This window comes from Streptomyces sp. NPDC037083 (assembly GCF_055606485.1).
Map to the genome: position 1 here is coordinate 115344 of NZ_JBVJSQ010000015.1, position 55691 is coordinate 171034.

A 55691-nucleotide genomic window follows, 5' to 3' on the forward strand; every position below is an offset into this window, starting at 1 on the left:
GTGGCAGTGGGTGGCGACGCGGACGCCGTCGGGGAGCCAGGAGCGGAACTCGGTGATCAGCGCCGCGTACTCCTGGGGGAGGTGGCACCCGGAGGTGTCGGCGACGGCGAAGCACACGGCCCCCGCCTCGACGGCGCCCAGCGCGATGGCGCGCAGCAGGTCCAGTTCGCCCCGGCTGGCGTCCTCGATGCCGACGGACACCTCCTCGACACCGAGGGCGTAGGCGTGGGCGACGGTGTCGGCGACCTCGTGGACGGCCTGGTCACGGCTGATGCCCCGTTTGTGGGCGAGGTGCAGGTCGCTGCCCGTGGCCATGACCTGCACCTGGTGGCGCTCGGTGCCGCCCGCCTCGACGGCCGTGTCCACGTCGGACCGTACCGCCCGGCAGAACGTCGTGAAACGCGCGGAGGTCAGGTTCCGGGAAATGAGCCGGGTGGCCTGGAACTCGCTGGGCGAGGAGGCGGGGAACCCGGATTCTATGTAATCGACTCCCAGTGCTTCTGTGCGCAGTGCTATGTCGAGTTTCTGACGTGGCGTCATCGCGTTTCCGGGTGCTTGCTCACCGTCGCGGAGGGTGGTGTCGAAAATCGACACCCGGCGTGATTCCTTTTTCTCCGACATCGTGTCCTCTTTCTGGCCCGATGCTGCTCGCGCAGCGCAACACCGGTGAGGCTAGGCGGAGTCGGTGCCGTTGAGGGACGGTTGCGCTGGCCTCTGGGGGCCATGGCCCGTATGAGTCGCGCGGGCCACCGGGAATCACCGAAACGGTGACCCGTGGCCGGTTCTGGCCACGTCACTTCTGGGTCATCTCCACCGCTTGCCGGGGGGTGGAGGTGGAATGCGAAAGTTTTGTCGAAGGCGCCGCGACGCGCCCGGACTTCTCGAACGAAGGGTCAACCCTGATGCGTCATTTCATGGCCGAACCGACTGCCTTTTCCATCCGCTGCCTCAGCGACGACGATCTGATCTGGGGTTGAGGAGCGGCCCGCGGAAGAGGGCCTATCCCCACAGCGCAGGGGAGGGCGGGACCAGCGTCCCGCCCTCCCCTTGCAGTGTCGGCGCACCGGCTCCGGCGGCGTCCAGCCACCGCGGCAGGGTGACGTGGTCGGCGCCCGGCGCCGCGTGCAGCGCGGGCGCGCAGGACAGGGCGGTCGCCGGGGGCGAGTCGAGCAGCACGGCAAGGCCCCGCTGACCGGCCTGCTCCATGACGCCCAGGGCCGCCGTCAGGCCGCCCACGGCGTCGAGTGAGAGGTTGATGCCGTCGTAGCGGTCTCCGAGGCGTCCCAGGTCGGTGCTCTGCTCGTAGGTGAGGTCGGCGATGATCGGGAACGGGCGGGGCAGTGCGGCGAGAGCCGCGGACCGGGCCTGCGGCAGCGGCTGTTCGAGCATCCGTACGCCGTGGGCATGGAGGATCGGCAGCATCACGTGGAGCCGGTCGGCGTCCCATGCCCCGTCGGCGTCGACCATCAGCCAGGCGTCGGGCCGCAGCCGGCGGACGGCCGTCAGCCGGGCGAGGTCGTCGGCGAGGTCGCCCGCGCCGAGCGTGAGCTTGAGGGAGGCGAAGTCCTCACCGTCCTTCAGCTCCTGTTCCAGCAGCTCGGTCGCCACCGGGGAAACCGTGCGGACGGCGGGCACCGGCCGTGGCGGCGGCATGCCCAGCAGCTCCCACGCGCGCTGTCCGCTGCGCTTGGCGAGCAGGTCCCACAGGGCGGAGTCCAGGGCGCTGCGCAGGGGTCCCGGCAACAGCAGCCCGGACAGTTGGACGGGGCTGATCATCCGCTCCAGGCCGTCCCTGACGGAGGCGAACTGGTCGCGCAGGGCGTTTGGTCCGTGCGCGTCCAGCGAGGGCTGGAGGACTGCCTCGCCCTGTCCGGTGCTGCCCGCGTTGCGCACGGTCACCCGCAGTACGGCCCACCCGCCCGCGCCCGCTGCGGCGCCCGCGGGCGACAGCCTGGCGGGCAGTACGGCACACCGGACCTGCATCGGGGTGCCCGTGAGGGCTCGGAGGAGTGCGGGGTCGAACACGAGGGCTCCTGACTCGCGGACGTTCAGCCGGAACCCCATCGTGTGAGCAGCAGAGGTGGGCCGCCAGACAGCGGGCGCGGCAGCCTGCGGCGTGGCCGGTAGCGGACAGCGCGGTCGGGGCGGGGTGCGGAGCCGCGCGGCGGGGCGCGGTGCGGCACAGGATGCGGGGCGGGGAGCGGCACGGGGCCCGTGGCGGTCGACCCCGCCCGGCGTGGACGTGCTAGTCGAGAAGTCCCGTCCTCGCGGCCGTGACGCCTGCCTGGAAGCGGCTCTCCACGCCGAGCTGGGCCATCAGGTCGGCCATCACGCGACGCAACGTCCGTACGGAGACGCCGAGTTCACGGGCGATGGATTCGTCCTTGCGTCCGGTGGACATCAACCGCAGCACGCACAGCTGCTGGGAGGTGAGCCCCACTTCCTCGCCGGCGCCGGTGTCCTCCAGGGGCACCGAGGACGCCCAGCACATCTCGAAGACCTTGACCAGCAGGGCGGTGACCGCCTCGCCGCGCAGCACCATCATGGCGTTGCTCGTGTTGGTGTGGAGCGCGGGCACCAGAGCCTGCACCCGGTCGACCAGGATGAAGCGGAACGGCACGATGTTGGCGATCCGGACCTGGGCGCCCGCGGAGCGCAGTTGCTGCAGATGGGTCATCGAGTGGACGATGCGGGTCATCGGCCGCAGGTGGATGCTGCGCATGGTCACGCCGCGTTCCAGGACCTGCATGTCGCGCCGCAGCCCCTCGGCGAGCACCTCCGACGGCCGGACGGGACCGGGGTGCACGCTGAGGATCTCCGAGGTCGCGATGTCGGCGGTGTCGCCGAGCACGCGCGCGATCCGGTCGGCGCCGGTGATCACTTCGTCGCTGAGCGAGTTGCTGCGGGCGACGTGCAGCGGCAGGAACACGTCGCGCATCGCGTGGATCTGCTCGCGGGTGCGGCGGATCTGGTCGGTCAGCCGGGCGGTGGCCTCCTCCTCGGCCGTGAGCAGCCGCAGCAGCGCAGCCTCGGGGGCGGTGGCCTTGGCGGTCGGTTCGCCGTCGGACGATTCGACGAGCAGGCCCAGGCCGATCAGTTGGCGTCGGGCGTGCTCGATCTCGTCGGCGGTGGTGTCGAGTTGCTCACAGGCACTGCTGACGGTCCAGTCGCCGCGGGCCGAGGCGTAGTGGAAGAGTCTCAGGGCCTGCGGCCCGATGCTCGGTGCGCTCATGTCCGTCTGCTGCCTTCCTACAACGGTCGTACGGGGAGTGGGGATGCCGAGGGCGGGTCGTCGCCTCTGCAGTCGATCAACAAAAAACCCTCCCGAAGGTATGTTTTGCTCTCGTGGTCGACCCCGGCCGGCCCTCGGCCGACCGGGGAAGGAACGACTCAGCTCACTCGCAGCAAGGCACTGCGCTCGTAGCGCGGACCGGTTCGGGTGCCGAGGAAGTGCCAGCCCTGCGCCACGCCCCGGCCCGTGAGGACCGGGTCGTCGCCGACCACCACGGGGTGGCCCACCAGGGACAGCATCGGCAGATCGCTCTCATGGTCGCCGTAGGCCCAGCAGTCCTGCGCACGGACGCCGAGTCGGCGGATGAAGTCGGCAGCGGCGTCCTGCTTGGCCGCACCGATCATCGGTCTGCGGACCTCGCCGGTCAGCACCCCGGCGGCATCGGCGAGTTGCTCGGTGGCCACCACGTGGCGCACGCCGAGGTCCTCGGCGACCGGCCGGGCCAAAGCCGCCGCCGAGCCGGTCACGAGGACCACCTCGTCGCCCTCGCCCTGGTGGCGGCGCAGGGCCCGCAGGGTCTCGGTCACATAGGCGTGCGGGCCGCTCCCGAACTGCGCGTACCACTGGCGGGCCGCCTCCTCGAACGAGGAGCGGCGCACACCGGCGAAACGCGCGAACCAGGCGCGGTTCAAGGCCTCCCGGTCGGCACCGGCGGTGCGCAGGATGTCCGGCGCCCGGCCCTGGCCCTCCCCCACCAGCCGCGCGCCATGCGCGTGCCAGAAGCCGGACAGGCTCTTGCCCGCGAGCAGGGTCTCGTCCACGTCGAAGAAGGCGACGCGGCCGGTCATCGGATCTCCTCCCCGGCCCGCGCGGCCAGCAAGGCGTCGGCGTAACTCGCCGCCGCCGCGCTGAAACTGAGCGTGCCGTGGGTGCGTGCGGCGGTGATGTCGCGCCAGCGGCGCTGGAGTTCGTCGTCCTCGTCGAGCGCGCGCAGGCCCGCCGTACGGAAGAGCTCGTCGGCCGCCGCACCGCACAGCTCCACCGCCACGGTGACGTCCCGGTGGTTCTCGGCTACGAGCACCGGCGTCACGGGCGCGTGGTCGGCACGCTGCGCGGCCCGCTCGAGGAGCAGTCGCGCGGCCTGGATGTGCGCCGACGCCTTGGCCAGCACCAGCGGCTGGACGGCCGTGCCGCCGGGGCCGCCCGTGCCGTTGGTGCCGCCGGCGCCCTCGGGGCGTGCTCGCCGGGCCTGCGTCTGCCACCAGGTGCGCAGCGCTCCCTCGGCGGCCCCGAGCACCGGCGCCGCGAAGACGAGGGCGGCCACCAGGGCGAACGGCACGGTGTGGCAACGGGCGGCGTGCGGCTGGATGCGCCCGAGGTCGCGCAGCGTGAACGTGAGGTGGTCGGGGATCACGACGTCGCACTCCACGGTGTTGCTGCCGGTGCCGCGCAGCCCCACGGGCTGCCAGGTGTGCAGCACCTCCACGGCCTCGCGTCGCACGGCGAAGATCCGGTGTTCGCGCCCCTCGCCCGCCGAGCCGTCGTCCTGCGCCGCCCAGGAGGCGAGCAGTATCCACTCGGCCTGGTCGACACCGCTGGCCGCCGCCCACCTGCCCCGCAGCCGCCAGCCGCCGTCCACGCGCACCGCGCTGCCCTGCGGCGGCACGACGGACGCGGCCACGCGCACATCGGGACCCTCGCCCCAGATCTCCCGCTGCCCGGCCTCGGGCAGATAGCTCGCGAGCCTGCCGTGCGACGCGTACAGCGCGGCACACCAGGCGGTGGACGCGCAGGTCTCGGCCAGTTCGGAGACCGCGTCCAACAGCGCGGTGAAGGTGCCCGCGCCGCCGTTCCAGCGCTCGGGCACGAAATGCCGGGCGAATCCGCTCTCCGCCAGACAGTCGGCCAGCCGGCCGGTCAGCCGGCACGTCTCGTCCAGGACGACGCGGTCCTCACGGGCGATGTCCAGTGTCTTGCCCAGGTCACTCAGCACGCGACGGCACCGGCCCCGGCCAGGACGCCGCCGAGCGGGCCGGCGAGCACGGATCCGCCGCCCGCGGCGGCCTGCACGGTGGCCAGGGCGGTGGCCAGGGTGCGCGTGCCCTGACGGGCCGCGAGCAGGTAGGCGCCGGCGCCCTCGGGCTCCGCGGTGATGATGACGGGCTGCCCGAGTTCGCCGAACGCCAGGAACGACGTCTGCAGGGAGTCGACAGCCGGCGCGCCCTCGGCACCCGGCGAGCCCGGGGCGACCTGGGAACCGGAAGCATCCGGAGCGTCCCGGGCATCCTGGGCTGCGCGGACCAGGACGGCCTGCCGGAACCCCTCGACGATCACCATCCCCGGGATGTGGTCACTGCCGTGGTCGAAGAGAGCCGGATGCCCGGTGTCCGTCCTGAGCTGCCACCCGGCCGACGCCTCCCCCCGACCCGCCAGCAGCACCGCGTCGCCGCGATCGCGCCCGACGGCGGCCGGCGACAGCGCCCGCGCCTCCGCCGCGAGGTCATCGACGTCGAAGGGAGCCGCCGCCGCCGCGCTGCGGCTGCGCACCAGGGCGTACTGCCCGGGCGCAAGCACGTCCCAGCGCATGCTCGCACGGCCCACCAGACGGCCGCCGACGAAGAGCTCCGCCTCCGACGACAGACGCAGGCGGCGCGCACTGACGCTCACCTGTTGCACGGCGACGTCGAAGTAGACGTCGGCCCCCTCGCCGCTGTCGCACAGCGGCGCATCGAGGGTGAAGTCGAAGCCGTGCAGGACGAACGCGTGATCCGCCGGGACGCCGAAAAAACGGTGCGAAAGGCAGATCCCCGCCTGACGCATCGTCTCTGCGACGACCAGCGAGTCCCGGCTCCCGTCCGCGCCCCGGTGGTACAGAAGATGATCGTGCGGCCAGCGCGCCCACACCCCGAAGCGATCCCCGCCCAGCGTGCGAACGCCCGATAACAGGACTTCACGGTCCGCGCTCTTGTGCACCAGAGCACGCGGAACATGCGCATCGGCACAGTGCCTGGCGGTCGTGTCGCCCAGCGCCATGTCGGTGTCGTACATGATTCTCCCCCTCCGGAAGCGGCCATACCGCAAAAAGCAGTGACCATGCGTGGTGGTCGGTCACCGGCTGTTCCGGGTCGAAAATATACCTGCGGGAAGGTATATTGCAATGGGGGCAGCCGGGGGAACGACCGTGAGCGGAGACGACGTGGAACAGAACAAGCACCGGGCCACCTTCCCGGTACCCGAGCGCAGCGCCGGCAGCATCGCGCTGCACGACCGCAGCCCGCAGCTGCAACAGGAGCGCGCCGCACACACCCGGCTGCAGATCCTGCAGGCCGCCGCACAACTCTTCGACGAACGCGGATACGGCAAGACCTCCGTCAAGGACGTCGCCGACCACGTCGGCATGACCAAGGGCGCCGTCTACTTCCACTACCCCACCAAGGAAGCCCTCACGGTCGCCGTCGTCGAAGCCCACTACGACCGCTGGCCCGCGCTCCTGGAAGCCGTCCAGGCCAAGGGACTCGGCCCGCTCGACACGGTGAGGGAACTCCTCGACCAGACCGCACACGCCTTCCACGACGACGTCGTCGTCCAGGGCGGAGCACGCCTGCAGATGGAACAGCCCCTCCCCGAGGGGCTCCTCCCCCAGCCCTACACCGGCTGGATCTCCCTACTCGAAGAACTCCTCACCCAGGCGGCACAGGCCGGAGAACTCCGTCAGGGCGTCACCCCCAACGCTGCCGCCCAGACCCTCGTCTCCACCTTCTTCGGCACCCAGCACATCTCCGCCCGCCTCAACCGCCGCACCGACCTCGTCCAACGCTGGACCCAAGCCCGCGACCTCCTCTTCACCGCCCTGCGCCCCTGACTACCCCCGCCCGCCCCCTGTCTGACACACCGCCACACTGGCTTGGCGGCTCAGGACCGACCGACTCCCGGGCCCTGCCGGCACAAGGGCCGACCCGCGGCCCCGCCTGCACAGGGCCAACCGCCGCCCCCGCCGTCACAGGACCAACTCAAGGTCCTGTCGGCACAAGGACCCCGCGGGCCCTCTCCATCCCCCGGGGTGGAACAGCCCCGAACCGGCGAGTGAGGCGGGCCCGCAAGAGGCGCAGACCGGGAGGGGGCTCGGACGTCAGTGAGCGTGTGCCGCCGCCCGAAGCAGCGCCGGATCCTCGCGCGAACCGCGAGAACCCGGCCGCGCGGGCTGCACCAGCGGGACGTTCCCGAACTACCGGGGCAACCTGTGCCTGCGCCGCTTCACGGCCTGCGCGTCAACCGATGCGCGTTCCTGCGCCGCTGACGTGGACGCGCCGGTCGCCCGCACGCAGCGTCACCGTGAGCTCGCCGGGACGGCCCATGTCCTCGCCCTGGTGCAGGGTGAGGACGGCGCTCTCGGGAACCAGGCCGAGCTCACGGGCATACGCACCGAACGCGGCGGCCGCAGCACCGGTCGCCGGGTCCTCGACGACACCGCCCACGGGGAACGGATCACGGACATGGAAGACAGTGTCCGACTCCCGCCACACCAACTGGACCGTCGTCAGATCCAAACGGTGCATCAGGGCTTCGAGGCGTGCGAAGTCATACGCGAGATCCGCAAGGCGCGCACGCGTCCCCGCCGCGAGAACCAGATGCCGGGCGCCCGCGAACGCGATCCGGGGCGGAAAGGACGGGTCGAGATCGGCGGCCGGCCAACCGAGCGCGGCGAGCGCCTCCGCGAGATCGGCGTCGGCGATCTCCTCGACGTGCGGTTCGACACTGGTGAGCGTGGCCCTGACCGTCCCGTCCTCTACCCCCACCTCCACCGGCACAGCGCCGACGCGGGTCGCGAACACCAGCCCACCGGGACCGATCCGCTCGGCGAGCGCAACGGCGGTCGCGACGGTGGCGTGGCCGCAAAACGGCACCTCGGCCTTGGGACTGAAGTAACGGATGCTGAACGCCCGTCCCTCCAGACCGCCAAGGCCCTCCGGAGGCGCCGTCAAGAACGCCGTCTCCGAATATCCCAGGTCGGCGGCGATGGCCAGCATGTCGCCGTCGTTCAGGGCAGTGGCGTCCAGAACGACGCCGGCGGGGTTCCCGCCCTCGGGCACCCCGGAGAAAGCGGTGTATCGCAGTACCTCGGGCCCCGGCGCATTCGTCATCATGCCGGAGGCAACCAGCGTGAACGCACAACTATTCCTCGACCATTCCTCGACACGAACGGAGGCGAAACCAGGCGTCCGGGTACCCGGGTGGCGCCCACGACGAGCCCAGAACGACCACACCTCGACCCCCATATCAGTGCCCCCGTCACCCCGCAGAGAGGTCCTCCAGGACATCGGCAGCCAGCCGGTCCGCGTCGTCGACCGCGGTGGCGAGCTCGTCCGGGGTGGCGCCGAGTGCAGCGAACAGCGCATGGGCGCGTGCGGAGAAGGCGGCCGGAGCGCTCGGGAGCTGCCCCGCCGCCTGGACGGCTCCTTTCTCGTTGAGCACCCAGCACCCGGCCCGGGCGTGCAGGGCGTGCACGAGGAGTCCCACCACGCGCATCAGGCATCCGGCGACATGGAAGGCGTCGCCCCGAAGCACGCCCTTGCGGGCGACGGACAAAGTGAACGGCACCTCCCACCGCGCGTTGGCGACCAGCGAGTCACGAAGGGGCTGCGGGTATGAAGCCCTGATCTGCCCCTGCAAGGCGGCCAGTTCACCAGTGGGATCTGCCAGGACCCGCCCGAGGGCCACCTCACCGGCATAGGCGTGCGAGTAGACGCCGAGCGGGTGACCCGCCTGGGCGCCCACTTCGAAGTGCCCGGCCTGGCACTGCTGCCAGATCCGGTGCACGCGGTCCAGGTCGCGGTAGATCCAGTCGATCCGCGCCCCCTCGACGCTCAGCCATCCACCGCCGTCGACCCAGGGCCCCCACCCGCCCGGCTCGGTCACGTCGACCGCGTCGCCGGTCAGCTCAGCGGCGAGCAGGCGCAGAGCGGCGGTATCCAGCGGAGGCCGGTAGTAGAGGCCCAGATCGAAGTCGGAGTCGGGCCCGTGCGTGCCGCGCGCCCGGCTGCCGCCGAGACAGACAGCGGCCACCCCGCCCACGTCGACCAGCCTGTTCGCGATCTCCCTCAGTTGGTCCACCGGCCGCAGTCTGCCGAAGGCAACCGAACTCCCGCGACTGGATTACCGGTGACACGCGATCCAGCCAGTCCGCCGCCTGACCTCAGCTCTCTCACAACTACACTGCCCCACAGGTTTTCTGACGCCTCATCGGGTCACCCGCCGCTCACGGCCGGAACAGTTCCGACCGTGATGGGAGATTCGATCATGAACCGGACTCTGCGACGTTCAGCCGCGATCCTGACCAGCGCCACGGCGCTGGCGGTGCTGCCCACGGTGACCGCCGCGGCGGCCCCTGCCCAGGCCCAGCCCTGCGTGCAGAAGGTCGCCGTCGTCAACAACGCGGGTTTCGTCCTGTCCTGGGCCGCCTCGGCCCGCACCGGCGAACAGTCGGCTCCGACCGGCGACTACCCGATCAACCAGACCAGGATCATCGACCTGTCCACCACCGCCCTGCCCGAGGGAACCGACATCCGCCCGTACGTCGAGGCGGTCGGCGGGACCAACGAGTACGGCAGCTCCTACGTGTCCTACTGCGACAACGGCCAGACGGCCACCTACACCGTCACGGGGACCACCTTCGACTACTCGGTCACCCTGCTGACCTGAGAACCCGTACGCCCCCGACGACGCGGCAGACACCAAGGGCCGGCGAGCCCACCCCGGTCCCGGGACGAGGAAGGCTCCGCGGCCACCCGGACGGCGGCCGCGGAGCGTCGTCGCCCTCGACGCTTTCGGTCCATGACCGCGGGCGCCGTTCCCTCTTCGTGCACCGCGAAGACGGCGACCTCAAGACGGGCTCAGTCACCCGCGCGGATCACGGCTCAGCGATGGTGGCTGCCGCCGTGGTGGCGGTGGTGGCGGTGGCGCCCCCAGGAGGACTCGTCGACGAGGCGGCCTCGGTCGTCGCGCAGGACGGCGGTGTCGGCGTCGTTGTCCCACACGTAGTCGCGGCGGCCCTGGTAGAGGTCGCCGCGGGTGTCGCGGCCCTTGCCGGTGTGGATGCGGACCGTGGTGCGGGCGGCCAGACGGTAGTGGTGGAACGTGTAGGTCTGTCCGTCCTCGTTCGCGAGGGTCCAGCCGTCGAGATCGACCGCGTGCCGGCTGGGGTTGACGAGTTGCACCCGCTCTTTGTTCAGCGAGCGGTTGGAGCGGTCGTCACGTCCCGCAGAGTCGTACACGACGGCCGAGATCTCCACCTTCGGGTGGTGCGGGCGGGCATGACCGGCTGCGGACGCCGGCAGCGCCGCAGCCGAGACCAGGGCACCGGCCGCGAGCGTGACAGCGGCAAGACGGCGGGCGGTGGCGGAAGCGGAAGCGGACAAGAGGTCCCCTTGATGGTGCGGGCGCTTCCCGCAGCGGCCTTCGCGGCCGCTGCGGGGGGCGCGGTGTGCGGGTGACGGCCGAATCGGCCGCACACACTCTGTCGACCCACGCGAGGGGAAGGGGCCGGAACATGCACACCGTTACCCGATGTCCATATTTCCGTGTCTCCACCGCATCGCCCCAGTATGCCTTTCATACAGGAAGTTGACGTTAAATCAGGTGATCCGACCTCGCGGGGATTGACGATGGGCCTGCACGCGCCGCACCTCGCCTCACCCACGCCCGCGCTTCAGCCCGTCCGTAGGGCGTGGATCGCGGTGAAGGCCAGCAGGGGGTCGCGGTCCGCGGTGGATCCTCGAGCAGGGGAGAGTGCCCGAGACCGGGCAGCAACTCGACCTTCGCGCCCGGAACGATGCGGTAGTCGGAGGCGGACGAGGAACGCCATCTGCGGTCGTCCTCACCGAAGATCACCAGCAGCGGCTTGCCCAGGACCTTCAGCCGATCCGGCAGCGCCCGACCGGTGATCGCACGCGCGATCCTGCGCGCCCCCCGCCGACCTCGCCGGCGCCGTCGTGTCGCTGGGCGACCTGTGGGGCCGTGAGGCGTCACGGATCCGCGAACGACTCGGCGATGTCTCGTCGTGGCAGGACCGCTTCGCCTTGACGGACTCGCTGCTCGCCCGCCGGTATGAGGCGGGGCCGCCGGTGGACCCGGAGGTGGCCTGGACCTGGCACCGGATCGCCCTCAGCCGAGGCCTGCCCCGGGTCGACGGTCTCGCGGCCGAGGTCGGGTGGAGCCGTAAGCGGCTGTGGTCCCGGTTCCGGTCGCAGCTCGGCCTGCCGCCCAAGCGCGCCCTGAAGCTGGTCCGCTTCGACCATGCCGCCCACCGCCTGGTCGCGGGTGAAGGCGCGGCCCACGTCGCGGCCGACACCGGCTACGCCGACCAGTCCCACCTGCATCGAGACGTCATGGCGTTCACCGGGGCGACCCCTGCGACCGTGGCCGGCGAGCCGTTTCTCGCCGTCGACGACCTCGCCTGGCCCAGCCGCGGAACGACCGCCGCGCCTCAGGTCCCCGGGAGCCTGGGCTCGGTCGCCCGCCGGAGGCGAGACGGCCGTCGCGGTGAGCGCCGCCAGAGCTCCTACAGCCGTCGGCCTCGACCGGTGGCGGCCGAGCGCATCCGGCCATCGCCCTCGAGCGGAACCATCTGTGGCACTGCATCCCGATATGACGCCCTTCGCGTCAGTCCACGAGATGCAGTACTCCCATCCCGCCCGAGGAGCATTCATGATCGTCAAGACACTGCACGAGGCCGGCGTCAAGAGCGAGCACGCCTATGTGGCAGCCACGGCCTCGATCGGCCTGTCCCTTGCCTCATGGCTGACCTCCAGCCGCAACGAGAGCCTGGAGCGCGCCGACCGCTGGGGCATCTTCGTCGGCGAATGGGCCCCCACGTTCTTCGCTCTGGGGCTCGCCCTGGCGAACTACGAACAACAGGCGCCTGCGCTCGGTGACGACTCCCCCACTCCCCTCGTCCACGGGGTGTGACCATGAGCGAGCAACTGCCTCCACCCGGCGAGACTCCCGCCGCGGAAGGGTCGACGGCCGAAGCCCACCGGGAACGACCCGACGGCGGCATCTGGGAGCACCCGCGCATCTGGGTCGCCCTCATCGCGATCGGCTGCCTGCTCGTCGCCGCGTTCTTCCTGGTGCGGATGGTCACCTTGTGAAACGCCCGCGCGCCCCCGGCCCGCTCCGACCACTGCGGGCGGGCCGGTTCGTCGGGCGCTTTCGTCGGGCGCTTTCGTCGAGCGCTTTCGTCGAGCGCTTTCGTCGAGCGCTTTCGTCGAGCGTTCCCTGCGCGGTCACCAGCCGCGGGTGGCGGCGCCCCCCTTGAACGGTCCCCTCACCTCGGGGGTGATCCAGCCTCCGTAGAAGTCGCCTTCCTGTGGCAGCACCGTGTGGCCGTCGACGGCGCATCGGTCGACTCTGCCGGCGTAGAAGGCGAAGTGGTCGACGAGTTCCTCGTAAGGCGGCCGCGGATCCGAGTAGCTCCAGGCGGCCAGGGGGCGGACGTCGGATCCCACCACGACGTCCCAGAAGTCGGCGATGCCCTTCCATTCGCACCAGGTGTGACGTGCGGCAGGCCGCAGGAGGTCGGTACGGACATCGCCCGGGGGCACGTAGAACACCGGCGGATGGCTGGTCTCGAGGATCTTCAGGGCGTCGGTGGTGTCGGCGACGATCCCACCGCCGCACTCGACGACGATTCGCCGTGGGTCGCGACGCAGGGCGGGCGGACGCGGGTAGTCCCACACCGATTCCGCGGGGGTTGTCTCGTGTGACGGCATGGCGGTCTCCTCGAATCGGGACGATCGGTCACCATGCATTCCGCACCGACAGCAGCTGCGGATGAGGTCGCCGCCGACCTTTCGGGCCAAGGGCGCGCCACCCTTGCGAACACACGGTCGACCGTGGACTCCGAGAGCGATGACGGCGTCGTCCCGCCTCGTCTCGCACCGCGATCTGGCCATCGTCGTGGCCCTGGTCCTGGCGGCGACGCAAAGGCTTGACGATGCCAGGGGGCGCGCCTACGTTCCCCTACACCGCCAAAACGTTCGGCCCATCTCCCGAAACTTTCGATGGGGAGGAGCGGTGCCCCGTGCACCGCTCCGTGGGAATGCCCCTACGCCGACTTCCAGGCCGTCGATCCACGGAGGAACCCATGACGTTGCACCGCCGGGGGTCCAGCAAGACAGAGCCCGAGTTACCCAGTCGCCGCGCCGTTCTGGCGACGATGAGCGCCCTGCCCGTCCTCGCGGCCGCGTCACCGGCTGTGGGAGCGTCCCGAACGCCGTCCGCGGCGGCTGCAGTGATCGTCGACCCGTCGGCGACGCGGCAGACGATCCGAGGCTTCGGCGGCATGAACCACCCGCTCTGGATCGGCGACCTGACGTCTGCGCAGAGGGACACCGCCTTCGGCAACGGCGAGGGACAGCTGGGGTTCTCCATGCTGAGAATCCCCGTCTCCGAGGACCGGGCGAACTGGAGCCGCGAGGTCGCCACGGCGAAGCGTGCCATCGAGCTGGGGGCGACCGTCTTCGCGTCGCCCTGGAATCCCCCTGCCCAGATGGTCGAGACATTCGTCCACGGTCAACAGACCAACGCCAAGCGGCTCCGGTACGACATGTACGGCGCCTATGCGCGGCACCTGAACGACTTCGTCGGGTTCATGAGGACGAACGGAGTGAACCTGTATGCCGTCTCCGTGCAGAACGAGCCCGACTACGCTCATGACTGGACATGGTGGACTCCCGGTGAGATGACCAGGTTCCTGCGCGAGAACGCCGGCTCGATCAGCACCAAGGTCATCGCTCCGGAGTCCTTCCAGTACGTCAAGAGCTTCTCCGACCCGATCCTCAACGACGCCGCAGCACTCGCCAACCTGGACATTCTCGGGGCGCACCTCTACGGCACATCGTTCCAGAGCTTCCCCTACCCCCTCTTCAAGCAGAAAGGCGGGGGCAAGGAACTGTGGATGACCGAGGTCTATTACCCCAACAGCAGTGATTCGGCCGATCTGTGGCCCCAGGCCCTCGACGTGGGAGAACACATCCACCGCGCGATGGTGGACGCCGAGTTCCAGGCGTACGTGTGGTGGTACATCCGGCGCGGCTACGGCCCCATGCGGGAGGACGGCCGGATCAGCAAACGCGGCACCGCCATGGCGCACTTCTCGAAGTTCGTCCGCCCAGGGCATGTGCGGATCGCGGTGACCGCGAATCCACAGCCGAACCTCTACACCTCGGCGTACAAAGGCAGCGGATCGCGGGTCGTCATCGTCGCCGTCAACAAGGGCCCCTCGCCGGTGAGCCAGCAGTTCACCCTGCGCGACAACGTTTCGTCCGGCGTGGCGTCCTGGTTGACCGACGCAAGCCGGAACCTCGCCTCCCAGAGCAGGATCACCGTGTCGAACGGCACCTTCACCGGGCAGCTTCCCGCTCAGAGCGTGACGACCTTCGTGACCGGGTGATCCTCTCTCCTCCCGAGAGTGGTCAGGATTGGAGAAGCCACGGCCGGCCAGCAGCCCCTAGCGTGATGGCCATGGCAACCACCGCTGGCACCGCATCCCACACGTCCCTCGCATCCGTCATCCTCGAGGTCGCCGATCCCGAGGCCGCGCACCGCTTCTACACCGCCTTCGGAGTGGCCGAGCACCTGGTCCTGCGGGCGTCCGAGACGCCCTCGACCGGATTCCGCGGCTTCACCCTGGCGCTCACGGTGGCCCGGCCGGCCACGGTCGACGGCTTCATCACCGCGGCCGTGGACGCCGGCGCCACCGTGCTCAAGTCCGCCGCCAAGTCGCTGTGGGGCTACGGCGGCGTCGTCCAGGCCCCGGACGGAACGATCTGGAAGGTCGCGACCTCGGAGAAGAAGGACACCGGCCCGGCCACACGCGAGATCGACGAGATCGTCCTCCTGCTGGGCGTCGAGGACGTGAAGGCGAGCCGGCAGTTCTACGTCGGCCGGGGCCTGACGGTGGCGAAGAGCTTCGGCGGCAAGTACGCCGAGTTCGCCTCCGGTGAGTCCAGCCCCGTCAAGCTGGCGCTGTACAAGCGGCGCGGTCTGGCCAAGGACCTCGGCGTCCCGGCCGACGGCGCCGGCTCGCACCGCGTCGTCCTCGGCAGCACCGCCGGCCCCTTCACCGATCCGGACGGATTCGCCTGGGAGACCGCTGGGTCCCGCGCCCCTGAGCCGTCCACGGCGGCGGCACTGTCCTGACTCACCGACCCCGCACGCCCGTCCGACGCCTCTCATCTTGCCCCGCTCCCCCGCCGCGACGGCCTCTGGGCGGGCTCACGCCACCCGCCTCACGGCCTGGTGAGCAACTCCCCCTCGAATGACGGTGACGGCGTTGCCGTGGAGCAACGTGCGGTCGCCGCGCAGCTCGGTGCGTACCAGGCCACTGCGCGCGGACGCCTGGAGACCGGTGAGCGTGGCGCCGCCGAGCCGTGCGGCCCAGAAAGGCGCCAGCGCGGTGTGGGCGGCGCCGGTCACGGGATCCTCGTCGATGCCGATACCGGGAAAGAAGCAGCGGGAGACGAAGTCGTAGCCGGCCGCCGGATCGTCGGCGCGCGCGGTGACGATCGCCCCGCCCCGCCACGGCAACGCGGCCAGCGCGGCCAGGTCGGGGACCAGCCCGCGGACGGTCTTCTCGTCGGCCACCTCCACCAGGGGCTCACCGACGTCCGGGCCCGTCTCGTGGACGGACCTGACGTCGGCGCCGATGGCAGCGGCGATCTCGCCGGTCGGTGCGACGGCACGCAGCGGGGCGGTGGGGAAGTCCAAGGTGATGGCGCCGTCGTCGGCGCCGGCCGCGCACAGGACGCCACTGCGTGTGGCGAACCGTGTGGCGCCGTGGGCCACGCCCTTGGTGTGCAGCACATGTGCGGCGGCCAGGGTGGCATGGCCGCACATGTTCACCTCGGTGGTCGGGGAGAACCAGCGCAGCGCCCACTGGGCCTCGGCGTTTCCGGACAGAGGGTGCATGAACGCGGTCTCCGGAAGGCCGACTTCGGCGGCGACCTGCCGCAGCCACCCGTCCTCGGGAAAGGAGTCCGTCTCCAGCAGCAGGACGCCCGCGGGGTTGCCGGCAAAGGGACGGTCGGTGAAGGCGTCGACGATGGTGATCCGCATGGCGCGGACGCTAGAGGCCCTGAACAGCGGCCCAACAGTGCCAATTCTGACTACGCGGCCTGACCGCGGCGAAGCCCCCGCCCCACCCGTCCACCCGATCCGGGCCAGGGTGGGTTGCCCTCTTGCACGGTTCCTGCTGGTCGCGGCCTGTTTCCCGGCTCGGGGCCAGGGCGGGAAACAGGAAACCCGTCGAACTCCCCGGACCCGGCGGACAGTCTGATGTCGAAAGACCGAGCACGACCTGCGACCAGGCAGGACGAACGCAAGGGGGAAACATGCGCAAGGTCATGAAGGGCGTCGTCGCACTGGCCACCGCCGCCACGGCGATGGTGGCGCTGACCGGCACGGCCGAGGCCAAGCCGACCGCCGACTGGGCCGGGTGTCCGTCCGGCGCCGTCTGTATCTACCCGCAGAACCAGAACCCCGCCCAGAGCCCGAGCCACATCTTCTGGAGCTACGGCGCCCACAACCTGAGCAACCAGGTCGGCTGGCACTGGGTGCTCAACAACCAGACCGGTGGCGCCTCGGCGGAACTGTGCCTGAACTACGGCGGCACGAACTGCAACTACACCATCGCGAACCCCCCGAGGGGGGTGTGGGCCGACCTCACGCCCGTTAACTCGATCAAGCTGAACCGGCCGTAACTCCGCTGTCAGGGCCGCCCGTGGAAGCCCGTGTGGTTCCTACGGGCCGGCCCCGGTCCCAGTGCCGCCGGCCATGCCGCATGGTCAATCCGACTTCATGTCAGCGGTACTGAATTCACGCTTCTGGCTGAGCACGGAAAGCCGTCCCCGCGGCCTGCCCGCGACTCGGCTCGCACGTTTCTACGCCTCGAAGACAAGGGGAAACATGTTCGCGAATCGCATCAAGGCGGTCACGCTCTCCGCTGCGGTGATCACTGTGCTGACCGGCACTCTGGCCGCTCCCTCGGCGCAGGCGGCGCCGTCGTCGTCGGCGGCGGCGGCCGAGTGCGGCGTCCGGGCTCAGGACGGCCGGCTGTGGTGTGGAAACCGGGGGGACGCGCCGACGCGGCTCCAGCCGTTTCACGAGAGTCCCTTCAACGGGTTGCTGAAGTCGACGTTCAGCTACTTCACCTGCTGGAACACGGGCGGACTGCACGGGGGCGGGAACACGACCTGGTACCGCACGGTGCCCGACTGGGTCAGCGAGGGGTCGGAGGGCTATGTACCGGCCGACTGGGTCTTCACTCCCAGCTGGTTCGACGCGGACCCGAGCAGGTACGGGCTACGGCACTGCTGACGGCGGAACCGTCGAACCGGTCGCCTGTAAGGGACCGGATGCGCTGGAATCCCGTCTCACACGGGCGCCCGATCGGGTGATCGAGGCGTAGTTCAACACATCGCGGCAGGGCTTCCTGGCGGCTCGAGGTTGTCGAAAACCAATGAGCCGTCCAGAAGCCCTGTTCGCATTTTTTCGTAGCGACGACCGTGCCGGGGCCGGTGGGAGCTGCCCAGGGGCCTGCACTCCCACCGTCCTGTCCGGCGTCGCCCCTTTCAGGCATCCAGGGGACCCTCACGTCCAGGGGCGGGTCGAAGCCGGCGCGACAACCGTCGATGGCCTCCGGTCATCGTGCGACAGCGCCCTTCGGCGAAGTCGACCGGAAGCACTCAGGACTTGCTCTGCTATTACGTAATAGCGTAACTTCTGGCTCATGCCTGACGACCCCCTGCTGGAACGACTCACCGCGCTCGAAGAACGCGTGTCGCGGCTGGAGTTGAAGCCGACGGCTCCCCGGGACGACGTGTTCTGGGCGCTGGAGGGGCTGCGCCGGCGACTCACCGGCGACGGGCAGGTGCTGTTCACCGGCGCAGTGGACCTGCCCACGGGCGAACACTACGAATGGCAGCAGGGCGCGGCGGCGGAGGAACTGCTCGAGGCGAACTGGGCCGACCACGCCACGCCGTACGCCGCCCTGGGGCACCCGGTGCGGCTCACTCTGCTGCGCGCGGTCCTGCGGGGAACCCGGTCCGCGGCCGAGTTGCAGGAGACAGCCGGACTGAACACCACCGGGCAGCTCTACCACCACCTCAAACAGCTCACCGCCGCCGGCTGGCTGCAGGCCGAGGGGCGCGGGCACTACCAGGTGCCCGCGGGCAGGGTGATTCCGCTGCTCGTGCTGCTGTCCGCGGTGGTGCCGGCATCGAACTCGACGACAAGGAACGGTTCATGAACCGACGGACATTCATGGGCTCTCTGACCACTGGAGCTGTTGTGTCACTGTTACCCGCGAACGCCAGGGCGACCGAGAGCGACCTGGCCGCGCGCGTGCGGCGCTACCTCGACCGTGCACTGGCCGCCGGCAGCCCGAGCGTGGTGTGCGGAGTCGTCCGCGGCGCACAGCGACACACGGCGGGCGCGTCCCAGAGCGGACCCGCGCCGGACGGCAGGACGGTGTTCCAGCTCGGCTCCATAGGCAAAACCCTTACCGCCACCGCCCTGGCGCGCGCCGTGTGTTCAGGCAGGGTCCGTCTCGACGCGCCGCTCGTTCTGCCCCCTGCCTTCCGAATCCCGTCCAAGGGCCGGCGGATCACCCTGACCGACCTGGCGACGCACACCTCCGGTCTGCCCTCACTGCCGCCGAATCTCCTGGCGGAGGCGGATCCCTACGACCCGTACGCGCACTTCACACTGGACGACCTGGCCGTCGGTCTGGCCGAGACGACGCTGAGCGCCGAGCCGGGCAGCACCTACGAGTACTCGAACCTCGGCTTCGGACTGCTCGCACAGGCGCTGGCCTTCGACGACGTGGATGCGCTGCTGAAACGCGACGTGACGGCGCCGCTGCGCCTGCGCGACACAACGACGGCCCTGAGGCCGGACATGGCCGCCCGCAAGGCCGTCGGACACCTCGACGGGGAGCCCGTTCCCGACTGGCACGATCGGGTCCTCACCGGCGCGGGCACCTCCGTCTACAGCACCGTCGACGACATGATCCGCTATCTGGGCGCACAACTCCTCCCGGAGCGGTCCGCGTTGCGAGGCGCGATCGAGCTGACGCAGCGTCCTCACTTCACCGTCGACGAGAACCTGCGGCTCGGGCTCGGCTGGCACCTCAGCACGCTGCCCGGCGGCCGTACGATGACCTGGCACAACGGCGGCACCGGCGGATTCAGCACCTGCGCGGCGTTCAGCAGACAGGGCACGACGGCGGTGGTGATGATGGTGAACACCTTCAGCGAGGAGTCCGACGACGCCCCACGCCCGGTCGACGCGTTGACCTTCGCCCTGCTGTCGGAACTCGACGAGGCCTGAGCTTCTCCAACGGCGAGGAAAGGCATCGCGTGCACGCGTACGGGGGGGGCGAGGCGGCCGTTCGAGTGAACGGTCGGACCGGGCCCCGACGCCGCCGCGCGGGGCCCGGGAGCGCGCCGCCTCCCGTATCCCTTGTGCGGCGGGCGCTCGAACGGGATCTTCGTCCCGAACCCTCATAGGACATTCGCCGCCACGGGGGACGCCGGATGCACCCACGGGCGATGGGAGCCCGTCAGCCGTTCGTCCCGCCCCGGCTCGGCACCCGTTCGTCCCGCCCCGCCTCCCGTGGGCGCAGCGAAGGGCCGGCCCGGCGGGCGAACGGCTCACCGGCCGTTCGAGACGCGTCCAGGGACATCGCCCGAATGACGGCGGTGCGAGAAACGGTTCACGGGACACTCATCTCTGCATGAGCGATCACCACGACGGCCCCGACGCATCTCACCGCCGACCGGCCGGCGTTTCCGACACCACCGTCCAAGCCCTTGGCGCCCTGTCCAAAGCTCTGGAGACGACCGAACGCGCGCGCGGCCACCTGTACGCCTTCCATCAGCTGACGGGCGGCGCCGACTTCGAACTGGACCGCGCGGTCAAACTCCTGCGCGAGGCCGGCCACCCGGACTGGGCGGACCGCATCCAGCACGAGATCCTGGGCCGCAACGTCATCCCCGGGCGCTGGACCTTCCAGATCATCGAGTCCTACAACGACACCTACTACGACCCCTTCAAGGCCATCGAGAAGAAGGCCCGCCAAGAACTGGCCGACGGCAAGGACCACCTGTACGAGGCAGAGCTGAAGGAAGAACGCCGAACCAGCGGACACTCCCACCACACAGCCAGGCCCGACGCCCCCGACACGCCATAGCGCGCGCATCGGGGCCGCGCTCCACCTCGCGGCCCCCTGTGTGCGCAGCTGTGACCGGAATCGGCAAAACGACCTGGTTCGCGTGCGCGTCGCGCTAGGGTCCCGATCCTGATTCGTTGGGACTTGGGGGGATGGGCGATGCTCACCGAGGCGATGGCGGCAGCTGCTGCGGCAGGAGGCACAGCGGTGGTGGAGGCCGCCGGCTCGGATCTCTGGGCGTTCTTCCGGACGCGGTGCGCCCGGCTGCTCGGCCGGGGTGACCCGGGCCGCGAGGACGACGCGCTGGACCGGCTGGAGCGTACCGCCGCCGTCCTGGACGCCGCGGACGAGGACGAGCGGGAACGGGTGCGCGACAGGCACGCCCGATTGTGGCAGGGCGAGTTCTCGTCGCTGCTGGCGAGCTTGGAAGAAGAGGCCGACCGGGAGCGGTTCATGGCCGAACTGCGTTCCCTGCAGGAGCAGTTCGGCGACGACGCCGCCGGAGGAGCCGTGTCGGGCAACTCCTTCCACGGGCCGGTGGCCTTCCAGACCGGCAGCCACAGCCGTCAGGACATCCGTTTCGGGACGGCGGGGAGAACCGTCACGAACCCGGCGGGGTGAGCGGTCACGGACCCGGTGAGGTGACCCGCAACTCCTTCCACGGTCCCGTGGCCTTCCAGACCGGTGCGCACAGCACCCTGAACGTGAACCAGTGTGCCGCGCCACCCTCACCGCTCGACGCCTCGGCCGAAGAGCTGGCCAGGGTGGTGGGCACCGAGTGGCACGAGGAGGCCCAGTGGCGACGGCTGTTGGTGCCCGCCCCGCTGCCGGTGCGCTGGCGGGTGACCAACCGCAAGGTCACGGACCGGGTCGCCGGTGCCACCGCCGAAGGGAGAAGGGCCCGGTTCGCGCCCCTTCCGGGGCTGGCGGCGGTCACCCGCGAACAACTGCGCCGGGGCGGGGGCCTCGACGAGCTCCACGCGGTGTACGGCGGGCTGGCCTCGGGACGGATATTCCTCGTGGGGTCGCCCGCGGCGGGCAAGACGGCTGCCGCGGCGCTGTTGCTCCTCGACGCGCTGCGCCACCGGCAGGACTTCGACGCGCAGGACAGGGCGCGCATCCCGGTTCCGGTACTGCTGACCCTGGAGGGATGGGATCCGGCCCGGGAGAGCCCGACGGAGTGGGCGGCGGGCCGGCTCTCCCGCCAATACACCCTGTTCCAGGGGCGGGGCGGGCGCGAGCAGGCACGGCGGCTGCTCGAGTCGGGCCGGATCGCGCTGTTCCTGGACGGACTCGACGAGGTCGGCGGCAAGCTGCGCCATGCCGTGGTGAGCGCATTGGAGCAGGCGCCGTTCCGGCTGATCCTGATCTCCCGGGCCAAGGAGGCCGTGCTCACGGCGAAGTGGGCCGGTCTGGGCGGTGCGGTGGCCCTGGAGATCCTGCCCGTCGCTCCCGCTGACGCGGCCGAGTATCTGCTCGACACGTTTCGCGAGGAGCCACCACCCGCGTTGCGGGCGCTCACCGAGCGCCTTCTGAGCGAACCCGACAGCGCGGTGGCCAAGGCCCTGGCCAGTCCGCTGGCAGTCACCTTGGTGCGCGACGTCTACGCCGACGGCGGCCCGGCCGACGAACTGCTCGACGACACCCGGTTCGCCACCCGCGAGGCGATCGAGGACCACCTGCTCGACTGCGCCGTCGTCGCCGCCTACACCCCTCGGCCGGGAGACCGTCCCCGGTGGTCCCCCGAGACCGCCGAGCGGACCCTGCGGTACATCGCGCGGCGGCTCAGCCAGGACGACAGCCATGACCTGCCCTGGTGGCACATCCCCGGCTGGACGCACTCCCGTCCGCGTGCGCTCGCCGTGTGGGCGGCGGTCACCGTGGTGTGCGGGGTGCCCGGCATCGCCCTGGCCTGGACGCTGACGCACTCCGTGTACGCCTGGCTGATCGGCGTCCCGTCCGCGGTCGTCGGCGGGTGGGCGGCCGGTGACCGCTTCACGGAGCTCAGCGATCCGCAGCGGCTCAGGAGCGCGGGATGGCGGGACACGCTGGAGAGCGCCGGTTGGCGGGACATCTTCACTCGCGGAGCGGTGATGTCGGGGGTGGTGGAATGGCTGGCGACGGGCACCGTGGCGACCCTGACCAGTCCACTGCTCCCGGGCGGCAACACGCCACCCGCCTGGCTCTGCTACCTCACCACACTGCCGCTGGGGTTCACCGGGGTGCTGGTGACGGGCCGCGGATACCGGATCGTGGCAGGGACGCCCCTGTTGTCCGCCGGGGCGGGCTCCTGGTACGACGATGTGCGCAAGTTCCACAACCGTCCTCCCGTGGCGGACACCCGCTCGATCGGTCCGCGCCAGGCCTGGCGGCACCACATCGGACTGCGTCTGGTCCTCGGCCTGCTCACCGGCCTCGCGGCGGCACTGCTCACCGCGCCTCTCCTGGCCTGGTGGGTCGGGCTCGGGACGGGGTTGGCGAGCGGGGTCTCGACGGCGCTCGTGGTCGGCGTCATGACCGGACCGGTCGGCAACCTCGCCGTCGCCACCGCGCTCACCGCCGTGCAGTTGTCGAGGGAGGAAGGCACCCCGGTACGTCTGATGGCGTTCCTCGAGGACGCGCGCCGCCGCAACCTCCTGCGGGCCACCGGGCCCGTCTACCAGTTCCGCCACGCCCGTCTGCAGAAACGTCTGGCTGCGCAGGAGTGATCAGCCCGGCGCCCGGTTCGTCTCCTGGACCGGCGTCTCCCGTCCGGACCTGAAGGCGACTGTGACTGAGCGTGAGGCGGACGACGACGTCGGCCGCCTCATCCCGTCGCTCCTTCGCGATGTATGACGCCAACTCGGCCAGCCGGGCGGCCACCAGGCTGCGGGCGGCCTTCACCGAGCCGGTCCCTCCTCGTCCCGCCCGGCTCCGCGCCCCTCCGTGCCCGCCGACTCCGCCCCCTCCGCCCTCTCCGTGCACGCCGACTCCGCCCCCTCCGCGCGTCCGGCTCCGCGCCCTTCGGCGCATCCGCGCGACCGTACGGGCCCGAAGAGGTGTCAGTCGCGCGGACCGCACGGGTCCGCACGGACGCGAGACGAGGTGGTGCCCGTGTCACCCCGACGCTTCTCCTGGGCCGCCCCTCCCCCGTCGTGGTCTTCGTCCGCCGTCCTCGCGCGCACGGCTGACGCGCAGTCACCGTGACCGCGTCCGAATCGGCGAGGCTCCCCGACGCGGGCGTCACCACGGGATTCCTGGCCCGCATGCTCGGCGTCTCCCCGACGACGCTGCGCTCGTGGGACCGCCGCTACGGACTGGGGCCGGCCGTGCGCGCCGACGGTCGGCAACGCCGTTGGTCACGACAGGACGTGGCCATGGTGAAGGAGATGTGCCGGCTCACGGCCACCGGCGTGCCCCCGGCCGAGGCGGCGCAAACCGTCCTCGAACGGGCGCGCGGCAACCACGCGGAAACGGCGGTCGGCCCCGTCACGGCGCCCGCGCCACCCGCACCGGCGCCCCGAGCCGTACGGAGTGGAGACGACACCTCGCGCTCCCCCAGCGCGCTTCCCCTCGGAGCCGTACGCCACGAGTGCCGCGGGCTGGCCCGCGCGGCCGTTCGACTCGACGCCCCGGCCGTGCAGGACCAGCTCGCCGCCGCGGTGCGCGCCCACGGACTCGTCACCGCATGGGAGGAGGTCATGGCGCCCACCCTGCGCGCGGTCGGCCGCAAGTGGGAGTCCTCGGGCGACCGCTACGTCGAAGTCGAGCACCTCCTGTCCTGGCACGTCTCCACCGTCCTGCGACACCTGTACGTCTGCTCGGCCCCCGCGGCGGCCGGCCAGGACGCCGCGCCGGTGCTCCTCGCCTGCCTGCCCGGCGAGCAGCACACACTGCCCCTGGAGGCGCTCAACGCCGCGCTCGCGGAGCGGGGCGTGCCGACGCTGATGCTCAGCAGCGCCGTTCCCGGCGAGGCGCTGGACGGAGCCATCAGACGGGTCGGGCCTGCGGCCGTCGCGCTGTGGGCGCAGTCACGGTCCACCGCCAGCCTGCCGCTGGCCCAGCACATCGCCTCGGCGCGCTGGGGCGTTCGCGGCGCCCGTCTGCACAGCCCGGTGCTCCTGTGCGGCCCCGGCTGGGACCGCCGCGCACCGCGGGAACTCCTGCACCCGTCCGGACTGAGTGACGCCGTGCGCATCCTCGTCTCGCTGCACACGTCCGCCCCCGGGTAGGGCAGCCGGACCGCTCGCACCCCACAGGGCACCCGGGCGCGGACGCATCACCCGTTCGCCGTGCATCCGTGAATGCTTCACCGGTGCAAGCTCCCTGTGGACGCCCTACACCGCCCCGGAGCTGATCCATGAACGCACCGCCCTCGCCGACTCCTCGCGGACCCCGCCCATGACCACCGCGCACTGGCTCTTCGGCGACCAGCTCGGACCACACTTCCTGACGCCCGGCCGGGAGGGCCCGGAACACGACTCGCCCGTCGTGATGATCGAGGCGCGGTCGGTCTTCCGCAGACGCCGCTTCCACCGTGCCAAGGCCCACCTCGTGCTCTCCGCGATGCGGCACCGGGCGGCGGAACTCGGTGACCGGGTGCGCTACGTCAAGGCGCGGACGTACCGCGAAGGGGTGCGCGAGGCGGTCGGCTCCGCACCGCTGACCGTGCACCACCCGACCTCCCGGGCCGCTCTCGGTCTCGTCCGGACCATGGACGGCGACGGTGTGCGCGTCCTGCCCGCGCGGGGCTTCCTCGTCACGCACGACGACTTCCGGGCATGGGCCGACGGCCGCGGTGGAGGACGGCTGCGCCAGGAGGACTTCTACCGCTGGGTGCGCCGCAGCCATGACCTGCTCATGAACGGCGAAGAGCCGGCGGGCGGGCGCTGGAACCACGACCACGACAACCGTGAGGCGCCTCCCGGCGGGACCCGCACGCTCGGGGCGCCGGCCCCCTGTCGTCCGCACGAGGACGCCATCGACGACGAGGTGCGCCACGACCTCGACCGGTGGGAGCGCTCGGGAGAGGTGTCGTTCGTGGGCCGTGACGGACCGCGGCTGTTTCCCGCCTCCCGCCGCGAGGCCCGCGGCGCCCTGCGCCGCTTCGTCGGGCACCGGCTCGCCGGGTTCGGTCCGCACGAGGACGCCATGCTCGCCGACGATCCCGTGCTCAGCCACAGCCTGCTGTCGTCTTCGCTGAACCTCGGGCTCCTCGATCCCGCGGAGTGCGTCGACCTCGCCGAGGACGCCTGGCGTCGCGGTGACGCGCCCGTCAACAGCGTCGAGGGGTTCGTGCGGCAGATCGCGGGCTGGCGCGAGTACGTGTGGCAGCTGTACTGGTACTTCGGCGAGGACTACCGGCACAGCAACGCCCTGCGCCACCACGCCCCGCTGCCCGACTGGTTCCTCGACCTCGACGCCGAAGCGGTCACCGCGCGCTGCCTGTCCACCGTCCTCGCGCAGGTACGCGACACCGGCTGGACCCATCACATCCCGCGGCTGATGCTGCTCGGCAGCCACGCCCTGCAGCGCGGATGGGACCCGCAGGCGGTGACCGACTGGTTCCACCGCTGCTTCGTCGACGGCTACGACTGGGTGATGCTGCCGAACGTCGTCGGCATGTCCCAGTACGCGGACGGCGGCCGGATGACCACCAAGCCTTACACCTCCGGCGGCGCGTACGTGAACCGCATGAGCGACTTCTGCGGTCCGTGCGCCTACCGCCCGAACGTGCGAGCCGGTGCGGACGCCTGTCCCTTCACCTCCGGGTACTGGGCCTTCCTGCATCGCCACCGCGCCCGGCTCGAACGCAATCCGCGCATGTCACAGGCAGTGCGCGGACTCGACCGGCTGACCGACCTCGACGCGCTGCTCGAACAGGAGCGACGGCGCGGGGACGGCCCTCCGTGAGCCGGAGACACGACGAGCCGGAGACACGACTCGGCTCCGGCACGAAGTCACCCGGACGGAGTGCAACCTTCCCCGGTGCGCGAGACGAAGGGTGGGAAGGCAGGGCGGCCGGACACGGCGCAGCCCTGAGGGAACGGTTCCCCGCCCCGAAAGGATCTGCCATGAAGCTGAGCGACGAGCTTCCCGTCGATCACCAACTGGCCACGGTATACCGCTACGGCGCCGCGCTGTGCGGCCTCGTCCTGTTGGTGTTCGGCATCCTGGGCTTCGCCGACCGTCTGAGCCCGTTCGACACGGACGGCCGGCACCTCGCTGGCATGTCGACCAACGGTCTCCTCAGCCTCGTCTCCGTCGTCTTCGGACTCGCCCTCGTCGCGGGCGCCGTCGTCGGTGGGAACGTAGCGTCGACGCTCAACATGGTCGTCGGGTCCCTGTTCCTGCTGAGCGGCTTCGTCCACCTCGTCCTCCTGGACCGGTCGGCGAACGTTCTGGACTTCGGCATGGCCAACGTCCTGTTCAGCTTCGTGATGGGACTGGTCGTCCTGACCTTCGGCATGTACGGGCGGGTCTCCGCCGGGCTTCCGCACGACAACCCCTACTGGCGGCGTCGCCACGCGCGTAAGGCGGGCAGGGAGTCCCTGGCCCGCCGGCGCACCGTCCGGCCCGCCGACGCGCTGCTTCCCGCCGACTCCGATCCGACCGCTCTGACGCCGAGCCGACGGCCCTGACCTCCTCCGAGCCTCCTCCCTCCGGGCCTGGCGTCCGGCTCACCGTCCGGTGAGCCGGACGGGCCACGACACCGCCTGCCCCCTCACTTCTCGGGGTCGTGGCCCCAGTTCATGAGGGAGTACCGCCAGGGCGTGTCGCCGACGTCGCCGCCGGGGCGCTGCGCGATGTGGCGGCGGACGTAGCCGACGACCTTGCGCATGTGTGCGAGGTCGTCGTCGGTGAGGTCGGTCTTCCTGGTGTGCAGGAGCTCGACGATGCGCCGCCCGGAGGCGTGTCCGACGCTTTCTCCGCCGTCGCTCTGCCCGACGCTCTTCGACTCGTCGGTGCCCAGCCACTTCTCCAGCTCAGCGGCACTCATGTTCACGGCGTCGTGGAAGTCGCCGACGATCCCGTCACGGTCGTCGTCCCGCTCGGTCCCCGCCATCAGGAGCGGCGGCCCTTCTTGCGCAGGGCGCCGGGCTTGTGCACGGCCGTGCGACCGGACTTGTCGCTCTCCACCTCGTACTGCGGCTCCTCACTCGAGGCATCGACGGTGCGGCCGGCCGCTTCCGTGCGATCGGTGATCTTCTTCTTGACCTTGCCGGGCACGTTCTGGCCGTGACTCCTCCACGGGACCTCGTCGCCTTCGCTCAGGTCGTCCTTCTTGGGCATGACGTTCTCCTCGAACCGGCTGCTGACGGCGCTCTGGGCACGGCCGGGCGCGGTGGGCGCGGCGCACCGGACCGGCGACGTCATTGGTTCCCAGACTCGCGCCGACGACTCGTTCACGCATTCGCGGGCACACGCCCGTCGGCAATACCGCGGGCGACGGCCGTACGAAACAGGCGGCTCGGCGGAGTCCACGCGACAGAGTCCGACGGCGGCTGCGGCCGACCGCCGGCACCGGACAGCGGAGGCAGGACGCCGGAGGCCGGAGGCCGGGCGCTCAGGGCTTCAGCAGGGCGACCGTGCCCGTGGCGGCGACCCGTCCCCGGTCCAGGACCGCGAAACGGGGGCCAGGCGACTGCGCGGTCACCTCGACGAACGCGCCCGCGCGGGGCGACGGGCCGTACAGGTCCACGCTCAGGCCCGTCACGGCCGCGGCCGTCATACCGCAGGACAGCAGCGCCGCCTGCCGCCCCGCCTCCAGGACCGCCAGGGCGGGGAGCCGGGAGGGGCGTCCGGGAAGGAGGACGGGATGTCCGGGGTCGCGCGGGGCGATCAGCAGCCGCCTCTGGCAGACCCGGGCCAGCATGACGTCGGGCTCGGCGGCGGCCCCCACGGCGGCCGCCGCCGGGTGCAGAAGCCCGACGGGCGGCCCGGAGGTCCCCAGCCCGTCACGGTCGCCGACCTCGTCGCTCTCCCGCCGGGCCAGCCGCATCGTCCCGGAGCCGAACCGCAGACCGGCGTGCAGGAAGTCGGCCGAGACCCGGTATCCGGCGAGGCCCGCGTCGTCGAACAGGACGTCGCTCACGGCGAGCCGCACGGCCACGACGGTGGCGTCGCCGGCCTCTCGTGGTTGCGCGCCGGGCGCCACGCCCAGGCTGACCGAGACGGGTTCCAGCGCCTCGGCTGCCGTCGCGAGGTGCCGGCGTTCCAGGGCCGCGGCAAGCTGGCGAAGCGACTCGGCCATGATCAGCGGATGGTGGACGACCGTGAGCTCGCGTTCGTTGAGCGGGTGCAGGCGAGGCCACTGGCAGCGGGCCTCGAACCCTCGTGCGCCCACCCGGCGCAGGGACAGGACGAGCATCGCGGCCATGGTGTCGAGACCGATGCCGAGCCAGGTCGGCGCAGCGTCCGCGGCCTCGCTCCGCGGACGGTGCCGCGGCTGTGCGGGCCCCGGGTTCAGCGGCTGTGCGGGCTGCGAGTCCGGCTGTGCACCATGCGGTTCTGCCTGCGGCCGCGGGGCCGTGGGGAGAGCGTCGGGAAGGGCTCGTGCCCCTCGCACCTCGTGCGTCGTCGCGCCGCGCATGTGCGTCTCCCTCAGTGACGAAGCTCCCGGCGGGCCTCGGACGTGCGGTCCGCGCCCGCCGCTCACCCAGACCATTCGCGCGTCGACGCCGCGGCGGATGCGATCCGTGCGCGCGGCACCCGTACGGACGCCTGCCGGCAGGTCGGACGGAGCACCCCCGCGGCGGCAGCCGGGCCACCGGGTACCGGGGTGGCGGAGACCGAGGCGGCGCATCCCTCGGGACCGCCCCGCCGCACCCCGCCCCACCGCACCCCGCGCCGTCTGCCCCGTCGACGAGGTCCGTCCGGCACGGCGCCCCTCAACCGAGTCGTGCAAGCCCGCGCAGCACCGCGCTGCGCCCGCGGTCGGGCACCGTCCACAGGGTCTGGCCCCTGACCCCCCAGCGTTCCAGCAGTGCGTTGGCCGCGAGGAAGCCGCTCGTGGCCGCGCGTTCCATCAGGGCCACGGGCAGGTCGGTGCGCACGAGGTCGCCGGCCACCACCAGCCCGGGATCGGAGGTCCGCACGGTCGGCCGGTCACCGTGGCCGCCGACCGGGAACAGCGGGCAGTCGGCCCGCCACTCGTGCCGTTCGTCGACCACCGTCGCCGCGCGCGTCTCCGGGTACACCCGGTGCAACTGCTCCAGCAGGCGCTTCTGCTCGACGTCTCGGACCGCACGCTCGGGCAGGGCGTAGGCGTGCAGTTCGACGACCGATCCTCCGGTGCGCGAGGCCCAGCGCGCCGCCTCACCTTCCCAGCGCTCCAGCACGCTGACGTTGTCGAGGGTTCCGAAGCCGCTGGTGCCCAGGAAGCCGGGGCGGTCGGCGGCGACCGGGCGGTCCAGCCACAGACGCGAGACGAGGAACGGCGGCGCGGCGCGCAGCCGGGCGATCCGCTCCCTCCACGCGGCGTCCGCCAGACGCGGGGAGTGTGCGACGAGCGAGGTGAGGCCTGCGGCGTCCAGGGCGAGGACGGCGGTGTCGTGGCGCCGTTCCGTCGTGTCCGTGGCGACGACGAAGCCGCCGTCCGCCGTGGGCTCGACGGTCTCGACGCGGGCGCCGGTGCACACGTCGACGCCGTGGCCGCGCAGATAGTCGGCCAGCGGCGCCCACAGAGCGGACGGGAAGGGCTCGGCGGGCACGTCGAAGAGCAGGCCTTCCGCGGAGCCGAGGAAGTAGATGTGGAACATCAGCACCATCTCCGCCGCGGACAGCCGGCGCGGGTCGGCGAAGAAGCTGCGGGAGAACACCTCGAACGCGAGATGCTGCGCGGCCTGCGGGAAGCGGATCGACTGCAGGAAGTCGTGTGCGCTGACGTCGTCGAGCCGCTCGTAGACCCCGGGGACACGGACGTCCAGGAGGGGCAGTGCGGCGACCGGGTTCATGCGGACGAGGTCGCGCAGTCCGAAGGAGGGACTCAGGGCCACGAAGCCGAGGGCGCTCCACGGTGGGGTGCGCGGGACGTGCCGGAAGCTGTCGTACAGGCCGCTGCCGTGCCGGAGCGGGTAGTCGGGCAGGGCGCGCAGGCGGGTGAGCCCCGGATCGGTGCGCCGCAGAAGGCCGCGCAGGTTGTAGTACTGGCGGAAGAACGCGTGGAAGCCGCGGCTCATGGTGACGGTGCCGCCGTCGGAGAGGACGGTCGGCCAGCCGGCCAGACGTCCGCCCAGGACCGGTTCGCGTTCGTAGAGCGTGACCCGTACGCCCTTCTCGGCCAGGCCGGTCGCTGCCGCGAGCCCGGCGATGCCGCCGCCCACGACCGCTGTCGTGCGGGGACGGTCGCCGGTCAGGCGCGGTGCGCCGGGGGCGGGCAGGACGGTGCGGGCGCGCCGGTCACGGCCGCGGCGGGGAGCGTGCGGTCGCCCGGTGCCGGTCATCGGGCGCTCTTGGCGGCGGCGCCGGGGCGGCGGGCGACGACGGTGTGGGCGATGCCGGTCTGCCATCCCGGCAGGGGCAGGGTCCGGACGTCCTGGAAGCCGGCGGCGCGGACCCGGGCGGCGAAGCGGTCCGCCGTGTCGAAGTCCACGACGCTGCGCCACAGGTGCCGGTACAGGTCGCCGTCGCCGAGAAGGGTGGCGATGGGCTGCACGAGTCCGCGGCACACGCCCGTCCACACGACGCGGTGGGCGCTCCGGCCGCTGAGGGTGTACTCGTGCACGGCCAGCCGTCCGCGCGGCGCGAGGACGTCACGCACCGCACCGAGGACCGCGTCGGGGTCGGTGACGTTGCGGAAGAGGTAGGCGGCGAAGACCGCGTCGAAGGGGCCTCGCACGCCTGCTTCGGCCAGCCGTTCGGCGGGGGCCCGCACGAACGTCACGCCGTCCCGCCACGGTTTGCGCGCTGCGCGCTCCAGCATGCCGGCGGAGGCGTCCACGGCGGTGATCTCGGCGTCGGGGAGGACCGCGGCGAGGGCGGCGGTGGAGGCGCCCGTGCCGCATCCGAGGTCCAGCACGCGCAGTCCGGCGCCGCCGTCGGGCAGGCCGAGGCGGCGTGCGGAGCGGCGGAGCTGGCCGTGATAGCCGGGGTTGGCGGCGACCAGGGTGTCGTAGCTGCGAGAAGCGTGGTCGAACGCGGCGGCCAGGTCCTCGTCGCGCAGCAGGGTCATGCGGTCTCCTCGGTCGGGATGCGGTCGGAATTGCCGTCGGAATTGCGGTCGGAATGCAGGCCGGGGCGTGTCGTGGGTCGGGGGCGGTCCGGGTCGGAGGAGGGCGGGGTGTCCGATGCCCCTTCGGGTCGGTCACGGCCCGGGGTGGGACTTGCGGGCGAGCCAGGGCAGCTCCGCCGCGCTGCGCAGCATCGGCAGCACGGGGGTGCGGACGCCGACGGAGAGGTCCTCGTGCAGGCGGGTGCCGCCGTCGAGGAAGCGCAGCAGCCGTTCCGGCGGCACCCGTGCGAAGAGCCGCGCGAAGAAGTCGGCGCCGTCGACGCGGCCGCTGTCCAGTGCCCGCAGCATGACCGCGTCCATGGCGCGCGAGCGGGCCGAATGGCCGGGCGGCGGCATCGGACGGCGGCCCGCGTGCAAGGCGTCCGCGACGGCCCGTGTCTGGCGCTGGACGGCGGAGAAGGTGTAGCCGGTGGACGGCCGGGTGGCGCCTCCCGCGGCGCCGATGCGGAAGACGGACGGCGCCGCTCGACGGGCGAAACGGGCGTCGGTCATGGGGATCACGCCGGTCTCGGTCGCGGTGACCTCGAAGCCGCCCAGCTGCAGCACCTCGTGGGCGTAGCGGCGCAGTTCGCCCTCGTACGCCTCGCGGGACAGTACGGCTTCGGAGAACTGGGTGTACTCCAGGAGCGCCTCGCGAGGGCCGGTGGGCAGCAGGTAGCCGAAGGCGAGCCCCCGGGGCGGCTGCGGCACCCGGAAGTCCATGAGGTCCACCGTGGCGGGGTCGAACATCGGACGTTCGGTGCGGACGAACCAGCCACGGAAGTGCTGCAGCAAGGTGGTGCGGGCCGCGGGCAGGCGGGCGAGGGGCCGGGAGTCGAAGACCCAGCGGGCGTGCACCGTCACCGGACGGCCGTCACCGGCACGGGCCCGGATGTCCGCCCCGCCGGCGTCGCCGTTCACCGTCTCGACGGTCGCCTCCAGTCGCCGGACGTCGTCGCTGTCCGCCAGGTCGCGGGCGACGAGGCGCTCGAAGTCGTCGGAGCGGAGCATCTTGTAGCGGAGGGGGGCGATGTCGTCCTCGATCGGCCGACCGGCGCGGGCGTGCACGCGCAGCCTGTGCCATTCGGCGGTCAACGCGGCGTCGTACGGGCCGGCGCCCGGCTCCCAGAAGCACCAGGTCCGGCTCGGCGGGCGGAGCGGACCGGGCGGCGCGTCCACCAGTACGGCGGACACGCGGCGGGTCCCGGGGGAAGCCTGCGTGAGCCGGTGGGCGAGGGACAGTCCCGCCGCTCCCGCGCCCAGGATGGCCACCTCTGCCTGCACCACGAGCCGCTCTCCCTTGGTGTGCGTGTTCCACCGGCGGCGGGCGGGCAGCCGGTGGCCTGTCGGAAGCATTCACCCTGGAGGAGCTCCGCGGATGCAGGCCCCGCCGGGGTGTCGGCCGTGCGGTGGTGCGCCACGGGCGGGAAGGGTGAGGGTCGACGTACGCCGGTCCGGTGTCAGCGGTTCGCTTCGCGGGGCGGTCCGGGCCACAGGCGGGCGAGCAGGCGGACGACGGCCCGGACCGCGGCGGCCGGGCAGCGCAGGGCGTAGGCGCAGGCGCGCCGCAGGGAGCGGGCGGTCGACGGCGGTGGGGGCGGCGGCGCCGAGGGGCGTTCGGCGGCCAGGTGGGTGCGGACCGCGGTCCATACCCGGGTGGGAGGCGCTTGCAGGGTTTGGCCCGGACGGGTCAGACGTCCTGCCGCTGCGGCGCGTTCGTAAAGGGTCAGCCGTTCGCGGCACGCGCGGCAGAGGCTGAGATGGCGGGCGGCGACGGCGCCCCAGGGCGCGCGGCTGCCGTCGAGGGCACGGCAGACCAGCTCCGCGTGGGGGATGTGGGACAGTGCCCGGCGCTCGGCCACGGCGTCACCTCCTGCGTCCTCACGAACCCGTTGGGTGCGCCCCCGCACCGGTCGGGCGCGATCCGCGCGGCGGGCCGGACTCTTCCTCACTCCTACCGGCGAAGGGGCAGCGCCGGATGCACCGCCCGCGTGAGCCGCGGCTCACGCGGGCGGCCGGGAGGGTCGCCCCTGATCCCATCCCGACCCATGGCAGGACTCGCATCGTTTGCGCGTCGAATCATCTCCTGTCCCCACTGACTCCGTCCCTCTCGAGGCAGCGGCCGAGCCGGTGCAGGCCGCGCCTGGCATGGCTCTTGACCGTGCCCAGGGGCCAGCCGGTGAGCTCGGCGATCTGCGGCTGCGTCAGGTCGTCGTAGAAGGCGAGGGTGAGCACGCGGCGCTGGGCGGCCGGCAGCTTGGCGAGCTCGTCGCCGATCAGGACGCGGTCGAGGACGGCGTCGGGCTGGACCTCGCGGTCGGGGGATCCGACCGACATCCGCGCGCCGGCCGCGGCCACGAGCTCGGCCCGTCGCGTCCGCGCCGCCAGGGCGTCGGCGATCTTGCGCCGGGTGATGCCCACGAGCCACGCACTGAGCGTGCCGCGTTCCGGTGCGAACCCGGCCCGCCCCCGCCACGCGGCCAGGAACACCGTCTGGGTGACGTCCTCCGCCTCCCGGGCGTCCCCCAGCGAGCGCAGCCCGAGCGTGTACACGAGGGCGCCCCACCGGTGGTAGGCGGCCGCGAGACAGGACTCGGAACCGGCCGCGAAGCCCGCGGCGAGTTCCTCGTCGGCCAGGGAGTCCTCCGTCGGCGCCCACAGCGGGGTGCTGTCGACGGTCTGCTCGGTGACTTGGCGTGCAGTCATGGCGCTGCTCCTCGTGCGGGCGGTGACCCTGCCGTCTTCCGGGCGGGCGGGAGCCGGGTGTGCCGGGACGCCCCCGCAGGCCGTGATCCGGGTCGCCGACGGCGACCCCGACTCCCCCACCATGCGAAGCGCACGAGCGGTGCGACAACTTGCATCGTCCGTGCATCGTTTACGCCGCACTGCCCGCGCGGCCGTCGCGCCGTCACCCTCTCGGCCCACCGGCGCCGGGCCTCCGAGCCGAATTCGCCGACGCGTTCTCCCCTGATGGCGCATCCGGAGCGGCCCCCGGCGCGGAAGGCATTACGTCAGACACCCATGCGACCGCGGCGAGAGGAACCGGGATGCGCCCCACCGAGGCGAAGGATCTTCCTGTGGCCAAGAAAGCACCCGACCCTCACACCGGGCGCCCCGCAGGCGGCTTCCCGCGACTCGGAGACGGCCTCCCCTCCCCCGGCGCGCCCACGGAGTTCCCCGGTCCCCCGCGGCTCCGGCTGGACGCCACCACGCTGGACGACGTCGACGGTGACGTGCCCGCAGCCGTGGGCCGCCTGCTGGACGGCCTCCTGAGCGAACGGGTCGAACGTGCAGCGGCCCTCGACCCGGTGTTCGGCCGCGACCTCGCCGAGCGAGTCGCCGCCTTCACCCTGGAGGGGGGCAAGCGCATGCGCTCCCAGTTCGTGTGGTGGGCTCTGCGCGCCTGCGGCGGCGGTCCCCTCGATGCGGAAGCCGCCCTGCAGGTCGGGGCGGCCCTCGAACTGATCCAGACCTGCGCCCTCGTCCACGACGACGTCATGGACGGCTCCCTGCTGCGTCGCGGACGGCCCGTCCTGCACGCGGACGTCGCCGCCCAGTACGCGAGCGCCGCCGCGCCCGAACACGGCCGGCGCTTCGGCGAGGCTGCGGCGATCCTCGCCGGCGACCTGGCCCTGGCCTGGGCGGACGACACGGTCGCCGCCATCGAGGTGGAGCCGGACACCGCCCGCAGGGTGCGCGACCTGTGGAGCACCATGCGCACCGAGATGGTGGCCGGTCAGTACCTGGACATCCAGGGTCAGGCCACCTCCTCCGGGTCCCTGGCCCGTGCCGTCCGCGCCGCCTGTCTCAAGAGCGCGCTGTACTCGGTGGAACGTCCGCTGGCGCTCGGAGCCGCCCTGGCAGGCGCGGACGGCGCGCGCACCGCCGCACTGTGCTCGGCCGGCCGCTGCGTCGGCATCGCGTTCCAGCTGCACGACGACCTCACCGACGTCTTCGGCGACCCCCGGCGCACCGGCAAACCCGCCGGCGACGACATCCGGACGGGCAAACCCACCTACCTGGCGGCGGTGGCCCGCGCCCGGGCGGAAGCCACGGGAGACGGGCGCGCGCTGGCCGTGCTGCGCCCTTCGCCGGGCCGCGCCGACCTCGGCGAGAGCCGTCTCGCAGAGATCCGGGACGCGCTCGTGAGGACCGGGGCGCGCGACATCGTCGAGACGAAGATCGACCGGCTGGTCGCCCAGGGAATGCGCCATCTGGAGTCCGCCGCCCTGGAGCCGCAGAGCCGCGGGCGCCTGCGGGAACTGCTGCACGCGTCGGCCGGCACGACCCCCGTCCCCCCGCCCGGACCGGGCGGCGCGGACGACGGCATGCCCGTCTCCGTGCTGCTGACCGTCGGCGCCGAAGGGGGCGTCCGATGACCCGCACCATCGCCGGACCCACGGACCACGTGGTCGTGGTCGGCGCCGGACTCTCCGGCCTGGCGGCCACGCTGCACCTGCTCGGCGCGGGCCGCCGGGTCACCCTCGTGGAGCGCGACGCGCTGCCCGGGGGCCGGGCCGGACGACTGGATCGCGGCGGCTACCGCATCGACACCGGGCCCACCGTGCTGACCATGCCCGACCTCGCCGACGAGGCGTTCGCCGCGGTCGGCGAGAGCCTGCGCGACCGCGTCGACCTCGTCCCCCTGCACCCCGCCTACCAGGCGCGGTTCGCGGACGGCAGCAGCCTCGACGTGCACACCGACGCGGCGGCGATGGAGGCGGAGGTCGAACGCTTCGCCGGCGTCGAGGAGGCCGCGGGCTACCGGCGGCTGCGCCGATGGCTGGAGCTGCTGTACCGGGCCCAGATGCGGCGCTTCATCGACGCCAACTTCGACTCGCCCCTGCACCTGCTGACCCCGGACCTGGCACGGCTCGCCGCCCTCGGCGGATTCGGCCGGCTCGACGCACGGATCGGCCGTCACCTGCGGGACGAACGCCTGCGCCGGGTCTTCTCCTTCCAGGCGCTGTACGCCGGAGTCCCGCCGGCGCGGGCCCTCGCCGCGTACGCCGTGATCGCCTACATGGACACCGTCGCCGGCGTGTACTTCCCCCGCGGAGGCATGCACGCCCTGCCGCAGGCCATGGCGGACGCCGCCGCGCAGGCGGGCGCAGAGCTGCGCCTCGGGCAGGCCGTCACCCGGCTGGAACGCTCCGCCGGGCGCATCACGGCCGTCGTCACCGACCAGGACCGCATCCCGTGCGACGCCGTGATCCTGACCCCCGAACTGCCGGTCTCCTACGGCCTGCTCGGTCGCACACCGCGCCGCCCGCTGCGCATCCGGCACGCTCCGTCGGCCGTCGTCCTGCACGTCGGCACCGACCGCACGTGGCCCGGACTCGGCCACCACACCCTGTCCTTCGGCGACAAGTGGCACCACACGTTCGACGAACTCACCCGCGACGGCCGCCTGATGAGCGACCCCTCGCTGCTCATCACGCGACCCACCGCCACCGACCCGACGCTCGCCCCGCCCGGCCGCCACCTCCACTACATCCTCGCCCCCTGCCCCAACACCGACATCGGGCCGGCCGCCGCCACCTGGGGCGATCTCGGCCCGCGCTACCGCGACAGCATCCTGCGGGAACTCGACCGACGCGGCTTCGAGGGCATCGCGGAGGCCGTCGAGGAGGAGGTGCTCGTCACCCCGGCCGACTGGACGGCCCAGGGGCACGCGGCCGGCACCCCCTTCTCGGCCGCCCACACGTTCGCGCAGACCGGACCGTTCCGGCCACGCAACCTGGTCCGCGGCACCGACAACGCCGTGCTCGCCGGGTGCGGCACCACACCCGGCGTCGGCCTCCCCACCGTCCTGCTGTCCGGCAAACTCGCCGCGGCCCGTATCACCGGGCGCCACGCGGCCGCCCTCCCCCACCGCTCACGCGCCGTGCCGCGCGTGCCGGACGCGCCCGCTCAGCCGGACGCGCCGACCGTCTCGGAAGGAACGCGTACATGACGGCCCGTGAACTCGACGCGGCGGGCATCACCGGGCCGGCGCTGCGCGACGCCTACATGCGGTGCCGGCGGCTCAACGCCCGGCACGGCAAGACGTACTTCCTCGCCACCCGGCTGCTGCCCGTGGAGCGCCGGCCGGCAGTCCACGCCCTCTACGGCTTCGCCCGCTGGGCCGACGACATCGTCGACTCCCTGGACCCCGGCATCCCGCCCCACCGCCGCGCGGCCGACCTCGCCCGCCTCCACGAGCGTCTCCAGCGAGGGCTCCGCGACGGAGACAGCGCCGAGCCGGTGGTCCTCGCACTCGCCGACACGGCCCGGCGGTATGCCATCGACCACGGCCACTTCGGCGACTTCATGGCATCCATGCGCAGCGACCTGGAGGTCACCGACTATCCGACCTACGACGACCTGCGCGCGTACATGCACGGTTCCGCGGCGGTGATCGGGCTGCAGATGCTGCCCGTCCTGGGCTCCGTCGTCCCGCGCGAGGTGGCCGCCCCGCACGCGGCCGCCCTCGGCGTCGCCTTCCAGCTGACCAACTTCCTGCGGGACGTGGGCGAGGACCTCGACCGCGGACGCGTCTACCTGCCCGCCGACCTTCTCTCCGCGTACGGCGTCGACCGCGAACTGCTCCACTGGAGCCGCCGCACCGGCCGCCGCGACCCGCGCATCACCGAGGCCTTCAGAGCCTTCGAGGACCTCACCCGAGGCGTCTACCGCGAGGCGGCGCCGGGCATCGCGATGCTCGAACCCGTGTCACGTCCCTGCATCCGCACGGCCTTCGTGCTCTACGGCGGCATCCTCGACGCGGTCGCCGCCGACGGGTACGCCGTCCTGCACCGGCGTGCCGTGGTCCCCCGGCGACGGCGGGCCGCGGTGGCCGCCGACGGGCTGATGCGCCTTGCGGCGGCCCGGACGGCAGCGCGCCTGGCGCGCCGGACGACGGTGCCGGCCCAGCCCGCCGGACAGTCCCTCGCACCCGGACCACCCGCCGGGCCCGGACGACCCGTCGAAACGCACCCGGTGTCCCGGGCCGCCGCTGCGCAGCCACTGCACGAGGAGGTCACGTGATCCCCGACCGTTTCGCCCGCCGCGGACGCTTCCCGCTGTCACTGCGCAGGAACCCGGTCGCCTGGGAGCGGCAGCGTCCGACGTGGCGCGAGGCCCGCCCGGCAGTCATCGCCCAGGCGCTGAAGCGCGCGCAGGCACGCCCCTCGGGCAACTGGTTCGTCATGGGCGCGACCCGGGACGTCCGCGACGACCGGCCCCTGGCCCGGACGATCGCCGGCCAGGAGGTCGTCGTCTGGCGCGACGCCACGGGCCGCCTCGTCGCCGGACCGGGCGTCTGCCCACACCTGGGCGCACCGCTGCGCGACAGCCCCGTCAGGTGCGGCACCCTGGTCTGCCACTGGCACGGACTCGCTCTGCGGGGCGCACCGTTCGCGGGCTGGGAGCCCCTGCCCGCGTACGACGACGGCGTGCTGGTGTGGGTGCGCCTGGACGACGTGGGCGGCGAGGCGCCCCTGCAGGCGCCGGTGGTGCCGGTCAGGCCCGCCCTGGCCGAAGCGGTGACGGCTGTCTACGTGGGCGTCGGCGCCTGCGAGCCGGAGGACGTCGTGGCGAACCGTCTGGACCCGTGGCACGGCGCCTGGTTCCACCCGTACTCCTTCGTCGACCTGACCGTCGTCGACACCCCCGCCACGACGAAGGAGGACGGTTTCGCCGTCGACGTCTCCTTCAGGCTCGCCGGACGGCTCGTCGTGCCGGTCCGTGCCGTGTTCACCGCGCCCGAGCCGCGCACGGTCGTCATGCACATCACGGAAGGCGAGGGCGAGGGGTCGGTGGTCGAGACGCACGCGACCCCGCTGGGCCCCGACGACCGGGGCAGGCCCCGCACCGCGGTGGTGGAGGCCGTCGTCGCGGCGTCGGACCGCCCCGGCTTCGCCGTGGCCCGCAGGATGTCGCCGCTGTTGCGCCCCCTCGTGCGGGCCGCCGCCGGACGCCTGTGGCGCGACGACCTGGCCTACGCGGAGAGGCGCTGGCATCTGCGCTCGACGGGACGCTTCCCCGGCTGAGTGTGCGCCCTCTGTCATACAGCGGAGCCCATCCGCGACAGGCCGGGCAGTGGTGGCCGTGCCCGGCCGGGAGGTTGTCGACGAGGAGGGCCACCGCGGCGTCCGCAGTCGGGGTGAACCCGATGGCCTCGGGGCTTCGAGGACGGCGGACGCGGAACCGCCCGTCATGAAGCGGATCGGGCCAACGGCGCCCGCAGCGAGAACGGGTGGCCCAGTTGCCGACGGCTTCGGTCGTGAACCGATTTGTCGGGCCGTCAGCCCGATGGGGGAATTCAGGTGGCCCGCGCGGAAATGTGCGCTCAATACTCCCTACAGAAGGCATCGCCATGTCCCGCGCCCATTTCGCTTTCCGAGGGTGCATCACCATGCGGCGCAGGAATGGGCGTGTCGGTATTGATTCGACGGCGGGTCCCTTTGCGGAATGCGGCCGTCGTCCGCCACGACAGGAAAGGCATCACATGTCACGCTTGGCGCATTCGGCGCTGCATCGGGTCCGTCCGGGCAGAGCCGCGATCGCTGCCGTCACCGCTCTGCTCGGCGCCTGCGTCCTGCAGCCGACGTCAGCGACCGCGGCGGCGGAGAACCCCGCATCGCAGGCGGCGGTCGGGGCGGGTACCCGGGCCGACAGCAGTGCCCCGTCCGGCGTGTCGGTCCTCTCCGACAAGTGGACGAGGCCCTGGGCCATCTCCTTCCTGCCCGACGGGAAGAAAGCGCTCGTGACCGAGCGCCGCAGCGCCACGGTGTGGGTCCAGCACAGTGACGGGTCCAAGAAGAAGGTGGGCCAGGTGCCGAACACCGTGGTCCCCTCTCCTGCCCTCCGGGTCGGAAGCGGCGGCCTGCTGGGTGTGGCTCCCTCGCCGACCTGGAACGGCACCACGGACAAGGACGTCTTCTTCGTCCATACGGCCGCCTCCGACATCCGGGTCGCGAAGATGCACTTCGACGGCGCCTCCCTCAGCGACTACAGCGTCGTGCTGGGCGGAATCACGCGGGGCGGGGACCACAACGGCGGCAAGATCGCCTTCGGCCCCGACGGCTATCTGTACGTCAGCGTCGGCGACGCCCTGCAGGGATCTCTCGCGCAGAAGAAGGACTCGCTCAACGGGAAGATCCTGCGCATCACCAAGAGCGGCGCCGCGGCACCCGGCAACCCGTTCGGCAACCGCGTCTACAGCCTCGGCCACCGCAACCCGCAGGGCCTCGCCTGGGACGCCCGGGGCAGGCTGTGGGAGACCGAGATCGGCGAGTCCACGTGGGACGAACTCAACCTGATCACTCCGGGCGCGAACTACGGCTGGCCCACCTGCGAGGGGTCCTGCTCCAAGGCGGGTATGACCAACCCCAAGAAGGTCTGGAATCCGGACCAGGGGGGTGTGCCCGCCCAGATCGCGATCAAGCGCGACGTCATCTACGTCTCCACGCTGCTCGGCCAGCGGCTGTGGGCGCTGCCGATCGACAGCACCGGCAAGGCCGTCGGAACCGCGAAGTCGTACTACAACGGCGCCTACGGCCGGCTGCGGGCCATCGCCAAGGTCCCCGGCGCCGACGAGCTCTGGCTCGGCACGACGGACCGCGGGGACGACAAGGACCGCATCCTCAAGATCACCATCAAGTGACCTCCCCCTCGACCGACTCCTCACGCAGGAGTGAACGCACCACCCCCGAAAGGAAGGTACGCACATGACGGACACCATGGAGCAGCCCGAGCAGCCGGCCGCGACCACCACGGAGCAGGCCGACACGACCCCCTGGCAGACGCCCGGGTACACGGTCGTCGACACCGCGCTGGAGGTCACCGCCTACTCCCTCTCCACCCGCTAGTCCCCCGCCATGCTGCTGCAGGTGCTCGGCACCGCGGCCGGCGGCGGAGTCCCGCAGTGGAATTGCGCGTGCCCCGGGTGCTCCGGGGCACGCGCGCATCCCGAGCGGCGCCGCCGTCACGCCTCCCTCGCGGTCCGCACGGACGAGGGCCGCTGGTACCTCGTCAACGCCACCCCCGACATCGGCGACCAGATCGAAGCCCATCCGGCGCTCCACCCGGGGCCCGGCCCCCGTCAGACGCCGATCGCCGGGGTCGTCCTCACCGACGCCGAACTCGACCACACCCTGGGCATCGCGCGGCTGCGTGAGGCCGAAGGCCTGGAGATCCTCGCCACGGCCCCGGTCCGCCAGGCGCTGAACGACCGCCTGCGCCTCGGCGAGGTGCTGGGCCCCTACACCGCTGTGACCTGGCGCGAGCTGCCGTGCCACAGCACTCTGCCGCTGGGCGGCGACACCACCGGCCCGTCCGGCGACGGCGTGCGGATCAGCGCCGTCCCCGTGTCCGCGAAGCGCCCCCGCTACGCCGCCGACGCCGCCGAGGACGACGCCTGGGTGGTGGCCCTGCGCCTGTACGACCCGGTCACCGGCAGGTCGGCGGTCTACGCCCCGGCCGTGGCCGCGTGGTCCGACGCGCTGCACCGGGTCGCCTCCGAGGCCGACTGCGTCATCGTCGACGGCACCTTCTGGGACGACGAAGAGCCGCGCCGCACCGGTGTCTCCTCCCGTACCGCCACCGCCATGGGGCATCTGCCCATCGACGGGCCGGGCGGCACCGCCGGCATCCTGGCCACGCTGTCCGCGCGTTGCCTGTACACGCACCTCAACAACACGAATCCCCTCGTCGATCCCACCGCGGCACAGCACAAGCGGCTCGCGGCACTGGGCATCGAGGTGGCCGACGACGAGATGGTGATCGAGCTGTGACCACGGCACTCGCCCCCCTGACGGAGCCCTGGAGCCCCGCCGAGTTCGAGGCCCGCCTGCGTGCGGTGGGCCAGGAGCGGTACCACGACCGCCACCCCTTCAACGTCCGCATGCACGAAGGCGACCTCAGCCCGGCGGAGGTGCGCCGCTGGATCGCCAACCGCTTCCACTACCAGCGCCACATCCCCGTCAAGGACGCGCTGATCACCGCCAAGCTGGACTCCTCGCGGCTGCGGCGCATGTGGCTGCGGCGGATCGAGGACCACGACGGCCGCGGGGAGGGCGAGGGGGGTATCGAGCGCTGGCTGCGGCTCGGCGAGGCGGCCGGCCTGGACCGCGAGAGCCTGCAGTCCGGTGAGTCCGTACTGCCGGGCGTGCGGCTCGCGGTGGAGGGATACGTGAACTTCTGCCGTCTGCGCCCGCCGCTGGAGGCCGTCGCGGCCTCGCTCACCGAGCTGACGGCTCCCGATCTCATGCGCCTGCGCATCGACGCCTTCGAGCGTCACTACACCTGGATCGAACCGTCGGGGCTCGAGTACTTCCGCACCCGCGTCGACCAGGGGCGGCGCGACAGCGGCGAGGCCCTCGCGCTCGTCCTGGAGTGGGCCCGCACCCACGAGGACCAGCAGCGGGCCGTGGCGGCGCTGAGCTTCAAGTGCGACGTGCTGTGGGCCCTGCTCGACGCCGTGCAGCAGGCCGGGCAGCAGGACCGGCACGGTCAACAGGCAGCGCAGCCGGACCGGGACCGTCGGCCGGCCGGCCGACAGGGGCAGCTGTGAGGCCGGAGGCCGAGAGCCAGTGGCGCCCGGCCCTCGCCCCTGCCCTGATGCTGCGGCACGACAGCGTGCGCGGCACGGACCTGCTGCTCCTGCCGGAACGCGTCGTCGTCCTCGAGGGACACGCCGGGCAGGTCGTCGGCCTGTGCGACGGCACGCGCACCGTCGGAGGGATCGTCGACGTCCTGGCCGAGCGCTGCCCGGGCGCCCCGGTGGCCACCGAGGTGCCCTCCTTCCTCGACCGCCTGCGCCAGGAGGGCTGGCTCACGTGACCGTTCCCCCCGCTTCCGCGGACGCCGTGAATCCACCACGCCCCTGGGCCCTGCTCGCCGAACTCACCCACGCGTGCCCGCTCCACTGCCCGTACTGCTCCAACCCGCTGGAACTGGCACGCCGCTCGGGCGAACTGAACACCGCGGAGTGGACGGACCTGATGGGCCAAGCCGGCGCGCTGGGCGTCGTTCAGGCCCATCTCTCCGGTGGCGAGCCGCTGTTGCGCCCCGATCTGGAACAGATCGTCGCCGCTGCCGCGTCCGCCGAGATCTACACCCAACTGGTCACCAGCGGCACCGGCCTGGACGAGGCCCGGCTGGGCGCGTTGTGCGCGGCGGGGCTCCGCAGTGTTCAGCTCTCCGTGCAGCACGCGGACGCCCCGGCGAACGACCGGATCGCCGGACGCCCGTCCTCCTTCGCGGCCAAGGAGCGGGCCGCGGCACTCGTTCGCGGGTCCGGGCTTCCCCTCGGTCTCAATGTGGTGCTGCACCGTGACAACCTCGACGCCGTCGACGCACTCATCGAGTTGGGCGTGGCCTGGGGCGTGGAGCGCATCGAGCTGGCCAACGCCCAGTTCTACGGCTGGGGCCTGCTCAACCGTGCCGCGCTGCTGCCCGCGCACGACCAGCTGGTCCGGGCCCGGGAGACCGTCGAACGCCGGCGGGAGCAGCTCGCCGGCCGCATCGACCTGGTCTGGGTCGTCCCCGACTACTTCGACGGCGTCGCCAAGCCGTGCATGGGCGGGTGGGGGGCGGTCTCGCTCACCGTCGCACCCGACGGCACCGTCCTGCCGTGCCCGGCCGCCGCGTCCTTGCCGGACCTCGACGCGCCCAACGTCCGGGACCGTTCGCTCGCCTGGATCTGGGACCACTCCGCGGCCTTCAACCGCTTCCGCGGCACCGACTGGATGAGCGGCCCGTGCGGCGGCTGTCCGCGCCGGGAAGAGGACTTCGGCGGCTGTCGCTGCCAGGCGTACGCCCTCACCGGTGACGCCGCCCGCACGGACCCGGCGTGCGGGCTGTCCCCCGACCACCACCTCGTTCGCACACTCGTCGAGCAGGGCCCGGCCCAGGACCCGCCCCCGTACGTCTACCGCCGCCCCGGAGCGGTACCGCAAGCCCACTGAGGGCCACCGAGCCCCCACCGCCCGCCCCGCATCGCGCACGCCCGCGATCCCCGCACCCCGCCGGCCGGGGTGCGGTCGCCGTACCGGCCGGGTCAGCCGTCGCGCAGGGCCCTGTCGATGTCGCCCAGCGACCTGGTCAGCCGTCCGTAGTCGGCCGGGTCGACCGGCGCGACGAAGTACCGCTCGACGACCTGCGCGTGAACGGCGGCGGCTCGGACGAACATGGCACGGCCCTCATCCGTCGATTCCAGCCGGACGCTTCGGCGGTCGCCGGGCGACGGCACGCGCCGGACCAGTCCTGTCTGTTCCATGCGGTCGATCAGACGGGTGACGCCGCTGCTGGTGAGCGTGATGTCGTCGGCGAGCCGGCGCTGCGAGACCTCCTCGTCCGGCTGCCGGCAGAGCCTGATGAGGACCTCGAACATCGTGTGGCTGATCCCGCACTCCCGCCGCAGAGCGGCGTCGATCCGCTGCTCCAGGCGGGTGGCGGCCTTGATCAGCAGCCCGAAGTCGTGCACGAGCGGGCTGTCGGCGGCGCGGGCGGCCTCGTCGCCCCGCCGGGTCGCGGCATCCACCTGTCTGCGTCCTCTCGCACCGTCGGCCCGTTGCCGACCTCCCCGGAGTTTACTGCCACGTCACCTACCGACGTCTCAATTGCTGAGCAATCAATTGCTGACTGGTCAACGAAATTCTATGCTGCCCGAGTCACACCGCAGAGAGCCGGAGAAAGGGAGACCCGTGGACCTGCAGCGCTGGCTCGGCCGGGCCGAGGACGCCATACACGAGTGGGCGGACACCTTCGGCCCCTACCGACCCCACCCGTCCCTCATGGTCGAGGACGACCGCTTCGCCCCCGTCTTCGAGGAGTTCACGGGGCGACTGAAGGACAACTACCCCTTCTTCCACCCGCACTACGCGGGCCAGATGCTCAAGCCCCCGCACCCCGCCGCGGTCGTCGGCTACCTCACCGCCATGCTGATCAACCCCAACAACCACGCGCTGGACGGCGGTCCCGCCACCGCCCGCATGGAGCGTGAGGCCGTGGCGCAGCTGGCCGCGATGTTCGGCTACGACACCCACCTCGGCCACCTCACCACCAGCGGCACGATCGCCAACCTCGAAGCGCTGTACGTCGGCCGCGAACTCCACCCCGGGCAGGGTGTCGCCTACAGCGCCGACGCGCACTACACCCACGGCCGCATGTGCCAGGTCCTGGGCATGAAGGGCCATCCGGTCCCCACCGACGACCGCGGCCGCATGGACCCTGACGCGCTGGAGGACGTCCTGCGGACCGGAGAGGTGGGCACGGTCGTGCTCACTGCCGGGACCACCGGCCTCGGCGCCGTGGATCCCATCCACACCGCCCTCGCCCTCAAGGACCGCTACGGCGTCCGCCTCCATGTCGACGCCGCCTACGGCGGCTTCTTCACCCTGCTGGCCGGCGCCGACGGCCCCGAAGGGCTCCCGCCCGAGCCGTGGCAGGCGATCGCCCGGTGCGACTCGATCGTCGTCGACCCCCACAAGCACGGACTTCAGCCGTACGGCTGCGGCGCCGTGCTGTTCCGCGACCCGGAGGTGGGCCGCTTCTACCTCCACGACTCGCCCTACACCTACTTCACCTCCACCGAGCTCCACCTCGGCGAGATCAGCCTGGAATGCTCACGGGCCGGCGCGTCGGCCGCCGCCCTGTGGCTCACCTTCCAGCTCATCCCGCCCACGCCGGACGGGCTCGGCGCCATCCTCGCGGCCGGCCGGCGGGCCGCCCTGCGCTGGACGGACCTCATCGACGCCTCCGATGTCCTGGAGCTCTACCAGCGGCCCGAGTTGGACATCGTCGGCTACTTCCCGACCGTGGAGCCCGCCACGCTGACCGCGGTCGACGCGGCATCCGCCCGCATCCTGGCGGACGGGATGACGCGTCCCGACCCGGTCTTCCTGAGCACCCTCAAGGCCGGCCGCGAGGCGTTCACGGCACGCCACCCGAAGATCACCGCCGACGCCGACGGCGCGCGCGTCCTGCGCAGCGTCCTGATGAAGCCGGAGAGCGAGCAGCACGTGGAGCGCATCCACGACCGGGTCGAACAGATCGCCCGGGCGCACTGAGCCGTTCGCCGAGGCCGCCGTCGACGAGGGCGTCGACGGCGGCTGGTACGGGCTGGACACCCGGGCGCCGCCCCAGGCGTACGGACCTCTGCAGCAGACAGCGGCGCACTGCGTCTCGTCGCGTCATCACTGGTCCTCACGGTCTCCGGGTCGCTGTCCCGCCTGAGCCGGGAGGGGAAGGGGGCGGGCCCCCGGTGTGTCGTAGGTGTAGGCGTCGGCGTCGAAGTGGCGCAGGAGGCGCACGAGGCGTCCCGTGGACCACGGCCAGGCGAAGGTGTTGTGCCCGGTGGGAGTGAAGTAGTAGCTGGTGCAGCCGCCCGTGTTGTAGACCGTGGTCGCGAGCGCCTCCTGGACGGCGGCGTTGTGCGCGGCCTGCGCAGCCGGCCGGACGTTCATGGCGCGGTGCCCGCTTCGGTCGAGGTGGGCCAGGGCGGCGACGAGGTACGTCAACTGGGCTTCCAGGACCGTGATGGCGGAGGTCGAGCCGCCGAGCAGGTTGGGCCCCAGCAGCAGGAAGAGGTTGGGGAAGCCGCTCACGGTGGTGCCCAGATACGCCCGCGGTTCACCGCACCAGGCTTCGTCGAGCGTCCGGCCGCTCGCTCCGTACAGGGTCGCGGCCAGCGGCAGCTCACCGACGCGGAAGCCCGTGGCCTCGATGAGCACGTCGGTGTGGACGACGGTGCCGTCGGCGCCGACGACCTCGTTGCCGCGTACGGCGCTCACGGCGGTGGGATGCAGGTGCACGTGCGGCTGGGACAGGGCCTGGTAGAAGGTGCTCGACGTCAGGAGGCGCTTGCAGCCCAGCCGGTAGCCAGGTGTCAGGTGTCTGCGCAACTGCTGGTCGCGGACCGCGAGGCGCAGGTGTGCGTGGGCGCCCGCCTCGAGGAGGCGGGCGGCCTGCGGGTGACGGAAGGCGTAGCCGAAGCCCTCCTGCAGGGCGTACTGGCCGGCGCGCAGGGCTCCGCGTACGCCGGGAATGCGGTCCATCAGCTGGTTGAGCACCGCGGGTACCGGCAGATCGGGCTTGGGCAGCACCCATGGGGGTGTGCGCTGGAAGAGGTTCACGGTCGCGGCCTGGGCCTGGACGGCCGGGACGACCTGGACGGCGGAGGCTCCGCCACCCACCACGGTCACCCGTCGCCCGGTGAGGGCGACCCCGTGGTCCCACTGGGCGGTGTGGAAGACGGGGCCTTCGAAGCCCTCGATCCCGGGCACGTCCAGGCGGCGTGGGACGTGCCACGGGCCGGTGGCCAGGACCAGGACCGTCGCGCTGTACGGTCCGTCGCTGGTCTCCAGCAGCCAGCGGCCGGCCGCCCCGTCCCACCGTGCCCCCAGCACCCGTACACCGCAACGCAGCACCTCGCCGAGCCGGTGTCGCTCGGCCGTGGCCCGCAGATAGGCGAGGATCTCCCGCTGGTCGGCGAAGACCCTGCTCCATGCGGCATCCGGGGTGAAGGAGTAGCTGTAGAGCGTCGAGGGCACATCACAGGCGCAGCCCGGGTAGGTGTTCTCCCTCCAGGTGCCGCCGAGTTGCGTCCCCTTCTCCAGAACGAGCAGGTCGTCGAACCCTGCCTCGCGAAGCCGGATCGCGGCGCCGATCCCGGAGAACCCCGCTCCGACGACCACGGCCCGCACGTCCCTGACCGTCCGCGCCCGCTGAGCCGGGATCACAACGACGCCCCGGGCAGGCGGCCGACGCACACACCACGGCCTCCACGCGGCGCTCGCGGATCTCTTGGGCGGGCGGACCCGAGCGGTTGGAGCCGTTGGGCGGCGGCGTCGAGCAGCAGGGCGATCGGGGCCGGGCCTCGCTTGAGTGGTGTGATCACGTACGGCCAACGAGCACGGCGCTGCGATGTCACATCGCCCGGTCGTGACGGTTCCCCGACAGGAAGGGTGGGTTGCGGAACCGGGAGCGGCAATGGTCTATGGTTATCGTCGAATAGACGATAAAGTGGGAACGGTTGCGCGTGCGAGGACTGCTCGGTGAACGGGGCCTCCGCGCCAAGGGAGTTGATCGACGTGTCAGTTGCGAACAGTGAGCCTGCACCCAGGTGCGAGGTGCACACGACCCCGCAGGAGCTGGCAACGGAGCTGGCCGTGCTGACCGAGGTCGACTGGCGGAAGGTCTGGCCGGGGGCGGGTGGGGGACACGAGCCCGACCCGGCCTGGCTCGCCCAGTTCAACTGGCAGGTGATCGACTTCCAGTGGCGCTACAACGACTGGGGGCCGATCACGGTGCAGACGCGCACCGGGAAACGGCACCACCTCGAGACCACGACGTCCCACTCGATGGTGTACGCCTACGCCTCCCACCGGCTCTGGACCGGCAGCACCCCGGACAAGCACAAGGAGGTACACGAAAGGGAAGCGGCCGAGGCGGCCACGGCGTGGGAGGGATACCTGGCATCCGCTCAGCGTGTTCTCGGCGCACCCACGTGGTCGGGCGCCTGGGACGGCGCCGGCTTTCCCGTCACCTTCGGCAGCAGGGCCGGAACTCCCGAGCGGCGTCGCAAGTACAACCCGTACCGGCTCGCCGTGTGGAATCCGCGGGGGCCCGAGTCCGCAGTGATCGTCATCAAGATCTACTCGGACGCCTACGGTCGGCACTCCGTCGATCTGAAACTGCACGACCCGGCGCTCGTCGTGCTGGACGACACCGACGCCGAGGTGGAGCAGAAGGTCGGCGACGTCAGCCGACACGGACAAGCACCAGGGGCGCGGCGGCTCTACGGCGACCCGGAGCCGGAGGACAAGCCGGACACGAGCTGGCAGGACGTGTCCGCACAGCTGGAAGCGGTCTCCGCGTGGGACTGGGACGCCATCTTCGGCGCCCATGAGTGGAACAGGGCGTTCGCCTCGGCCGGGGAACTGGAACGCTGGGCCCGGCGACTCGGCTGGACCGTCACCGGCGTCGACCGTTCGGGCTGCGTCTCCGTCACGACCGCGGAAGGCCACTCGGTGTGGCTCCCTCCGGTCCTGCGGTATCCCGCACGCGTGAACTGGCTGGAGTCCAAGCTCTGGAGAATCACGTCCAGGCCCTCCTCGTCCTTCCACAGGAAGGTGCTCGAGCCCGCCGACGCACTCTGGACGGACTGCATGGCCGCTGCCCGGCAGATCCTGGGCGAACCCGGATTCTGCGGTGACCCCGACGGCCCGGGCTTCCCCAGGAAGTGGCAGACCTGGCGTGAAGAGAGTCCGGGCTTCAAGATCAACACCCGCTGGTTGGCCCTCTGGCCCTACACAGGCGATCCCGCCCCGGCCATCGGACTGTTCATGCAGGGCGGATTCCTGGAGCGCGGCTTCGAGAGCGAAGCCGCACAGCTTGATCTACGCATCTGGCGCCCGGCCGCGCTCCGCGGCATCTGACCGCTCCGCCTGCGCCCGCCGCGCACCCGGACCGTGGTTTCGTGAGGCGACTGCCGTGGGCGGCGGGCCCGACACCGAGGCGGAACCGTCCCGGGTCGCACGGGAGCTGCCGCGGAGAGGCGTGCCGGGCACGAGTCACATGTCCGCCCGCAGCAGCTCCGGCACGGTGGGTTGACGCCGCCCCACGGCTCGCCACGCCTCCAGAACTCCCATGAGGCACGCAGCCCGAACCCGGCACGCACCGTTGTCACGCCTCGGGTTGCGTCCCAACTCGGCCAACTGCACTGCCAGTTATGACCGAAAACACCGGTAACTCCGGCACAACCAACCGTGGGCCCCGCCCGTCACATAAGGAAGGAGTAACCAACTCCTAAGCATACAAGGGGGAAATATGCGCTTCACTCACTCCATGCTGGGCGCCGCCGCACTGGCCGCTCTGTCGGTGGGGGCCACCACCGCCCTGGCGGCACCCGCCTCCGCCACACCCAACACCACCCCTCAGAAAGTCTGCGGAAGCGGCTACAAGACCGTGAACTCCGCTGCCGTCGGCACCCTGGGCACCGTCTACCTCGCCTACAACTCCACCAACGGCAACAACTGCGTCGTCACCATCCGCAACAACCCCGGCACCGCGGTGGACATGAACGCCTGGATCTACGTCCCCGACACCAACGAAGGCGACGACGACTACGGGCGCTACACCTCGTACGCAGGACCGTCCTACGTCATCGGCAAGGGCCACTGCGTCGACTGGGGCGGCGGTATCGGCAACACCTACGTGCAGGTGATCGGCTCCAACTGCGCCTCCCTCAAGGAACACCGCACCACGTACACCCACTGAGCCGCCCCCCGTCAGCCCACCGCACCCGGCGCCCGCCGACCACGGGCCGACGGAGTGCCAGGGCTCGCCGGAAGGCACCGTGACGCAACACGCGCAGCAGGACCTCGCGGTCCGACCCGCCCTGGCGGAACCCATCGGGCTCCGCCAGGGCGACCCCCCGGGTTCGACTGTTCAGTAGAGCGGGAAAGCCCAGCCGCCCGGGTACCACGGCTCGCGTTCCCCGCGGAATGCTGCCGAGCCGACGGCGAGAGCCCCTCGCCGCAGTTCCTCGACGAGGCCGGCAGCCGCGAGGGCGGACAGCGAGGTGCCGCCCAGGAAGGCGGCGCCGAGTTCCGCCGCCGTCAGCCGTATGTCGGCCGGGGCGGTCGTGGGCTCGCAGACGGCCCTGCCCGCTTCCGCCTGCAGGCGGTGGCGCCCGCTGTTCCACGGGCAGAAGTCGTCCCGCACGTCGAGGACGAGGTCCAGCGGAAGGCTGTAACTTCGGCCCGCCAAGGCCCGTCCGACGTCGACCGGCCGCAGCCACAGACGGTCCACCGGCGCGGCCCCGACCGCTCGCGGGTCGACCAGTAGATGCGGCAAGGACTCGTCCACGGCCCCCTCGTAATCGATCCATGCCACGAGGTCGATGCCCGCGAGGAAGCGCCACAGCGCCGCATAGGACGAGCGCGAGCACGCTGCCAGCTCCACCACTTCCACCACCCCGGCACTGCCGCCGAGCCCGTCCGGCGCGGAGCCGTGCCGGTAGAGCGCATAGCCGGTGGCACGGCCGTCGCGCTCCTGGTGCACGGCGCACCGGAGCGAGGTCGCGGTACCGCGCCGGTGCGGATGGTCGGCGAGGCGCACCGTCCAGTGGGCCGCCTGCCGGTCCGGCCAGCCGACCGTGGCCGCGCGGACCTCGTCGTAGATCTTCTCGAGGACGGGACGGGCCTGACCGGCCTGCCGCAGGCGCACGGTCCCGTCGCCGAAGTCGACGTCGGGGCGGAACCGCATGGCGCGCCGATCGCAGCGCATCCGGTTGCCGACCGTCGCACGGCCGTAGCCGTACCGTCCGTAGATGCCGGCCTCGGAGGGGCGGAGCGCGGCGATCGGTTCGCGCCGCTGCTCGTGCAGGTCGGTCAGCTGGGCACGCATCATCGAGGTGAGGATGCCGCGGCGGCGATGCGTCGGGGCCACCCCCACGGAGGCGACCCCTGCCACGGGCAGCACACCGCCGGGCACGGTCAGCGTTCGGCCGTAGAGGGAGGCGCCGGCGACCGGCTCGCCCTCGTCGAACACGGCCAGGGTGCGAGCGAGATCCGTCGCGGCCCGTTGGTCGGCCAGTTCCTCTTCGGACCGATCCATGCCGTACGTGTCGGCGATCATGCGCGCCCAGGGAACGAACTCATGCTCGTCAACGCAGCGAAGCCGGAATGAAGAAGAGGCCATCCGGCATGTGTACCGCACACCCGACCGAGCTGACGACCGGGCCACCTGAGCCCTGCCAGTTCACGGCTGTCCCCCAGGCCCTTCATCCCACTCCTTGCCTCACCTATCGAATTTCGATAGATTCCCATCGCAACTCGATGGAAGGATGGGTCGTGGGAAAGCTGACCGTGCGTGCGCTGCGCGCCGTGCTCGTGGTGGTGCTCGCCGGCACGGTGTTCGTGCAGGCATTGATGGTGTGGGCGTTGGCCACGGACCCGGAGGACGGGTCGCTCCCGCTGACCCCGCTGCGCGTGATCACGATCCTGGGCATGGCTTCGGCCCAGGTCGCCCTCGTCTGCGTATGGCGGCTGGTGACGATGGTGCGACGCGGAACCGTGTTCTCGCACGCCGCCTTCCGGTACGTGGACGGCGTGATCGGCGCGATCGTGGCGGCTGCCCTCGTGTGGTTCGCGGTCACGATCATCAATGCGCCGGGCCAGCGGGAAGACCCGGGCGTCACCGTCATCATGGGCGGGGTGGGCGTGGCCATCCTGGGGGTCGCGCTCATCGTCCTCGTGCTGCGGATGCTGCTCGCCCAGGCCGTCGCACGCGACGTCGAAGCGGCACAGATGCAGGCCGAGTTGGACGAGGTGATCTGATGCCGATCGCCGTCGACATCGACGTGATGCTGGCCAGGCGGAAGATGTCCGTGGGCGAGCTCGCGGACCGCGTGGGGATCACACCCGCCAACCTGGCGGTACTCAAGAACGGCCGCGCCAAGGCGGTGCGCTTCGCGACACTCGCCGCGCTCTGCGAAGTGCTCGAGTGCCAGCCGGGCGACCTGCTGCGCTGGGAGACCGAGGACGCCGCGGACGAATGACGCGCCCTTGCGAAGTCCGTCTCCTGGTCCTCCATTCGCCCCACGCTCGCCGTCGGCCCACGCGATGTCCAGCGAGTTTTTCGCACCTCGGGGAGAAGGATCGGGACGGGACACCGCACCCCCGAGCAGGGAGTCGATTGCCGTCAGGTCGGTGAGACCGCCGAGCCCCTGCTCGGGCGTGGTGAACTGCGGGATGAGCGGCTGGTCGGTGAGGGCGAGATCGTCGCCGCAGAACACTGTCGTCAATGCGCTGCGGAGTTCGGCCTCATCCCTCCCGTGCGCTGTCGGAGCCTGCCGGCTCCCGTCCGGAGGCCGTTTCCGGACTCAGCCGCCGCTCTTCCGACGGAACGACCGCTGACTCGCGGCCGGACCGTGCGCGCCGTGGATCTTCGACGGGTCGGTGTTCGCAGCCGGGTCGTTGGCGTCCGTCTGCATGCCCCGCTTGCGTGCCAGCGCCTCCCGAAACTTGCGCTTCAAGTCGTACTGGCCGTCTTCGTCGGGCGAGAGAGAACTGCTTTCGCCCTCAACCGGCTCCGAGCCTTCCGGCGATGGAGACTCTGCAGCCATGGTGACCTCCTGGGACTGGGCGATGGAAAGCACAGCTTGTCATGACGAGCGCCCCTCGATGTGCCCGCGACCCACATCGCGCCACCCGCCGGCCCGCGCAGCGCACGCGGAAGTCCAGCCACGAACAGCCCGGGGCACGGCACCCCGCTGCCCGGGCATCGGCCGAGACGCTCCGGAACCTGCCCACCCTCGGCGTCCCACAGCGCCGGGACGGCGTTGCGCCCGTCCTCGGTCCCGGCAGAAGTCCTAGGCTCGGCCCGTGGGGCAACCTGAGCAGCGCGCCGAGGGCGCAGGACCGTTCACCACCCGGCTGACCTGGCACCTTCCCGACGGCGGCACCGCTGTGTGGGAGTCCCGGCTCGCGCGACGGCGTGGGGTGCTCGCCGTCCGCCCCCACAGTGCGGCGGTCACGCGCCACATCCGCGCGGACTCCGTGTCCGTCACCCGGCTGCGCCGGCTCAACGCCATCGCCGCGATCGCCTTCGTCATCGGCGGGGCCCTCTTCGCGGCCGGTGCGGCCGACGCCCAGTTCGGTTCCGGCGACGCCACCGAGTGCGCCTCGATCTACTTCACGGGCGGCCTGTTCTTCACCACCGGCGGATATGTCTCGCTGCTCCAGGCGATCAACTCGCCCCGCCACGTCGCCGGCGGCGAAGGACGGTTGGTCACCCACCCCTGGCGATGGTGGAGCTATGAGCCGACCCGGGTGGACTGGCTGAGCACGTTCGTCCTCTTCGCGGGCACTCTCGTCTTCGCCGTCGACCTGCTGGACTCCTTCTTGCAGGGCCTGAGCGTGCAGCAGGTCAACCGGCTGATCTGGACGCCCGACGTGATCGGTTGCATCCTCTTCCTGGTCTCCGGCCACCTGGCCTTCGTCGAGATCTGCCACGGACGGCGCTGCGTCCGGCCGCGCAACCTCGGCTGGTGGATCGTCGCCGTCAACCAGCTCGGGTCCGTCCTGTTCATGGTCTCGGCGCTCGCCGCCTACACCCGCCCCGCCACCGGCAGCCTCGTCAACGCCGACATCGCCAACTGGGGCACCCTCACCGGCGCCCTGTGCTTCTCCCTGGCGGGCTTCCTCCAACTCGGCGAACACGCATAGGGCTCGCACTCCGCGTAGGGCGAGGCGACTGTCGTCAGGCGGGAGACGGGAGGCGGGCTGTCGCCAGCAGGGAGGCGGGCGCCTGCTGTGTCCCTCCCCACTCCCCCGCCCCTGCGCACCCCTCCGAGCCGCGGACCGGCGGACGTCCGCCGCGCGGCAGCGGGACCCCGGAAGAGGTGCATGTGCATCACGGCGGCGCAGCGGCGGGGGCGTCCGTCCCGGTCGGCCGGTGGGCGGCATCGGCCGGACGGACCGAGGCGAAGGCTGTCGCGAGCTGGGCGAGCAGCGGCTCGGCGGAGGGATGGGGGTCGCGACGTGGTGTGATCGCGTAGATGCCGCGGGTCGGCGGATCGACGAGGCTCACCGTGGTGACGTCGGCGCGCAGCGCGCGGGTCAGCACCCCGGGTATCAGCGCGATGGCGTGGCCGGTTGCGACCAGGGCCGGCTTGCCGGGCAGGTCGGCCGCGGTGAGGTCGATGCGGGCGCCGACTTCGGCGCGGGCGGCGTGCCCGCGCAGGAGGGCTGCCGAGCCGTCGTTGTCCTCGGCCCAGGTCTCGTCGGCCAGCGTCCACATGTGCACCGGGCCTCGTCCGGCCTGAGGATGGTCGACGGGCAGTACCACGACCATGTCGTCAAGGCCGATGAACCGCCGCTCGATCCGCGGGTCATGGGGCAGCCCCGGCGGTGCATCGGTGACGACGGCGATGTCGAGATCGCCGGCGATCACACGGTCGTGCAGTTGCGCAGCCGGCCTGGCCGACACCCCGGCCGCCCCTGAGGCCGACATCGCCGTTGCCGCCACGGCCCCTGCCGTGGCGGACG

At 72.0% G+C, this 55691-nt stretch carries 56 protein-coding genes and 5 pseudogenes (2 of these 61 cut by a window edge); 35 read left to right on the plus strand and 26 right to left on the minus strand.

What is annotated here, in order from left to right; all coding sequences use genetic code 11:
* A protein-coding gene (locus ACZ7DE_RS33330; RefSeq protein WP_470767765.1) for a LeuA family protein crosses the window boundary here: on the minus strand, positions 1-594 show its 5' portion. 561 nt of this gene lie to the left of the window's left edge; 594 of the gene's 1155 nt are visible here — the first part of the coding sequence; it begins with the start codon at positions 592-594; its stop codon lies off the left edge, out of view.
* A 173-nt stretch (positions 595-767) separates the two neighbouring features.
* Between ACZ7DE_RS33330 and ACZ7DE_RS33335 the strand changes: the two genes are divergently transcribed.
* Entirely contained in the window at positions 768-977 is a 210-nt protein-coding gene (locus tag ACZ7DE_RS33335; protein ID WP_470767767.1) for a hypothetical protein, read from the plus strand.
* Between the two features lie 22 nt (positions 978-999).
* Here the strand turns inward: ACZ7DE_RS33335 and ACZ7DE_RS33340 are convergent, their stop codons facing one another.
* The 5 genes from ACZ7DE_RS33340 to ACZ7DE_RS33360 form a co-directional block, all read right to left on the minus strand.
* Positions 1000-2025, minus strand: coding sequence for an enolase C-terminal domain-like protein (locus ACZ7DE_RS33340; RefSeq protein ID WP_470767770.1), 1026 nt, complete (start codon positions 2023-2025; stop codon positions 1000-1002).
* Between the two features lie 220 nt (positions 2026-2245).
* Positions 2246-3232, minus strand: a complete 987-nt coding sequence (locus tag ACZ7DE_RS33345) for a helix-turn-helix transcriptional regulator (protein ID WP_470767771.1) — start codon at positions 3230-3232, stop codon at positions 2246-2248.
* Between the two features lie 158 nt (positions 3233-3390).
* A complete protein-coding gene (locus ACZ7DE_RS33350) occupies positions 3391-4080 on the minus strand; it encodes an HAD family hydrolase (RefSeq protein ID WP_470767773.1) in 690 nt (229 codons plus the stop codon).
* On the minus strand, positions 4077-5225 hold the full coding sequence (locus ACZ7DE_RS33355; protein ID WP_470767775.1) for an acyl-CoA dehydrogenase family protein: 1149 nt from the start codon (positions 5223-5225) through the stop codon (positions 4077-4079). The genes ACZ7DE_RS33350 and ACZ7DE_RS33355 overlap by 4 nt, the downstream gene beginning before the upstream one ends.
* Positions 5219-6280 carry a ScbA/BarX family gamma-butyrolactone biosynthesis protein gene (locus tag ACZ7DE_RS33360; RefSeq protein ID WP_470767777.1) on the minus strand — a complete coding sequence of 354 codons (1062 nt, stop codon included), beginning with the start codon at positions 6278-6280 and terminating at the stop codon, positions 5219-5221. The genes ACZ7DE_RS33355 and ACZ7DE_RS33360 overlap by 7 nt, the downstream gene beginning before the upstream one ends.
* A 133-nt stretch (positions 6281-6413) precedes the next feature.
* Between ACZ7DE_RS33360 and ACZ7DE_RS33365 the strand changes: the two genes are divergently transcribed.
* Positions 6414-7094, plus strand: a complete 681-nt coding sequence (locus ACZ7DE_RS33365) for a ScbR family autoregulator-binding transcription factor (RefSeq protein ID WP_470767779.1) — start codon at positions 6414-6416, stop codon at positions 7092-7094.
* A gap of 406 nt (positions 7095-7500) precedes the next feature.
* On the opposite strand, the gene ACZ7DE_RS33370 is transcribed toward ACZ7DE_RS33365, so the two are convergent.
* Together ACZ7DE_RS33370 and ACZ7DE_RS33375 are read right to left on the minus strand one after the other, a co-directional pair.
* On the minus strand, positions 7501-8376 hold the full coding sequence (locus ACZ7DE_RS33370) for a PhzF family phenazine biosynthesis protein (RefSeq protein ID WP_470767781.1): 876 nt from the start codon (positions 8374-8376) through the stop codon (positions 7501-7503).
* A gap of 145 nt (positions 8377-8521) precedes the next feature.
* Positions 8522-9343: a nucleotidyltransferase domain-containing protein gene (locus ACZ7DE_RS33375; RefSeq protein ID WP_470767783.1), complete on the minus strand. Its 822-nt coding sequence runs from the start codon at positions 9341-9343 to the stop codon at positions 8522-8524.
* A 186-nt stretch (positions 9344-9529) separates the two neighbouring features.
* Between ACZ7DE_RS33375 and ACZ7DE_RS33380 the strand changes: the two genes are divergently transcribed.
* Positions 9530-9931 carry a hypothetical protein gene (locus ACZ7DE_RS33380; RefSeq protein ID WP_470767785.1) on the plus strand — a complete coding sequence of 134 codons (402 nt, stop codon included), beginning with the start codon at positions 9530-9532 and terminating at the stop codon, positions 9929-9931.
* A 215-nt stretch (positions 9932-10146) separates the two neighbouring features.
* Here ACZ7DE_RS33380 and ACZ7DE_RS33385 read toward each other — a convergent pair whose 3' ends face one another.
* Both ACZ7DE_RS33385 and ACZ7DE_RS33390 read right to left on the minus strand, forming a co-directional pair.
* The gene (locus tag ACZ7DE_RS33385) at positions 10147-10647 is read right to left on the minus strand and encodes a lamin tail domain-containing protein (protein ID WP_470767787.1); all 501 of its coding nucleotides are present in this window, start codon (positions 10645-10647) and stop codon (positions 10147-10149) included.
* 290 nt (positions 10648-10937) lie between these two features.
* A pseudogene (locus ACZ7DE_RS33390) lies at positions 10938-11302 on the minus strand (alpha/beta fold hydrolase); the annotation flags it as partial.
* A gap of 62 nt (positions 11303-11364) precedes the next feature.
* On the opposite strand from ACZ7DE_RS33390, the pseudogene ACZ7DE_RS33395 reads away from it, so the two are divergent.
* The 3 genes and pseudogenes from ACZ7DE_RS33395 to ACZ7DE_RS33405 all read left to right on the plus strand — a co-directional run.
* Positions 11365-11586 (plus strand): annotated as a pseudogene (locus ACZ7DE_RS33395) (helix-turn-helix domain-containing protein); the annotation flags it as partial.
* A 349-nt stretch (positions 11587-11935) separates the two neighbouring features.
* The gene (locus tag ACZ7DE_RS33400; RefSeq protein WP_470767789.1) at positions 11936-12196 is read left to right on the plus strand and encodes a hypothetical protein; all 261 of its coding nucleotides are present in this window, start codon (positions 11936-11938) and stop codon (positions 12194-12196) included.
* Positions 12197-12198: 2 nt separating this feature from the next.
* Positions 12199-12378 carry a DUF6480 family protein gene (locus ACZ7DE_RS33405; RefSeq protein WP_470767791.1) on the plus strand — a complete coding sequence of 60 codons (180 nt, stop codon included), beginning with the start codon at positions 12199-12201 and terminating at the stop codon, positions 12376-12378.
* 135 nt (positions 12379-12513) lie between these two features.
* On the opposite strand, the gene ACZ7DE_RS33410 is transcribed toward ACZ7DE_RS33405, so the two are convergent.
* A complete protein-coding gene (locus ACZ7DE_RS33410) occupies positions 12514-12999 on the minus strand; it encodes a DUF427 domain-containing protein (protein ID WP_470767793.1) in 486 nt (161 codons plus the stop codon).
* A gap of 446 nt (positions 13000-13445) precedes the next feature.
* On the opposite strand from ACZ7DE_RS33410, the gene xynC reads away from it, so the two are divergent.
* Entirely contained in the window at positions 13446-14681 is a 1236-nt protein-coding gene (gene xynC, locus ACZ7DE_RS33415) for a glucuronoarabinoxylan endo-1,4-beta-xylanase XynC (protein WP_470767795.1), read from the plus strand.
* A 65-nt stretch (positions 14682-14746) separates the two neighbouring features.
* Positions 14747-15430, plus strand: a complete 684-nt coding sequence (locus ACZ7DE_RS33420; RefSeq protein ID WP_470767797.1) for a glyoxalase — start codon at positions 14747-14749, stop codon at positions 15428-15430.
* 75 nt (positions 15431-15505) lie between these two features.
* Here ACZ7DE_RS33420 and ACZ7DE_RS33425 read toward each other — a convergent pair whose 3' ends face one another.
* A complete protein-coding gene (locus tag ACZ7DE_RS33425) occupies positions 15506-16345 on the minus strand; it encodes a PhzF family phenazine biosynthesis protein (protein WP_470767798.1) in 840 nt (279 codons plus the stop codon).
* A gap of 275 nt (positions 16346-16620) precedes the next feature.
* Here ACZ7DE_RS33425 and ACZ7DE_RS33430 point away from each other — a divergent pair, with 275 nt between their 5' ends.
* The 10 genes from ACZ7DE_RS33430 (at position 16621) to ACZ7DE_RS33475 (ending at position 27079) form a co-directional block, all read left to right on the plus strand.
* Positions 16621-16989, plus strand: a complete 369-nt coding sequence (locus ACZ7DE_RS33430; protein ID WP_470767800.1) for a hypothetical protein — start codon at positions 16621-16623, stop codon at positions 16987-16989.
* A gap of 205 nt (positions 16990-17194) precedes the next feature.
* Positions 17195-17605: a hypothetical protein gene (locus ACZ7DE_RS33435; RefSeq protein WP_470767802.1), complete on the plus strand. Its 411-nt coding sequence runs from the start codon at positions 17195-17197 to the stop codon at positions 17603-17605.
* A 412-nt stretch (positions 17606-18017) separates the two neighbouring features.
* The gene (locus ACZ7DE_RS33440) at positions 18018-18536 is read left to right on the plus strand and encodes an ArsR/SmtB family transcription factor (RefSeq protein ID WP_470767804.1); all 519 of its coding nucleotides are present in this window, start codon (positions 18018-18020) and stop codon (positions 18534-18536) included.
* A 41-nt stretch (positions 18537-18577) separates the two neighbouring features.
* Entirely contained in the window at positions 18578-19618 is a 1041-nt protein-coding gene (locus tag ACZ7DE_RS33445) for a serine hydrolase domain-containing protein (RefSeq protein ID WP_470767806.1), read from the plus strand.
* A 406-nt stretch (positions 19619-20024) separates the two neighbouring features.
* A complete protein-coding gene (locus tag ACZ7DE_RS33450; protein ID WP_470767808.1) occupies positions 20025-20480 on the plus strand; it encodes a hypothetical protein in 456 nt (151 codons plus the stop codon).
* Positions 20481-20618: 138 nt separating this feature from the next.
* Complete coding sequence (locus ACZ7DE_RS33455; RefSeq protein WP_470767810.1) at positions 20619-21080, plus strand: hypothetical protein; 462 nt, start codon at positions 20619-20621, stop codon at positions 21078-21080.
* Positions 21081-21100: 20 nt separating this feature from the next.
* Positions 21101-23167 carry a hypothetical protein gene (locus tag ACZ7DE_RS33460; protein ID WP_470767812.1) on the plus strand — a complete coding sequence of 689 codons (2067 nt, stop codon included), beginning with the start codon at positions 21101-21103 and terminating at the stop codon, positions 23165-23167.
* 474 nt (positions 23168-23641) lie between these two features.
* Positions 23642-24670, plus strand: coding sequence for a MerR family transcriptional regulator (locus ACZ7DE_RS33465; RefSeq protein ID WP_470767814.1), 1029 nt, complete (start codon positions 23642-23644; stop codon positions 24668-24670).
* Positions 24671-24839: 169 nt separating this feature from the next.
* Complete coding sequence (locus ACZ7DE_RS33470; RefSeq protein WP_470767816.1) at positions 24840-26351, plus strand: cryptochrome/photolyase family protein; 1512 nt, start codon at positions 24840-24842, stop codon at positions 26349-26351.
* A 161-nt stretch (positions 26352-26512) separates the two neighbouring features.
* The gene (locus ACZ7DE_RS33475; RefSeq protein WP_470767818.1) at positions 26513-27079 is read left to right on the plus strand and encodes a DUF4383 domain-containing protein; all 567 of its coding nucleotides are present in this window, start codon (positions 26513-26515) and stop codon (positions 27077-27079) included.
* An 83-nt stretch (positions 27080-27162) separates the two neighbouring features.
* On the opposite strand, the gene ACZ7DE_RS33480 is transcribed toward ACZ7DE_RS33475, so the two are convergent.
* From ACZ7DE_RS33480 to ACZ7DE_RS33515, 8 genes are all read right to left on the minus strand, one after another.
* On the minus strand, positions 27163-27504 hold the full coding sequence (locus tag ACZ7DE_RS33480; RefSeq protein ID WP_470767820.1) for a DUF3140 domain-containing protein: 342 nt from the start codon (positions 27502-27504) through the stop codon (positions 27163-27165).
* Positions 27504-27731, minus strand: a complete 228-nt coding sequence (locus tag ACZ7DE_RS33485) for a hypervirulence associated TUDOR domain-containing protein (protein WP_470768002.1) — start codon at positions 27729-27731, stop codon at positions 27504-27506. Before ACZ7DE_RS33485 ends, ACZ7DE_RS33480 begins: the two co-directional genes overlap by 1 nt.
* Before the next feature lie 274 nt (positions 27732-28005).
* Complete coding sequence (locus ACZ7DE_RS33490) at positions 28006-29031, minus strand: hypothetical protein (RefSeq protein WP_470767822.1); 1026 nt, start codon at positions 29029-29031, stop codon at positions 28006-28008.
* 298 nt (positions 29032-29329) lie between these two features.
* Positions 29330-30883, minus strand: a complete 1554-nt coding sequence (locus ACZ7DE_RS33495; RefSeq protein ID WP_470767824.1) for an FAD-dependent oxidoreductase — start codon at positions 30881-30883, stop codon at positions 29330-29332.
* Positions 30880-31611, minus strand: coding sequence for a class I SAM-dependent methyltransferase (locus tag ACZ7DE_RS33500; protein WP_470767825.1), 732 nt, complete (start codon positions 31609-31611; stop codon positions 30880-30882). Before ACZ7DE_RS33500 ends, ACZ7DE_RS33495 begins: the two co-directional genes overlap by 4 nt.
* 132 nt (positions 31612-31743) lie before the next feature.
* Complete coding sequence (locus tag ACZ7DE_RS33505) at positions 31744-32937, minus strand: lycopene cyclase family protein (RefSeq protein ID WP_470768004.1); 1194 nt, start codon at positions 32935-32937, stop codon at positions 31744-31746.
* Positions 32938-33110: 173 nt separating this feature from the next.
* Positions 33111-33512: a hypothetical protein gene (locus ACZ7DE_RS33510; RefSeq protein WP_470767827.1), complete on the minus strand. Its 402-nt coding sequence runs from the start codon at positions 33510-33512 to the stop codon at positions 33111-33113.
* Between the two features lie 217 nt (positions 33513-33729).
* Positions 33730-34356, minus strand: coding sequence for a sigma-70 family RNA polymerase sigma factor (locus tag ACZ7DE_RS33515; RefSeq protein ID WP_470767828.1), 627 nt, complete (start codon positions 34354-34356; stop codon positions 33730-33732).
* A gap of 341 nt (positions 34357-34697) precedes the next feature.
* On the opposite strand from ACZ7DE_RS33515, the gene ACZ7DE_RS33520 reads away from it, so the two are divergent.
* The 4 genes from ACZ7DE_RS33520 to ACZ7DE_RS33535 are packed head-to-tail and all read left to right on the plus strand — an operon-like array spanning position 34698 to position 39683.
* Positions 34698-36029: a polyprenyl synthetase family protein gene (locus ACZ7DE_RS33520; protein ID WP_470767830.1), complete on the plus strand. Its 1332-nt coding sequence runs from the start codon at positions 34698-34700 to the stop codon at positions 36027-36029.
* Complete coding sequence (gene crtI, locus ACZ7DE_RS33525) at positions 36026-37606, plus strand: phytoene desaturase family protein (RefSeq protein ID WP_470767832.1); 1581 nt, start codon at positions 36026-36028, stop codon at positions 37604-37606. The genes ACZ7DE_RS33520 and crtI overlap by 4 nt, the downstream gene beginning before the upstream one ends.
* Positions 37603-38679, plus strand: a complete 1077-nt coding sequence (locus ACZ7DE_RS33530) for a phytoene/squalene synthase family protein (RefSeq protein WP_470767834.1) — start codon at positions 37603-37605, stop codon at positions 38677-38679. The genes crtI and ACZ7DE_RS33530 overlap by 4 nt, the downstream gene beginning before the upstream one ends.
* Positions 38676-39683: a DUF5914 domain-containing protein gene (locus ACZ7DE_RS33535; protein WP_470767836.1), complete on the plus strand. Its 1008-nt coding sequence runs from the start codon at positions 38676-38678 to the stop codon at positions 39681-39683. Before ACZ7DE_RS33530 ends, ACZ7DE_RS33535 begins: the two co-directional genes overlap by 4 nt.
* A 64-nt stretch (positions 39684-39747) precedes the next feature.
* Here ACZ7DE_RS33535 and ACZ7DE_RS33540 read toward each other — a convergent pair.
* Positions 39748-40050, minus strand: a pseudogene (locus ACZ7DE_RS33540) (DUF6193 family natural product biosynthesis protein); the annotation flags it as partial.
* 91 nt (positions 40051-40141) lie between these two features.
* Here ACZ7DE_RS33540 and ACZ7DE_RS33545 point away from each other — a divergent pair.
* From ACZ7DE_RS33545 to pqqE, 6 genes are all read left to right on the plus strand, one after another.
* The gene (locus ACZ7DE_RS33545; protein ID WP_470767838.1) at positions 40142-41299 is read left to right on the plus strand and encodes a PQQ-dependent sugar dehydrogenase; all 1158 of its coding nucleotides are present in this window, start codon (positions 40142-40144) and stop codon (positions 41297-41299) included.
* A gap of 76 nt (positions 41300-41375) precedes the next feature.
* Positions 41376-41504 carry a pyrroloquinoline quinone precursor peptide PqqA gene (gene pqqA, locus ACZ7DE_RS33550; RefSeq protein WP_470768006.1) on the plus strand — a complete coding sequence of 43 codons (129 nt, stop codon included), beginning with the start codon at positions 41376-41378 and terminating at the stop codon, positions 41502-41504.
* A gap of 9 nt (positions 41505-41513) precedes the next feature.
* Positions 41514-42428, plus strand: coding sequence for a pyrroloquinoline quinone biosynthesis protein PqqB (gene pqqB / locus ACZ7DE_RS33555; protein ID WP_470767840.1), 915 nt, complete (start codon positions 41514-41516; stop codon positions 42426-42428).
* Positions 42425-43207, plus strand: a complete 783-nt coding sequence (pqqC, locus tag ACZ7DE_RS33560) for a pyrroloquinoline-quinone synthase PqqC (RefSeq protein ID WP_470767842.1) — start codon at positions 42425-42427, stop codon at positions 43205-43207. Before pqqB ends, pqqC begins: the two co-directional genes overlap by 4 nt.
* Before the next feature lie 47 nt (positions 43208-43254).
* A complete protein-coding gene (gene pqqD, locus ACZ7DE_RS33565) occupies positions 43255-43476 on the plus strand; it encodes a pyrroloquinoline quinone biosynthesis peptide chaperone PqqD (protein ID WP_470768008.1) in 222 nt (73 codons plus the stop codon).
* Positions 43464-44603, plus strand: a complete 1140-nt coding sequence (gene pqqE / locus ACZ7DE_RS33570; RefSeq protein ID WP_470768010.1) for a pyrroloquinoline quinone biosynthesis protein PqqE — start codon at positions 43464-43466, stop codon at positions 44601-44603. The genes pqqD and pqqE overlap by 13 nt, the downstream gene beginning before the upstream one ends.
* A 92-nt stretch (positions 44604-44695) precedes the next feature.
* On the opposite strand, the gene ACZ7DE_RS33575 is transcribed toward pqqE, so the two are convergent.
* Positions 44696-45178, minus strand: coding sequence for a MarR family winged helix-turn-helix transcriptional regulator (locus ACZ7DE_RS33575; protein WP_470767843.1), 483 nt, complete (start codon positions 45176-45178; stop codon positions 44696-44698).
* A gap of 163 nt (positions 45179-45341) precedes the next feature.
* On the opposite strand from ACZ7DE_RS33575, the gene ACZ7DE_RS33580 reads away from it, so the two are divergent.
* Positions 45342-46706, plus strand: coding sequence for a pyridoxal phosphate-dependent decarboxylase family protein (locus ACZ7DE_RS33580; protein WP_470767845.1), 1365 nt, complete (start codon positions 45342-45344; stop codon positions 46704-46706).
* A 126-nt stretch (positions 46707-46832) separates the two neighbouring features.
* Here ACZ7DE_RS33580 and ACZ7DE_RS33585 read toward each other — a convergent pair whose 3' ends face one another.
* On the minus strand, positions 46833-48341 hold the full coding sequence (locus ACZ7DE_RS33585; protein WP_470767847.1) for a flavin-containing monooxygenase: 1509 nt from the start codon (positions 48339-48341) through the stop codon (positions 46833-46835).
* A 426-nt stretch (positions 48342-48767) separates the two neighbouring features.
* Here ACZ7DE_RS33585 and ACZ7DE_RS33590 point away from each other — a divergent pair, with 426 nt between their 5' ends.
* A complete protein-coding gene (locus ACZ7DE_RS33590; RefSeq protein WP_470767849.1) occupies positions 48768-50075 on the plus strand; it encodes a hypothetical protein in 1308 nt (435 codons plus the stop codon).
* A 391-nt stretch (positions 50076-50466) separates the two neighbouring features.
* Positions 50467-50916, plus strand: a complete 450-nt coding sequence (locus ACZ7DE_RS33595) for a spore-associated protein (RefSeq protein WP_470767851.1) — start codon at positions 50467-50469, stop codon at positions 50914-50916.
* 171 nt (positions 50917-51087) lie between these two features.
* On the opposite strand, the gene ACZ7DE_RS33600 is transcribed toward ACZ7DE_RS33595, so the two are convergent.
* Positions 51088-52341 (minus strand): GNAT family N-acetyltransferase, encoded by a 1254-nt coding sequence (locus ACZ7DE_RS33600; RefSeq protein ID WP_470767852.1) that lies wholly within the window; start codon positions 52339-52341, stop codon positions 51088-51090.
* Positions 52342-52493: 152 nt separating this feature from the next.
* Here ACZ7DE_RS33600 and ACZ7DE_RS33605 point away from each other — a divergent pair, with 152 nt between their 5' ends.
* Positions 52494-52979 (plus strand): DUF2975 domain-containing protein, encoded by a 486-nt coding sequence (locus tag ACZ7DE_RS33605; RefSeq protein WP_470767854.1) that lies wholly within the window; start codon positions 52494-52496, stop codon positions 52977-52979.
* On the plus strand, positions 52979-53200 hold the full coding sequence (locus tag ACZ7DE_RS33610) for a helix-turn-helix domain-containing protein (protein WP_361758489.1): 222 nt from the start codon (positions 52979-52981) through the stop codon (positions 53198-53200). Before ACZ7DE_RS33605 ends, ACZ7DE_RS33610 begins: the two co-directional genes overlap by 1 nt.
* Positions 53201-53524: 324 nt before the next feature.
* Here the strand turns inward: ACZ7DE_RS33610 and ACZ7DE_RS33615 are convergent, their stop codons facing one another.
* Positions 53525-53767 carry a DUF5302 domain-containing protein gene (locus tag ACZ7DE_RS33615; RefSeq protein WP_470767856.1) on the minus strand — a complete coding sequence of 81 codons (243 nt, stop codon included), beginning with the start codon at positions 53765-53767 and terminating at the stop codon, positions 53525-53527.
* Positions 53768-54026: 259 nt separating this feature from the next.
* Between ACZ7DE_RS33615 and ACZ7DE_RS33620 the strand changes: the two genes are divergently transcribed.
* Positions 54027-54869 (plus strand): hypothetical protein, encoded by an 843-nt coding sequence (locus ACZ7DE_RS33620; protein WP_470767858.1) that lies wholly within the window; start codon positions 54027-54029, stop codon positions 54867-54869.
* A 187-nt stretch (positions 54870-55056) separates the two neighbouring features.
* On the opposite strand, the pseudogene ACZ7DE_RS33625 reads toward ACZ7DE_RS33620, so the two are convergent.
* A pseudogene (locus ACZ7DE_RS33625) lies at positions 55057-55611 on the minus strand (LysR substrate-binding domain-containing protein); the annotation flags it as partial.
* 1 nt (position 55612) lies between these two features.
* On the opposite strand from ACZ7DE_RS33625, the pseudogene ACZ7DE_RS33630 reads away from it, so the two are divergent.
* Positions 55613-55691 (plus strand): annotated as a pseudogene (locus ACZ7DE_RS33630) (nuclear transport factor 2 family protein); its annotated part runs 341 nt beyond the window's last position; the annotation flags it as partial.

Bases quoted from the DNA above. Each gene is read 5' to 3' on its own strand.
- ACZ7DE_RS33345 (WP_470767771.1), bottom strand. From the start codon at position 3,232: ATGAGCGCACCGAGCATCGGGCCGCAGGCCCTGAGACTCTTCCACTAC.
- ACZ7DE_RS33350 (WP_470767773.1), bottom strand. From the start codon at position 4,080: ATGACCGGCCGCGTCGCCTTCTTCGACGTGGACGAGACCCTGCTCGCG.
- ACZ7DE_RS33360 (WP_470767777.1), bottom strand. From the start codon at position 6,280: ATGTACGACACCGACATGGCGCTGGGCGACACGACCGCCAGGCACTGT.
- ACZ7DE_RS33370 (WP_470767781.1), bottom strand. From the start codon at position 8,376: ATGATGACGAATGCGCCGGGGCCCGAGGTACTGCGATACACCGCTTTC.
- ACZ7DE_RS33380 (WP_470767785.1), top strand. From the start codon at position 9,530: ATGAACCGGACTCTGCGACGTTCAGCCGCGATCCTGACCAGCGCCACG.
- ACZ7DE_RS33400 (WP_470767789.1), top strand. From the start codon at position 11,936: ATGATCGTCAAGACACTGCACGAGGCCGGCGTCAAGAGCGAGCACGCC.
- ACZ7DE_RS33405 (WP_470767791.1), top strand. From the start codon at position 12,199: ATGAGCGAGCAACTGCCTCCACCCGGCGAGACTCCCGCCGCGGAAGGG.
- ACZ7DE_RS33410 (WP_470767793.1), bottom strand. From the start codon at position 12,999: ATGCCGTCACACGAGACAACCCCCGCGGAATCGGTGTGGGACTACCCG.
- xynC (WP_470767795.1), top strand. From the start codon at position 13,446: ATGAGCGCCCTGCCCGTCCTCGCGGCCGCGTCACCGGCTGTGGGAGCG.
- ACZ7DE_RS33420 (WP_470767797.1), top strand. From the start codon at position 14,747: ATGGCCATGGCAACCACCGCTGGCACCGCATCCCACACGTCCCTCGCA.
- ACZ7DE_RS33425 (WP_470767798.1), bottom strand. From the start codon at position 16,345: ATGCGGATCACCATCGTCGACGCCTTCACCGACCGTCCCTTTGCCGGC.
- ACZ7DE_RS33430 (WP_470767800.1), top strand. From the start codon at position 16,621: ATGCGCAAGGTCATGAAGGGCGTCGTCGCACTGGCCACCGCCGCCACG.
- ACZ7DE_RS33435 (WP_470767802.1), top strand. From the start codon at position 17,195: ATGTTCGCGAATCGCATCAAGGCGGTCACGCTCTCCGCTGCGGTGATC.
- ACZ7DE_RS33440 (WP_470767804.1), top strand. From the start codon at position 18,018: ATGCCTGACGACCCCCTGCTGGAACGACTCACCGCGCTCGAAGAACGC.
- ACZ7DE_RS33450 (WP_470767808.1), top strand. From the start codon at position 20,025: ATGAGCGATCACCACGACGGCCCCGACGCATCTCACCGCCGACCGGCC.
- ACZ7DE_RS33455 (WP_470767810.1), top strand. From the start codon at position 20,619: ATGCTCACCGAGGCGATGGCGGCAGCTGCTGCGGCAGGAGGCACAGCG.
- ACZ7DE_RS33470 (WP_470767816.1), top strand. From the start codon at position 24,840: ATGACCACCGCGCACTGGCTCTTCGGCGACCAGCTCGGACCACACTTC.
- ACZ7DE_RS33475 (WP_470767818.1), top strand. From the start codon at position 26,513: ATGAAGCTGAGCGACGAGCTTCCCGTCGATCACCAACTGGCCACGGTA.
- ACZ7DE_RS33480 (WP_470767820.1), bottom strand. From the start codon at position 27,504: ATGGCGGGGACCGAGCGGGACGACGACCGTGACGGGATCGTCGGCGAC.
- ACZ7DE_RS33485 (WP_470768002.1), bottom strand. From the start codon at position 27,731: ATGCCCAAGAAGGACGACCTGAGCGAAGGCGACGAGGTCCCGTGGAGG.
- ACZ7DE_RS33490 (WP_470767822.1), bottom strand. From the start codon at position 29,031: ATGCGCGGCGCGACGACGCACGAGGTGCGAGGGGCACGAGCCCTTCCC.
- ACZ7DE_RS33495 (WP_470767824.1), bottom strand. From the start codon at position 30,883: ATGACCGGCACCGGGCGACCGCACGCTCCCCGCCGCGGCCGTGACCGG.
- ACZ7DE_RS33500 (WP_470767825.1), bottom strand. From the start codon at position 31,611: ATGACCCTGCTGCGCGACGAGGACCTGGCCGCCGCGTTCGACCACGCT.
- ACZ7DE_RS33515 (WP_470767828.1), bottom strand. From the start codon at position 34,356: ATGACTGCACGCCAAGTCACCGAGCAGACCGTCGACAGCACCCCGCTG.
- ACZ7DE_RS33520 (WP_470767830.1), top strand. From the start codon at position 34,698: ATGCGCCCCACCGAGGCGAAGGATCTTCCTGTGGCCAAGAAAGCACCC.
- crtI (WP_470767832.1), top strand. From the start codon at position 36,026: ATGACCCGCACCATCGCCGGACCCACGGACCACGTGGTCGTGGTCGGC.
- ACZ7DE_RS33530 (WP_470767834.1), top strand. From the start codon at position 37,603: ATGACGGCCCGTGAACTCGACGCGGCGGGCATCACCGGGCCGGCGCTG.
- ACZ7DE_RS33545 (WP_470767838.1), top strand. From the start codon at position 40,142: ATGTCACGCTTGGCGCATTCGGCGCTGCATCGGGTCCGTCCGGGCAGA.
- pqqA (WP_470768006.1), top strand. From the start codon at position 41,376: ATGGAGCAGCCCGAGCAGCCGGCCGCGACCACCACGGAGCAGGCCGAC.
- pqqB (WP_470767840.1), top strand. From the start codon at position 41,514: ATGCTGCTGCAGGTGCTCGGCACCGCGGCCGGCGGCGGAGTCCCGCAG.
- pqqD (WP_470768008.1), top strand. From the start codon at position 43,255: ATGCTGCGGCACGACAGCGTGCGCGGCACGGACCTGCTGCTCCTGCCG.
- ACZ7DE_RS33595 (WP_470767851.1), top strand. From the start codon at position 50,467: ATGCGCTTCACTCACTCCATGCTGGGCGCCGCCGCACTGGCCGCTCTG.
- ACZ7DE_RS33600 (WP_470767852.1), bottom strand. From the start codon at position 52,341: ATGGCCTCTTCTTCATTCCGGCTTCGCTGCGTTGACGAGCATGAGTTC.
- ACZ7DE_RS33610 (WP_361758489.1), top strand. From the start codon at position 52,979: ATGCCGATCGCCGTCGACATCGACGTGATGCTGGCCAGGCGGAAGATG.
- ACZ7DE_RS33615 (WP_470767856.1), bottom strand. From the start codon at position 53,767: ATGGCTGCAGAGTCTCCATCGCCGGAAGGCTCGGAGCCGGTTGAGGGC.